The sequence below is a fragment of the Stenotrophomonas maltophilia group sp. SKK55 genome (assembly GCF_057179845.1).
On the sequence record NZ_JBXUHP010000001.1, the window covers coordinates 170788 to 228458 of the forward strand.

General features: G+C 66.2%; 48 protein-coding genes (2 of these 48 only partly in view). 31 read left to right on the forward strand and 17 right to left on the reverse strand.

The annotated features are described in order from the left end of the window. Positions 1-1970 carry the 5' portion of a phosphoribosylformylglycinamidine synthase gene (gene purL / locus AC2A1N_RS00725; protein WP_242891100.1) on the reverse strand. Its footprint begins 1915 nt before the window's first position, so only the first 1970 of its 3885 coding nucleotides appear in the window; its start codon is at positions 1968-1970; its stop codon lies beyond the left edge, outside the window. A 903-nt stretch (positions 1971-2873) separates the two neighbouring features. Here purL and AC2A1N_RS00730 point away from each other — a divergent pair. Continuing rightward, a complete protein-coding gene (locus AC2A1N_RS00730; RefSeq protein ID WP_242891102.1) occupies positions 2874-4973 on the forward strand; it encodes a glycosyl hydrolase family 18 protein in 2100 nt (699 codons plus the stop codon). Between the two features lie 121 nt (positions 4974-5094). On the opposite strand, the gene AC2A1N_RS00735 is transcribed toward AC2A1N_RS00730, so the two are convergent. Both AC2A1N_RS00735 and xerD read right to left on the reverse strand, forming a co-directional pair. After that, positions 5095-5880 carry a thioredoxin fold domain-containing protein gene (locus AC2A1N_RS00735; protein ID WP_154350214.1) on the reverse strand — a complete coding sequence of 262 codons (786 nt, stop codon included), beginning with the start codon at positions 5878-5880 and terminating at the stop codon, positions 5095-5097. Between the two features lie 100 nt (positions 5881-5980). Beyond that, on the reverse strand, positions 5981-6958 hold the full coding sequence (gene xerD, locus AC2A1N_RS00740) for a site-specific tyrosine recombinase XerD (RefSeq protein WP_242893113.1): 978 nt from the start codon (positions 6956-6958) through the stop codon (positions 5981-5983). 56 nt (positions 6959-7014) lie between these two features. Here xerD and AC2A1N_RS00745 point away from each other — a divergent pair, with 56 nt between their 5' ends. Further along, the gene (locus AC2A1N_RS00745; RefSeq protein WP_242893116.1) at positions 7015-7506 is read left to right on the forward strand and encodes an RDD family protein; all 492 of its coding nucleotides are present in this window, start codon (positions 7015-7017) and stop codon (positions 7504-7506) included. 90 nt (positions 7507-7596) lie between these two features. Here AC2A1N_RS00745 and lptG read toward each other — a convergent pair whose 3' ends face one another. Together lptG and lptF are read right to left on the reverse strand one after the other, a co-directional pair. Continuing rightward, positions 7597-8703, reverse strand: a complete 1107-nt coding sequence (lptG, locus tag AC2A1N_RS00750; RefSeq protein ID WP_049414332.1) for an LPS export ABC transporter permease LptG — start codon at positions 8701-8703, stop codon at positions 7597-7599. After that, positions 8700-9782: an LPS export ABC transporter permease LptF gene (gene lptF, locus AC2A1N_RS00755; protein ID WP_061480611.1), complete on the reverse strand. Its 1083-nt coding sequence runs from the start codon at positions 9780-9782 to the stop codon at positions 8700-8702. The genes lptG and lptF overlap by 4 nt, the downstream gene beginning before the upstream one ends. A gap of 104 nt (positions 9783-9886) precedes the next feature. On the opposite strand from lptF, the gene AC2A1N_RS00760 reads away from it, so the two are divergent. The 4 genes from AC2A1N_RS00760 to AC2A1N_RS00775 all read left to right on the forward strand — a co-directional run bounded on the left by AC2A1N_RS00760 (position 9887) and on the right by AC2A1N_RS00775 (position 15729). Further along, positions 9887-11365 (forward strand): leucyl aminopeptidase, encoded by a 1479-nt coding sequence (locus AC2A1N_RS00760; protein ID WP_154350212.1) that lies wholly within the window; start codon positions 9887-9889, stop codon positions 11363-11365. An 82-nt stretch (positions 11366-11447) separates the two neighbouring features. Next, the gene (locus AC2A1N_RS00765; RefSeq protein ID WP_005415211.1) at positions 11448-11873 is read left to right on the forward strand and encodes a DNA polymerase III subunit chi; all 426 of its coding nucleotides are present in this window, start codon (positions 11448-11450) and stop codon (positions 11871-11873) included. A gap of 72 nt (positions 11874-11945) precedes the next feature. Next, positions 11946-14774 (forward strand): valine--tRNA ligase, encoded by a 2829-nt coding sequence (locus AC2A1N_RS00770; protein ID WP_242893124.1) that lies wholly within the window; start codon positions 11946-11948, stop codon positions 14772-14774. A gap of 133 nt (positions 14775-14907) precedes the next feature. Beyond that, the gene (locus tag AC2A1N_RS00775) at positions 14908-15729 is read left to right on the forward strand and encodes an EamA family transporter (RefSeq protein ID WP_134709453.1); all 822 of its coding nucleotides are present in this window, start codon (positions 14908-14910) and stop codon (positions 15727-15729) included. Between the two features lie 45 nt (positions 15730-15774). Here AC2A1N_RS00775 and rimI read toward each other — a convergent pair whose 3' ends face one another. The 3 genes from rimI to pssA are packed head-to-tail and all read right to left on the reverse strand — an operon-like array spanning position 15775 to position 17545. After that, the gene (rimI, locus tag AC2A1N_RS00780) at positions 15775-16272 is read right to left on the reverse strand and encodes a ribosomal protein S18-alanine N-acetyltransferase (RefSeq protein ID WP_111200806.1); all 498 of its coding nucleotides are present in this window, start codon (positions 16270-16272) and stop codon (positions 15775-15777) included. Continuing rightward, positions 16269-16772, reverse strand: a complete 504-nt coding sequence (locus tag AC2A1N_RS00785) for a hypothetical protein (RefSeq protein WP_242893128.1) — start codon at positions 16770-16772, stop codon at positions 16269-16271. The genes rimI and AC2A1N_RS00785 overlap by 4 nt, the downstream gene beginning before the upstream one ends. Then, complete coding sequence (pssA, locus tag AC2A1N_RS00790; RefSeq protein ID WP_061480606.1) at positions 16769-17545, reverse strand: CDP-diacylglycerol--serine O-phosphatidyltransferase; 777 nt, start codon at positions 17543-17545, stop codon at positions 16769-16771. Before pssA ends, AC2A1N_RS00785 begins: the two co-directional genes overlap by 4 nt. 80 nt (positions 17546-17625) lie before the next feature. Here pssA and AC2A1N_RS00795 point away from each other — a divergent pair, with 80 nt between their 5' ends. The 3 genes from AC2A1N_RS00795 to AC2A1N_RS00805 all read left to right on the forward strand — a co-directional run bounded on the left by AC2A1N_RS00795 (position 17626) and on the right by AC2A1N_RS00805 (position 20900). Further along, positions 17626-18003, forward strand: coding sequence for a DUF4124 domain-containing protein (locus AC2A1N_RS00795; protein WP_242893132.1), 378 nt, complete (start codon positions 17626-17628; stop codon positions 18001-18003). Between the two features lie 589 nt (positions 18004-18592). Then, complete coding sequence (locus AC2A1N_RS00800) at positions 18593-20296, forward strand: proline--tRNA ligase (RefSeq protein WP_242893162.1); 1704 nt, start codon at positions 18593-18595, stop codon at positions 20294-20296. Between the two features lie 220 nt (positions 20297-20516). Continuing rightward, positions 20517-20900, forward strand: coding sequence for an H-NS histone family protein (locus AC2A1N_RS00805; RefSeq protein WP_005415203.1), 384 nt, complete (start codon positions 20517-20519; stop codon positions 20898-20900). A 111-nt stretch (positions 20901-21011) separates the two neighbouring features. On the opposite strand, the gene AC2A1N_RS00810 is transcribed toward AC2A1N_RS00805, so the two are convergent. Further along, positions 21012-22271, reverse strand: a complete 1260-nt coding sequence (locus AC2A1N_RS00810; RefSeq protein ID WP_046428410.1) for a threonine/serine exporter family protein — start codon at positions 22269-22271, stop codon at positions 21012-21014. A gap of 92 nt (positions 22272-22363) precedes the next feature. On the opposite strand from AC2A1N_RS00810, the gene AC2A1N_RS00815 reads away from it, so the two are divergent. The 5 genes from AC2A1N_RS00815 to AC2A1N_RS00835 all read left to right on the forward strand — a co-directional run bounded on the left by AC2A1N_RS00815 (position 22364) and on the right by AC2A1N_RS00835 (position 26976). Then, positions 22364-23485 (forward strand): ABC transporter permease, encoded by a 1122-nt coding sequence (locus tag AC2A1N_RS00815; RefSeq protein WP_134967780.1) that lies wholly within the window; start codon positions 22364-22366, stop codon positions 23483-23485. A gap of 1 nt (position 23486) precedes the next feature. Beyond that, positions 23487-24314: an ABC transporter ATP-binding protein gene (locus AC2A1N_RS00820; protein ID WP_242893165.1), complete on the forward strand. Its 828-nt coding sequence runs from the start codon at positions 23487-23489 to the stop codon at positions 24312-24314. Between the two features lie 3 nt (positions 24315-24317). Next, a complete protein-coding gene (locus tag AC2A1N_RS00825; RefSeq protein WP_005415199.1) occupies positions 24318-25244 on the forward strand; it encodes an MlaD family protein in 927 nt (308 codons plus the stop codon). Then, positions 25241-25882, forward strand: a complete 642-nt coding sequence (locus AC2A1N_RS00830; RefSeq protein WP_242893167.1) for an ABC-type transport auxiliary lipoprotein family protein — start codon at positions 25241-25243, stop codon at positions 25880-25882. Before AC2A1N_RS00825 ends, AC2A1N_RS00830 begins: the two co-directional genes overlap by 4 nt. Positions 25883-26013: 131 nt before the next feature. Next, positions 26014-26976, forward strand: a complete 963-nt coding sequence (locus AC2A1N_RS00835) for a glycosyltransferase family 2 protein (protein WP_242893169.1) — start codon at positions 26014-26016, stop codon at positions 26974-26976. Positions 26977-26991: 15 nt separating this feature from the next. On the opposite strand, the gene AC2A1N_RS00840 is transcribed toward AC2A1N_RS00835, so the two are convergent. The 3 genes from AC2A1N_RS00840 to AC2A1N_RS00850 are packed head-to-tail and all read right to left on the reverse strand — an operon-like array spanning position 26992 to position 28991. Next, a complete protein-coding gene (locus AC2A1N_RS00840; RefSeq protein ID WP_242893171.1) occupies positions 26992-27579 on the reverse strand; it encodes an alpha-ketoglutarate-dependent dioxygenase AlkB family protein in 588 nt (195 codons plus the stop codon). 46 nt (positions 27580-27625) lie between these two features. Then, positions 27626-28258, reverse strand: a complete 633-nt coding sequence (locus AC2A1N_RS00845) for a CoA transferase subunit B (protein WP_242893173.1) — start codon at positions 28256-28258, stop codon at positions 27626-27628. Position 28259: 1 nt separating this feature from the next. Beyond that, positions 28260-28991 carry a CoA transferase subunit A gene (locus tag AC2A1N_RS00850; protein WP_484371263.1) on the reverse strand — a complete coding sequence of 244 codons (732 nt, stop codon included), beginning with the start codon at positions 28989-28991 and terminating at the stop codon, positions 28260-28262. 159 nt (positions 28992-29150) lie between these two features. Here AC2A1N_RS00850 and AC2A1N_RS00855 point away from each other — a divergent pair, with 159 nt between their 5' ends. From AC2A1N_RS00855 to AC2A1N_RS00865, 3 genes are all read left to right on the forward strand, one after another. Further along, positions 29151-32465, forward strand: a complete 3315-nt coding sequence (locus AC2A1N_RS00855; protein ID WP_484371265.1) for a DEAD/DEAH box helicase — start codon at positions 29151-29153, stop codon at positions 32463-32465. Positions 32466-32562: 97 nt separating this feature from the next. Beyond that, on the forward strand, positions 32563-33909 hold the full coding sequence (locus AC2A1N_RS00860; protein ID WP_242893180.1) for a phosphohexomutase domain-containing protein: 1347 nt from the start codon (positions 32563-32565) through the stop codon (positions 33907-33909). Positions 33910-33921: 12 nt separating this feature from the next. After that, a complete protein-coding gene (locus tag AC2A1N_RS00865; protein ID WP_242893183.1) occupies positions 33922-35325 on the forward strand; it encodes a mannose-1-phosphate guanylyltransferase/mannose-6-phosphate isomerase in 1404 nt (467 codons plus the stop codon). Positions 35326-35337: 12 nt separating this feature from the next. On the opposite strand, the gene AC2A1N_RS00870 is transcribed toward AC2A1N_RS00865, so the two are convergent. From AC2A1N_RS00870 to rfbB, 5 genes are all read right to left on the reverse strand, one after another. Continuing rightward, positions 35338-36726, reverse strand: a complete 1389-nt coding sequence (locus AC2A1N_RS00870) for a hypothetical protein (protein ID WP_484371268.1) — start codon at positions 36724-36726, stop codon at positions 35338-35340. Positions 36727-36925: 199 nt separating this feature from the next. After that, positions 36926-37816 (reverse strand): dTDP-4-dehydrorhamnose reductase, encoded by an 891-nt coding sequence (gene rfbD, locus AC2A1N_RS00875; RefSeq protein WP_242893188.1) that lies wholly within the window; start codon positions 37814-37816, stop codon positions 36926-36928. Further along, entirely contained in the window at positions 37813-38370 is a 558-nt protein-coding gene (gene rfbC / locus AC2A1N_RS00880) for a dTDP-4-dehydrorhamnose 3,5-epimerase (RefSeq protein WP_242893190.1), read from the reverse strand. The genes rfbD and rfbC overlap by 4 nt, the downstream gene beginning before the upstream one ends. Further along, a complete protein-coding gene (rfbA, locus tag AC2A1N_RS00885) occupies positions 38367-39254 on the reverse strand; it encodes a glucose-1-phosphate thymidylyltransferase RfbA (protein WP_180866714.1) in 888 nt (295 codons plus the stop codon). Before rfbA ends, rfbC begins: the two co-directional genes overlap by 4 nt. A 14-nt stretch (positions 39255-39268) precedes the next feature. Then, a complete protein-coding gene (gene rfbB, locus AC2A1N_RS00890) occupies positions 39269-40324 on the reverse strand; it encodes a dTDP-glucose 4,6-dehydratase (protein ID WP_242893192.1) in 1056 nt (351 codons plus the stop codon). A 263-nt stretch (positions 40325-40587) separates the two neighbouring features. Here rfbB and AC2A1N_RS00895 point away from each other — a divergent pair, with 263 nt between their 5' ends. The 14 genes from AC2A1N_RS00895 to AC2A1N_RS00960 form a co-directional block, all read left to right on the forward strand. Next, on the forward strand, positions 40588-41334 hold the full coding sequence (locus tag AC2A1N_RS00895; RefSeq protein ID WP_484371271.1) for an electron transfer flavoprotein subunit beta/FixA family protein: 747 nt from the start codon (positions 40588-40590) through the stop codon (positions 41332-41334). Then, positions 41334-42272, forward strand: a complete 939-nt coding sequence (locus AC2A1N_RS00900; RefSeq protein ID WP_242893196.1) for an electron transfer flavoprotein subunit alpha/FixB family protein — start codon at positions 41334-41336, stop codon at positions 42270-42272. Before AC2A1N_RS00895 ends, AC2A1N_RS00900 begins: the two co-directional genes overlap by 1 nt. Next, complete coding sequence (locus AC2A1N_RS00905) at positions 42272-43240, forward strand: lysylphosphatidylglycerol synthase transmembrane domain-containing protein (protein WP_242893197.1); 969 nt, start codon at positions 42272-42274, stop codon at positions 43238-43240. Before AC2A1N_RS00900 ends, AC2A1N_RS00905 begins: the two co-directional genes overlap by 1 nt. A 141-nt stretch (positions 43241-43381) precedes the next feature. Continuing rightward, positions 43382-44779, forward strand: coding sequence for a UbiA family prenyltransferase (locus AC2A1N_RS00910; protein ID WP_242893249.1), 1398 nt, complete (start codon positions 43382-43384; stop codon positions 44777-44779). After that, positions 44776-46089 (forward strand): FAD-binding oxidoreductase, encoded by a 1314-nt coding sequence (locus AC2A1N_RS00915; RefSeq protein WP_242893199.1) that lies wholly within the window; start codon positions 44776-44778, stop codon positions 46087-46089. The genes AC2A1N_RS00910 and AC2A1N_RS00915 overlap by 4 nt, the downstream gene beginning before the upstream one ends. Positions 46090-46091: 2 nt before the next feature. Continuing rightward, entirely contained in the window at positions 46092-46823 is a 732-nt protein-coding gene (locus AC2A1N_RS00920) for an SDR family oxidoreductase (protein ID WP_242893202.1), read from the forward strand. A gap of 1 nt (position 46824) precedes the next feature. Further along, positions 46825-47769, forward strand: a complete 945-nt coding sequence (locus tag AC2A1N_RS00925; RefSeq protein ID WP_242893205.1) for an NAD-dependent epimerase/dehydratase family protein — start codon at positions 46825-46827, stop codon at positions 47767-47769. Between the two features lie 269 nt (positions 47770-48038). Beyond that, a complete protein-coding gene (locus AC2A1N_RS00930) occupies positions 48039-50174 on the forward strand; it encodes a hypothetical protein (protein ID WP_242893208.1) in 2136 nt (711 codons plus the stop codon). Positions 50175-50299: 125 nt separating this feature from the next. Then, positions 50300-51592: an NAD(P)/FAD-dependent oxidoreductase gene (locus AC2A1N_RS00935; RefSeq protein ID WP_242893211.1), complete on the forward strand. Its 1293-nt coding sequence runs from the start codon at positions 50300-50302 to the stop codon at positions 51590-51592. Continuing rightward, entirely contained in the window at positions 51592-53478 is a 1887-nt protein-coding gene (locus AC2A1N_RS00940; RefSeq protein WP_242893214.1) for a hypothetical protein, read from the forward strand. Before AC2A1N_RS00935 ends, AC2A1N_RS00940 begins: the two co-directional genes overlap by 1 nt. Beyond that, positions 53475-53876 (forward strand): GtrA family protein, encoded by a 402-nt coding sequence (locus AC2A1N_RS00945; RefSeq protein ID WP_180866736.1) that lies wholly within the window; start codon positions 53475-53477, stop codon positions 53874-53876. Before AC2A1N_RS00940 ends, AC2A1N_RS00945 begins: the two co-directional genes overlap by 4 nt. 73 nt (positions 53877-53949) lie before the next feature. Next, complete coding sequence (locus AC2A1N_RS00950) at positions 53950-54768, forward strand: ABC transporter permease (RefSeq protein WP_242893217.1); 819 nt, start codon at positions 53950-53952, stop codon at positions 54766-54768. Next, complete coding sequence (locus AC2A1N_RS00955) at positions 54758-56074, forward strand: ABC transporter ATP-binding protein (protein WP_242893220.1); 1317 nt, start codon at positions 54758-54760, stop codon at positions 56072-56074. Before AC2A1N_RS00950 ends, AC2A1N_RS00955 begins: the two co-directional genes overlap by 11 nt. Beyond that, positions 56071-57671 carry the 5' portion of an FkbM family methyltransferase gene (locus AC2A1N_RS00960; RefSeq protein WP_242893225.1) on the forward strand. Its footprint extends 1348 nt past the window's final position, so the window shows 1601 of its 2949 coding nt (coding positions 1-1601); its start codon is at positions 56071-56073; the stop codon falls past the right edge of the window. Before AC2A1N_RS00955 ends, AC2A1N_RS00960 begins: the two co-directional genes overlap by 4 nt.

A 57671-nucleotide genomic window follows, 5' to 3' on the forward strand; every position in this document is an offset into this window, starting at 1 on the left:
CCGACGCTGCGGTCACCAATGGTGACCAGGAAGTTCTTCGAAGCGACCGTCGGGTGCGCGAGCACGCGCAGGCCGGCTTCCTGCAGGTCCAGGCCACCGGTCTTCAGCGCCGGCCAGCGCGGTGCCGGCGGATGCGCGGTGTCGCGATGCATCTTCGGCGGCTTGCCGAACAGCACGTCCATCGGCAGGTCGATCGGTGCATCGGCCGGGGTGTGGCCCGGCACGGCGCCGTAAGCCACCACCAGATGCTCTTCAGCGGTGGCCACGCCGACGGCCGCGAAGGGGCAGCGTTCGCGGGCGCACAGCGCGGCGAACTCGGCCAGGCGCTCCTGGGCCACGCCCAGCACGTAGCGTTCCTGCGACTCGTTGCACCACAGCTGCATCGGTGACAGCGACGGATCATCGGTGGGCACCTTGCCCAGGTCGATGACACCACCGACGTTCGAGTCGTGCAGCAGTTCGGGGATGGCGTTGGACAGGCCACCGGCGCCGACGTCGTGGAAGAACTTGATCGGGTTGTTGGCGCCCATCGCCACGCAGCGGTCGATGACCTCCTGGCAGCGGCGCTCCATTTCCGGGTTGTCGCGCTGCACGCTGGCGAAGTCCAGGTCCTCGGCGCTTTCACCGGAGGCCACCGAACTGGCCGCACCGCCGCCCAGGCCGATCAGCATCGCCGGGCCACCCAGCACGATCACCGCATCACCGGCCTGCAGCGGGATCTTGTCGACCTGCACGCGATCGATTGCACCGAGGCCACCAGCCAGCATGATCGGCTTGTCGTAGGCGCGCACCAGGTCGGCGCCTTCCGGCAGCTCGAAGCTGCGGAAGTAGCCGAGCAGGTTCGGGCGGCCGAACTCGTTGTTGAACGCGGCGCCGCCGAGCGGGCCGTCGGTCATGATTTCCAGCGCCGGTGCCATGCGCGGGTTCAGCGCGCGCGGCGCCTCCCACGGCTGCGGCAATTCCGGAATGCGCAGGTGCGAGACCGAGAAGCCGGTCAGGCCCGCCTTCGGCTTGCCGCCACGGCCGGTCGCGCCTTCGTCGCGGATCTCGCCACCCGCGCCGGTCGAAGCGCCCGGGAACGGTGCGATCGCGGTCGGGTGGTTGTGGGTTTCCACCTTGATCTGGAAGGCACTGGGCACCTGCGCTTCGCGGCGGTATTCGCCACTGGCCGGATCGGGACGGTAGCGCGACGCCGGATGGCCTTCGATCACTGCAGCGTTGTCGCTGTACGCGCTGAGCGTGTGCTGCGGGGTCTGCTGGTGGGTGTTCTTGATCATCCGGAACAGCGAGCGGTCCTGTTCCTGGCCATCGATGGTCCAGCTGGCGTTGAAGATCTTGTGGCGGCAGTGCTCGGAATTGGCCTGCGCGAACATCATCAGTTCCACGTCCGACGGCGAGCGGCCCAGCGCGGTGAAGCGTTCACGCAGGTAGTCGATCTCGTCCTGGGCCATGGCCAGGCCGAGGCGCTGGTTGGCGGCCTCCAGCTGGTCCACCGGCACGCGTTCCAGCTCGCCACGGGCCGGCGCCGAGAACAGCGCCTGGCCCTGCTCCACGGTCTCCAGCACCGACTGCGTCATCGGGTCGTGCAGCGCCTTGACCAGCGCCTGCTGCACGGCGGCATCAGCCGGCCAGCCCTGCACATCGATACGCAGGCCACGCTCGACCCGGCTGACCGGCTGGCCGGCTCCGCGGACCAGTTCGGTGGCCTTGCTCGACCAGGGCGACAGCGTGCCCAGGCGCGGCACCACGATGCGGCTGACCGCGCCGTCGGCCACGGCTTCGGCCTGCGGCGCCGCTTCGAGGATGCGGCACAGCGTGGTCAGGTCGGGGGCGGCGCTGCCTTCGGGCTGCACGAAGTAGACGTGCCAGGCACCGCTGATGCGCAGGGAGGGAGCGATGGACTGCAGGCGGGATTCAAGACGTTCGCGGCGGAACGGCGACAGGGCGGGCGCGCCCTCGAGGACCATCATGTCCGGGGAACCGTAGTTGGGAAACGGGCCCGACATTGTACCGGAAGCAGGGGGATGGCTTTGGCCGGGCGGCGCCCGGCACCCGCCGAGGCCAGGGCCGAAGCAACGGCAACGGCCCAAGCAAAAGCGGGGTTCCCGTGGGATGGCGGGGGGGTGGGGGCCAGCAGGACACGCCGTAAACCCCGCTCCGCGGTCCGGCCCAGCCGCTGGCGGCTGGGCGTTCGGGCGCTTGCGAAGCAGTGCTTCGCAAACAAAGCGCCCTCACCCATGGGGCTCGATGGCGCCATCCATGGCGCCAACGGTCCTGCTGGCCCCCACCACCCCGCCCCCGACAGATTTCCGCGATCTGCGGTAGATCCACGCCATGCGTGGATGCTCCCCGGTAGTGCCGGCCGCTGGCCGACAACCAGGAAAATCTCAGAAGTCAGGTATTGGAGAGCGAAGCGACCGGCTTCTGCCTTTGATTTCTTGTTCTGTCTTCCGTGGCTGGCCGCGCAGGAATCTGTCCGTGGCCGGGCGGGTGGGCTGCGCAGGGGCGTAAGCGCCATGGATGGCGCGCCCGAGCCTACAGGGACGTATTCACGGCGTCCCCTGCGCAGCCCACCCGCCCGGCCAATCCCCGGAAATCCGCTGTTCGCAGCAAGCCCCAGCCACGAGGGGCCCCGCCGCTGGCCGCCGACCGCGCGCCAGCGCCGCTTTCCGCCCAAATCCTCGAACCATGCGCTTGCTCACGGATTGACCACGCAATTGATGACAACGTTGTCCCCACCTGGTGCCGGACTCTCTCCCCGGCCTCCCAGGTGCCTCCGTCCGGCCCCTCCGTCGCCTTCCCGGGCGATGCCCGGACCTGCGTCACGCGCGGCGCCATCGGGGCCCGCGCGCCCTTTGATCGGAGACTCACCCATGTACGACCCGATTGTGCGCAGTGCCGAACGTTCGACCCGAAGCTGTCGTCCCCGCCACCTGGCCTGGCTGCTTGCCCTGGCCGCCGGCAGCGCCGCCCTGCCCGGCCTGGCCCAGGCTGCCAGCTGTGCCGGCGTGGCCCAGTGGGACCAGGCCAAGATCTACCGGGCCGGCGATACCCTGCAGAAAGGAGGCGTCCTCTATCGGGCGAACCAGGACATCTGGAACGCGCCGCCGGACCATCCGGCCGGTGCGCCCTACTACACCAACCTCGGTGCCTGCGATGGCAGCGGCACCAACCAGCCGCCGGTGGTCAGCCTGACCTCGCCGGCCAACGGCGCCACCTTCAGCGCCGGCAGCACGGTCAACGTGACCGCCACCGCCAGCGATCCGGACGGCAGTGTCGCCAAGGTCGAATTCTTCCGCGACGGCAGCACGCTCGGCGTGGCCACCAGTGCGCCGTATGCAGCCAGCTGGACCAACGCCAGCGCCGGCAGCCATACCCTGCGCGCGGTGGCCACTGACAACAACAATGCCACCGCCAGCACGGCGACGATCACCATCACCGTCAACGCCGCCAGCGGCGACACCACCGCACCGAGCGTACCCGGCGGGTTGGCGGCCGGTACGCGCACCGCCAACAGCATCGCGCTCAGCTGGAGCCCTTCCACCGACAACACCGGCGGCAGCGGCATGGCCGGCTACGACGTGTACCGCAACGGCAGCCTGGTCGGTTCGCCGTCCAGTGCCAACTACATCGATGGCGGGCTGACCGCATCGACCACCTACCGTTACCGCGTGCGGGCGCGCGACAATGCCGGCAACGCGTCGGCGCAGGGCACCGAGATCAGCGCCACCACGCTGGCCGGTGACGGCGGCACCACCGGCAAGCGGGTCATCGGTTACTTCACCCAGTGGGGCATCTACGGCCGCAACTACCGGGTCAAGAACATCGACAGCAGCGGCTCGGCCGCGCGCCTGACCCACATCAACTACGCGTTCGGCAACGTGCGCAACAACCGCTGCGAAGTCGGCATCACCCAGCCGTCGGACCCGAACAGCGGTGCCGGTGGCGATGCCTTCGCCGACTACACCAAGGCCTTCAGTGCCGCCGAGAGTGTCAGCGGCAGCGCCGATACCTGGGACCAGCCGCTGCGCGGCAACTGGAACCAGCTCAAGCAGCTCAAGGCCAAGTACCCGAACCTGAAGGTACTGATCTCGCTGGGTGGCTGGACCTGGTCGCGCGGCTTCTCCAGCGCGGCGCGCCCGGAAAACCGCCAGGCCTTCGTTGCCTCGTGCATCGACGCCTACATCAAGGGCAACCTGCCGGTGACCGACGGTGCCGGCGGCGCCGGTGCGGCGCTGGGCGTGTTCGACGGCATCGACATCGACTGGGAGTACCCGGTGGCCTGCGGCATCGAATGCGGCAAGCCGGAAGACAACGCCAACTTCACCGCGCTGATGGCCGAGTTCCGCCGCCAGCTCGATGCGGTGCGTCCGGGCCTGTTGCTGACGGTGGCGGTGGGCGCCGGCATCGACAAGATCCGCGTCACCGATCCGGCGGCGTACCACCCGTACCTGGACTACATCAACGTGATGACCTACGACTTCCACGGCGCGTGGGATGCGAGGACCAATCACCAGTCGGCACTGTTCGATTCGCCGAATGATCCGTCCACCGGCGACCAGAAGCTGTACAACAGCAACGACGCCATCGAGGCCTTCATCAGCCGTGGCGTGCCCGCCGCCAAGCTCAACCTGGGCATCGGCTACTACGGGCGCGGCTGGACCGGTGTGGCCAACGCCAACAACGGCCTGTACCAGACCGCCACCGGTGCCGCCCCGGGCACGTATGAAGCCGGCATCGAGGACTGGAAGGTGCTGAAGAACCTGGCGTGGCCGGGCTACACCGACAACACCGCCGGTGCCACCTGGATCTACAACGGCAGCACGCTGTGGAGCTTCGACACCCCGGCCAACATCACCCGCAAGATGGGTTACGTGAAGACCCAGGGCCTGGGCGGCGCGTTCGTCTGGGAGTTCAGCGGTGACGATGCGCAGGGCACGCTGACCAAGGCGGTCAGTGATGGCCTGAAATAAGGGAAAAGCCGGGGGCGCATTTTTGCGCCCCCGGCCTCTGATCTGTAGCGCCGAGCCCATGCTCGGCTGATGGTTGCGCAGCCGAGCATGGGCTCGGCGCTACAGAAAAGGTCGGCGGCGATCAGCGCTTGGCCGACAGCTTTTCCAACGCCGCGCGCAGCTGCGCCGGCGGCAGGTAACCGCCCAGCTGGGTACCGTCCGGCGCGAAAATCGCCGGCGTGCCGTTCACGCCCAGCTGCTGGCCCAGCGCGTACTGCATCGCCACCGGATTGGTGCAGTTCCTGGCGGGAACGTTGCCGCCGCGCTTGGCGTTGGTCAGCGCCTGGCGACGATCCGCTGCACACCAGACCGAAATCATGTCGGTGTAGTCCTTGCTGCCCAGGCCCATGCGCGGGAACGCCAGGTACTCGACGGTGATGCCGTTGCGGTTGAGCTCGGCGATGTCCTGGTGCAGCTTGCGGCAGTAACCACACTCGATGTCGGTGAACACGCTGATGGTGTACTTGGCGTTCGGCGCGGCGAACACGATGCGATCGCCGTGGTTGGCCTTGGCCAGCAGGCCGCGCCGATAGCCGAGCAGGCCTTCGCTGTTGGCCGGGCCCTTGGCGCGGGTGTCGTAGGGCTGAGACTGGAACAGATAGCGGCCGTCATCGGACACATACAGAAGCTGGCCTGAAACGACGACCTCGCGGAAGCCGGGGAACGGCGCGGCGCCAATGTAGTCCACCTGGAAACCGGGGTTCAACGCGGTCAGTGCGGCGCGTACCGCCTGGTCGGCGGGCGCATTCGCAGCCGGGCTGGCCTTGGCCGCAGCGGCGGCGGGTGCCTTGGCGGCCGGTGGAGCCGGCTGGGCGCAGGCGGTCAGGCTGAGCGCACCGAACACGGCGGCGATGGCAAATCGGAGCATGGAGCGGTCCGCGACAGAAGAAGACCCCGGATTCTGACACAGCCGCCGGTACCGGGCGGCGACGCCCGGCGGCGCCCCGGGCAGCGATTCAGCCCGGCGCTCAGCCGCGCGGATGGTGGCGGGCGTGCAGCTTCTGCAGGTGCTCGCGCGCGACCAGGGTGTAGATCTGGGTGGTCGACAAGGAACTGTGCCCGAGCAGCATCTGCAGCGCGCGCAGGTCGGCACCGCGGTTGAGCAGATGCGTGGCAAAGCTGTGCCGCAGGCCATGCGGGCTGATCCGCGCCGGATCGATGCCGGCCACCTGGGCGTGGCGCTTGACCAGATGCCAGAACGCCTGCCGGGTCAGCGCATGCAGCGTCGGTTCGATGAACAACGGGGTCTGCCCATCCGCCAGGGCATGCACCTTGCCCTTGCCGACCAGCTGCGGGCGCGACTGCTGCAGGTAACGCTCCAGCCAGTGCTGGGACTCCTCGCCCAGCGGCACCAGCCGTTCCTTGCTGCCCTTGCCGGTGACCCGCAGCACGCCCTGGCGCAGGTTGACCGCCGTGGCCGGCAGCAACACCAGCTCGCTCACGCGCAGGCCGGCGGCATACATCAGTTCCAGCATGGCGCGATCGCGCAGGCCCAGTGGGCTGTCGATGTCCGGGGCCGCCAGCAGCGCATCGATCTGGCTCTCGGCCAGCGCCTTGGGCAGCAGCCGTGGCAACTTCGGCGGGTCCAGCAGCGCACTGGGATCCTCGCTGCGTTCGCCGCGGCGCACGCCATCGGCGAAGAACGCCCGCAACGCCGACAGCAGGCGCGCATTGCTGCGCGGCGACCAGCCATGCCGGGTGCGCCAGGCCAGATACTCGAACAATCCGGGACGCTCGATGCCGGCCAGGCCACCGTCGCGCCCATCCATCCAGCGCGCCAGCCCTTCCAGGTCACGCCGGTAGCTGTCGAGGGTGGCGCGGGCCAGGCCGTTCTCGGCCCAGATCGCATCGAGGAAGCGCTGGATGCGCACGCTGTCGTCGGCGCGAAGCTCGGGCAGTTGCTGGACCAGCTGGCGGCGTTCGGCGGGGGTGGAGACAAGGGCCATGCGTGCAGGATACGAGGGCCACTGCGGGCACGGCCAGCTTTGCGTATGCTCGGCGCATGTCCCGCCCTGCCACCGACACGGCCCCTGCGGCCGCTACCGAAATGCTCCATCCGCGCGCATTGCTGCTGTGGCGCGTGCTGGCGATGGTCTACGACGCACTGCCGGTGCTGGCGCTCTGGATGCTGGCCGGCACGCTGTTCACCCTCGCCTACACCTTCAGTGGCCACGCACAGCGCGAGAACATCGCGCCGTTCAGTGCCTGGCAGTGGCTGCTGTGGGCGGTGTGCTGGGCGGTCACGGGGTGGTATGCCACGGCCAGCTGGCGCCGCGGCGGACAGACCCTGGGCATGCGCCCGTGGCGGCTGAAAGTGCAATCAATCGATGGCACGCCGTTGCGGCGCGGGCAGTTGTGGCTGCGCTTTGCGGTAGGCACGCTGTCCCTGCTGCTGGGCGGACTGGGATTCTGGTGGGCGTGGGTCGACCGCCAACGCCTGACCTGGCACGACCGCGCCAGCGCCACCTGCATGGTGCGGATGCCGAAACGGTAAGGCGCTGTCTGTAGAGCCGAGCCCGTGCTCGGCTGCTTTCCGCACTGTACGTGACAGCCGAGCACAGGCTCGGCTCTACAACAATCAGAATCAGCCCGACTTGCGCCGGAACAGCAGTCCGGACACCGCCAGCATCACGATCGGCGGCAACGCGTAGGCAATGCGGTAGTCGAACTTCAGCGCGCCGGCCATGCGGCCGAAGAACAGCTGCAGCAGCCAGAAGCCCAATGCGAACAGGATGCCCAGGAACAGGCGCTTGCCCATGCCGCCGCTGCGCAGCGATCCGAACGCGAACGGCACCGCCGCCAGGCACAGGGCCAGCACGTTCACCGGATAGAACCAGCGGCTCCAGTACACATCCTCGAAATCGCGCGCGTCCAGCCCGTTGCGTTCGCGGTAGGCAATGCTGGTGCTGAGCTCGGACACGCTGAGGTTGCGCGGCTTGGCGATGCCGGTGGCCAGCGCGGCCGGGTCCAACTTCGAGTTCCAGGGCTCACGTGCCACTTCCTGACGGGTTGCCGAGCGCTCGCCAAAGGTGTCGCGGCGCACGCCGGTCAACACCCAGCCGTCCTTGTCGTGCTCGGCGGTGGCGGCGTGGGTCAACGAGGCGATCTTGCCATCTTCGGCGACCCGGTACAGGCGCACATCACGCAGGATCAGCCGCGTGCCCTTGTCGCCCACCAGCTGCTCCTCGCCGCTCTGCGCATTGAGGAAGGTGTCGCCTTCGCGCGCCCACAGCCCCGAGTAACGGGTAGTGGCAATATCCCGCCCCCATTTGGCGCTGGATTTCAGCGCATCGGCACGGTCCTGGCCCCACGGGCCCAGCGTCTCGGCGCTGAGCACCATCACCGCGGTCAGCAGCGACAGCGCAATCGCCACCGACACGCTCAGGCGCTTGCGCGACAGGCCCAGTGCACGCAGCGCGGTCAGCTCCGAGGTCGCGGCCAGCTGGCCCAGGCCCATCAGTGCGCCGATCACTGCGGCCGTCGGGAACATGGTGTAGGCGCGGCGCGGCACCGTGTACAGCACCCACGCGGCGGCATGCCCCAGGGTGTAGCCGTTCTTGCCGATGTCCTTGAACTCGCCGGAGAAGGCCATCACCACGTCCAGGCCCACCAGCACCGCCCAGGTCAGCAGCACGGTGGTGAACACCGACCGGCCCAGGTACAGGTCGAAACGCATCGGGCGCAGCCTCATGCGCGGGCTCCCTTCGGACGGCCCAGGCGGCCATCACGTACATACATCCAGATCGACAGCGCCAGCAGCGGCAGGGTCAACCACCACAGGCCGAGCGCGGGCGGAATCTTGCCGTTGGCAATCCAGCCGCTGCCGATGAACATCAGGTTGGTGCCCACCATGTAGGCCAGCAGGGCCAGCATCATGCGGCCGTAGCGCTGCTGGCGCGGCGAGCTGCGGCCCAACGGCACGGTCAGCAGGGCGAACGCCAGCGCGATCAGCGGCGGTGCCAGCCGGCGATGCAGCTGCGCCTGCGCCTGCGGCCGTGCATCACCGATCAGCTGCAGGGTCGGCATCAGTTCCGGGTCGTCCTCGGTGCGGGTCTGTGCGCCATCGGGCAGGGCCACGTCGTTGCGGGCGAAGGTCGCCAGCCGGTAATCCAGCCCAGCGGCCACCGGGCCTTCCACCTGGTGGCCATCATCCAGCTCCAGGAAACGCTGGCGGGTGCCCTCGAAGTACATGCGGCCACTGTTGGCCGACACCACTTCCAGGCGATCGTCCTTCTGCCGCTGCAGGAACACCTTGCCCAGCTCGGTGCCGTCAGGCGAGATCGAGGACAGGTAGACCACGCCGCCATTGGGCAGCGGCGTGAACCGGCCCGGCTCCAGGCCGGCCATCAGCACGCTGCGGTTGGCCTCGATGATCATCTGCTCGGCCACCCGGCCGGCCCACGGGCCCAGCCACAGCGAGCAGGCGCCGACCAGCAGCACCACCGGCACTACCAGCATCAGCAGCGGTCGCAGCAGTCGCTTGGGGCCAACACCAATGGCGGTGATGACCGCCATTTCCGAGTCGCGGTACAGCCGCGCCACGGCCAGCAGCAGGCCCAGCATCAGGGCCAGCGGCAGGATCAGCGGCAGGTAGGCGATGAACTGCAGGCCCAGCTGGGAGAACAGCAGCTTGGCCGGCAGGCGTCCGTCGGCGATGTTGCCGAGGATGTCCACCAGCACGCCGCCCACGCTGACCACCAGCAGGACGATCAGGGTAGCCAGGAAACTCTGGACGAAATCGCCCAGCAGGTATCGGTCGAGCTTCAGCATGGGGCGGTGGTTTAAACTCTGGGGTTCGTTCGCGGTGCCGCCCAGTCTACTGTCTGGGCGTAAACGGCCTGCGATTGTACGGACTCGCCAATGGAATCTGCTCAATGGCCCTCGAATTCACCCTGAACCACGTTGCTCCGGCCGCCGCCACCGTTGATTGCCTGGTGGTCGGCGCGTATGCCGACCATACCCTGACCCCGGCCGCGCAGGCCCTGGATGCCGCAAGCGGTGGCCGCCTGGCGGCCCTGGCCGAGCGTGGCGACCTGTCCGGCAAGACCGGCGCAACCACCCTGCTGCACGACCTGCCGGGCGTGACCGCCCCGCGCGTGCTGGTGGTCGGCCTCGGTGAAGCCGCCCGTTTCGGCGTGCCGCAGTACCTGAAGGCCGTGGGCGACGCCGTGCGCGCGCTGAAGGCCGGTGCTGCCCGCAGCGCACTGTTCACCCTGTCCGAAGTGGCGGTGAAGGACCGCGACGCGGCCTGGGCGATCCGTCAGGCGGTGATCGCCGCCGATCACGCCGCCTACCGCTACACCGCCACCCTGGGCAAGAAGAAGGCCGACGACGCCGGTCTGACCCAGCTGGCCATCGCCGGTGACGACGCGCAGGCGCTGGCTCAGGGCCAGGCCATCGCCGCCGGTGTCGAGTTCGCCCGCGAGCTGGGCAACCTGCCGCCCAACTACTGCACCCCGGCCTATCTGGCCGACGTGGGCGTGAAGTTCGCCGGCGAGCACGAGGGTGCCGAAGCCGAGATCCTCGACGAGCACCAGATGGAAGCGCTGGGCATGGGCTCGCTGCTGGCCGTGGCCCGTGGCTCGGCCAACCGCCCGCGCCTGGTCGTGCTGAAGTGGAACAATGGCGGTGACGCCAAGCCGTACGTGCTGGTCGGCAAGGGCATCACCTTCGATACCGGTGGCGTCAACCTGAAGACCCAGGGCGGCATCGAGGAAATGAAGTACGACATGTGCGGTGGCGCCAACGTCATCGGCACCTTCGTCGCTGCGGTCAAGGCCAAGCTGCCGCTGAACCTGGTGGTGGTGGTGCCGGCGGTGGAAAACGCCATTGATGGCAACGCCTATCGTCCGTCGGACGTGATCACCTCGATGTCGGGCAAGACCATCGAAGTCGGCAACACCGACGCCGAAGGCCGCCTGATCCTGTGCGACGCGCTGACCTACGCACAGCGCTTCGAGCCGGCCGCGCTGGTCGACGTGGCCACCCTGACCGGTGCCTGCATGGTCGCCCTCGGCCACCAGACCGCCGGCCTGATGAGCAAGCACGATGACCTGGCCAACGAGCTGCTGGCCGCCGGCGAGCACGTGTTCGACCGCGCCTGGCGCCTGCCGCTGTGGGACGAGTACCAGCCGATGCTGGATTCGACCTTCGCCGACGTCTACAACATCGGTGGCCGCTGGGCCGGTGCGATCACCGCCGGCTGCTTCCTGTCGCGCTTTACCGAAGGCCAGCGCTGGGCCCACCTGGACATCGCCGGCGTGGCCAGCGATGAAGGCAAGCGTGGCATGGCCACCGGCCGCCCGGTCGGCCTGCTGAGCCAGTGGCTGCTGGACCAGGCCGCCCGCGCCTGATGCCGTACCCGACCCTGGCCGGCAGACGCCGGCCGGGGCCTCGCCCGGCACTGCCGGGCCCCTGCCTGACCCGGACCCTGCCATGCCCCGCGCCGACTTCTACCTGATCGCCAAGCCCCGCTTCCTGACCGAGCCGCTGCGCCTGGTCTGTGAGCTGGCGCGCAAGGCCAACGACGCCGGGTTGTTCACCCTGGTGCTGGCCCGTGACCAGGCCCAGGCCGAGGAGCTGGACGAGCTGTTGTGGGCATTCGACAACGACGCCTACATCCCGCACCAGATCGCCGGCGAAGACATGGACGAGGAAGAGGCCCTGGTACTGATCGCGGTACCCGGCACCGAGGCACCAGCGCGTCCGCTGGTGATCAACCTGCGCGACGAGCCCTGGCTGGGCCAGTGCGAGCGCGTGCTGGAAGTGGTGCCGGCCGATCCGGAAGCGCGCGAACCGCTGCGCGAGCGCTGGCGCCAGTACAAGGCCGCCGGTTACGACCTGAACAAGCATGACATGTGACCGCGCCCCGGCCCCCTTGATGGGCCGCCGCCGCGCCCTGATCCTTCAACGATTACCTCCTGGTTCCCCCGCATGACCCAACTCGCCTCCAGCTACGACCCGACGTCCTTCGAGACCGACCTCTACGAGGCCTGGGAGAAGGCCGGCCACTTCAAGCCGTCCGGCACGGGCGAGCCGTACACCATCCTGCTGCCGCCGCCGAACGTGACCGGCACCCTGCACATGGGCCACGCCTTCCAGCAGACCCTGATGGACGCGCTGGTGCGCTACCACCGCATGCGCGGCTACGACACGCTGTGGCAGGTCGGTACCGACCACGCCGGCATCGCCACCGAAATGGTGGTCAGCCGCAACCTGGCGCTGGAAGGCAAGGGCGAGACCCGCGATTCGCTGGGCCGCGAGGGCTTCATCGGCAAGGTCTGGGAGTGGAAGCAGCAGTCCGGCGACACCATCGAACGCCAGATGCGTCGCCTTGGCACCTCCGCCGACTGGTCGCGCAGCACCTTCACCATGGACCCGCAGCCGTCGGCGGCGGTCAATGAAGCCTTCGTGCGCTGGTACGAGCAGGGCCTGATCTACCGCGGCCAGCGCCTGGTGAACTGGGACCCGGTGCTGAAGACCGCCATTTCCGACCTGGAAGTGGAGAGCGCCGAGGAAGACGGCTTCCTGTGGTCGATCGCCTACACGCTGGACGAAGGCCTGAGCTACGAGCACGTCGAGCGCGATGCCGACGGCGTGGAAACCCTGCGCGAAACCCGCGACTACCTGGTCGTCGCCACCACCCGCCCGGAAACGCTGCTGGGCGATACCGCGGTGATGGTGCACCCGGAAGACGAGCGTTACGCGCACCTGATCGGCAAGAGCGTGGTGCTGCCGCTGACCGGCCGCCGCGTGCCGGTGATCGCCGACGACTACGTGGACCGTGCGTTCGGCACCGGCGTGGTCAAGGTCACCCCGGCGCACGACTTCAACGACTACGAAGTGGGCGTGCGCCACAGCCTGCCGATGATCAACCTGTTCACCCCGGTGGCGGCGCTGAACGAGAATGCTCCGGAGCGATTCCAGGGCCTGGACCGTTATGAGGCGCGCAAGGCCGTGCTGGCCGAACTGGAAGACCTGGGCATCCTGGTCGAAACCAAGGCGCACAAGCTGCAGGTGCCGCGCGGCGACCGTACCGGCCAGGTGATCGAGCCGTACCTGACCGACCAGTGGTTCGTGAAGATGGACGACCTGGCCAAGCGTGGCCTGGAACTGGTCGAGGACGGAAGCATTTCCTTCGTGCCGCCGAACTGGATCAACACCTACCGCCACTGGATGAACAACATCCAGGACTGGTGCATCAGCCGCCAGCTGTGGTGGGGCCACCGCATCCCGGCGTGGTTCGATGCCGCCACCGGCAACTGCTACGTCGGTCGCAGCGAAGCGGAAGTTCGCGCCAAGCACAACCTGGGCAGCGACGTGGTGCTGAACCAGGAAAGCGACGTGCTGGAGACCTGGTTCTCCTCGCAGCTGTGGCCGTTCTCCACCCTGGGCTGGCCGAACGAGCAGGCCATGGCCGAGCGTGGCTTCGACCGCTACCTGCCGTCGTCGGTGCTGATCACCGGCTTCGACATCATCTTCTTCTGGGTGGCCCGCATGATCATGGCCACCGACAACCTGGTCGGGAAGATCCCGTTCAAGGATGTCTACTTCACCGGCCTGATCCGCGACGGCCAGGGCCAGAAGATGTCCAAGAGCAAGGGCAACGTGCTCGACCCGCTGGACATCATCGACGGCATCACCATCGACGACCTGGTCGCCAAGCGCACCGGCGGCCTGATGCAGCCGAAGATGGTGGAGAAGATCGAGAAGGCCACCCGCAAGGAATTCCCGGACGGCATTGCTGCCCACGGTGCCGATGCGCTGCGCTTCACCATCGCCGCGCTGGCCACCCACGGCCGCGACATCAAGTTCGACATGAACCGCGCCGAGGGCTACAAGAACTTCTGCAACAAGCTGTGGAACGCCAGCCGCTTCGCCCTGATGAACACCGAGGGCGCTGCGTTCACCGGCGCGCCCAAGCCGCGCACCGATGCCGAGCGCTGGATCCTCGCCCGCCTGGCCGCCACCACCGCCGAGGCACAGGGGCATTTCGCCGCCTACCGCTTCGACCTGCTGGCGCAGTGCCTGTACGAGTTTGCGTGGAACGCGTTCTGCGACTGGTTCCTGGAGCTGAGCAAGCCGGCCCTGAACGGTGCCGACGCCGCCGATGCCGAAAGCACCCGCCACACCCTGCTGTACGTGCTGGAAGCGCTGCTGCGCCTGCTGCACCCGCTGACGCCGTTCATCACCGAACAGCTGTGGCAGCAGCTGGCCCCGCGCCTGGGCCTGGCCGAAACCACGCTGTCGCTGCGCCCCTACCCGACCGCCGCCGAGTTCGAAGGCGATTTCGCCCAGGCCGAGGCCGACGTGGAATGGCTGAAGGCGGTGATCAGCGCGGTGCGCCGCGTGCGCAGTGAGCTGAACGTCGCGCCGTCCAAGCTGGTGCCGCTGCGCCTGCAGGCCGGCCTGGAACAGGACCGCGTGCGTATCGAACGCTTCAGCGCTTCGCTGTCGTTCCTGCTGAAGCTGGACAGCATCCAGTGGCTGGCCGAAGGCGAAAGCGCACCGCCGGCGGCCGCCGCGATTGTGGGCGAGCTGAAGCTGCTGGTGCCGCTGGAGGGCCTGGTCGATCTCGATGCCGAGCGCGCGCGCCTGGACAAGGAGATCAAGCGCGTAGAAGGCGAGCAGGAAAAGAGCGAGAGCAAGCTGGCCAGGTTCACCGACAAGGTGCCGCCGGCCGTGGTCGAGCAGGAACGCGTGCGCCTGGCCGACTGGAACACCCAGCTGGCCGGCCTGCGCGAACAGCGCGCGAAGCTGTAACGCCGCGCTCTGGTGCGTGCCAACCAAGGTTGGCACCTACCACGGCGGGAGAGGTTGGCACCCACCCAAGCGGAATGGGAAACGCCGGGCGATGCCCGGCGTTTCCATTTCCCCCGCATGGCATCATCGCCGGATGCCTCTTTCGATCTTCCTGCTGGTTCTCGCCGCTGCGGCACTGCATGCCAGCTGGAATGCGATCGTCAAGCGCGGGCCGGACAAGTTCCTCGGCACCGTGCTGGTCACCGGCAGCGCCGCGCTGCTGTCGGCCGCCGCCCTGCCCTTCCTGCCTTTTCCCGCCGCGCACAGCTGGCCCTGGCTGGGCGCATCGGTGCTGTTGCAGGTGACCTATTACGGGCTGGTCGCACGCTGTTACCAGCAGGTCGACATGAGCCTGGCCTACCCGCTGATGCGTGGCAGCGCGCCGATCCTGGTCGCACTGGCGGGCACCCTGCTCGGTGAACCATTGCCCGCTGCAGCGTGGCTGGGCGTGGTACTGGTGAGCACCGGCATCCTGTGCATGGCAGTGGGTGCGCGTGGCGGCCAACTGCGCCTGCCGCTGCTGACCGCAGCGATGATCGCCACCTACACGCTGGTCGATGCGCAGGGTGCGCGCCAGTCCGGCAGCGCGCTCAGCTACACGTTGTGGTTGTTCCTGCTGTCGGGCATTCCGCTGCCGCTGTGGGCGTTGTACACGCGCGGCGGCGCGGTGCTGGACTATGCCCGGCGGCATTGGCCGCTGGGACTGGCCGGTGGCGTCGGCACCACCGCCTCCTATGCGATGGCATTGTGGGCCATGACCCAGGCGCCGGTGGCAATGATTTCGGCGCTGCGCGAATCCTCGATCCTGTTCGCGCTGCTGATCTCGGTGTTCCTGCTGCGCGAGCGGATTCCGCGCGCGCGCTGGCTGGCGGCGTCGCTCATCGTCGGTGGCGTGCTGGCGTTGCGGCTGGCGTGATGGGCGCGTTGGTAGTGCCGGCCGCTGGCCGGCAACCCGTCTGCGTCACAGCGGCGGCATCACCTGCAGGTCGCCGTCGACCAGCTCGATCGCCATCACCACCGCGTCCTCGCGGCCCTGTGCGGCCGGGTAGTAGCGCGGGCGGCGGCCGATCTCGTTGAAGCCTTCGCTGTGATACAGCGCCAGCGCCGGCGTATTGGACGGACGCACCTCCAGGAAGACGCGCTGGGCACCACGGTCGGCGGCCAGTTGCACCAGCGCGCGCAGCAGCTGGCGGCCCAGCCCGCGCGACTGTGCCAGCGGGTCGATGCAGATGTTGAGCACGTGCGCTTCATCCGCGGCGATGCTGAGCACGCCATAGCCGACCAGCAGGCCATCGCGCTCCATCGCCAGGCCGGGATAACCGGCGCGCAGGCAGTCGATGAAGATGCCGCGGGTCCAGGGAAAAGGATAGCCCCGCAGCTCGATCGCCATCACGGCATTGAGGTCACTCTCGCGCAGCGCACGCAGGCTGACCGGGCCGGGCCGGGTTACCGCGCTCACGGCGTGCCCCGCTTGCGCAGGGCACGCAGCTGCGGCCACAGCGCACGCTTGGCGGCCGGGTCGCGGCGCAGCTGGTCCAGCGGCCAGCTGTCCATCAGCATCTGCGTCGCCGGGTCGTTCGGGTTGCAGCCAGAGGCGCGCAGCAGCGCGATCTGCAGGCGATCGGGCAGGCGTACCACCGGCTGTCGTGTGTTGCCGCTGGGCAGCGGGCGCTCCGCCGCCTGCACGGTATCCGGGGCACTGACCGGCGTTTCGCGGCGCGGCGGTGCCGGGCGTTCCGCGCGTACTGCGGTCGCGGGCGCGGCGTGGGCGTCGCGCGGCGGCACAGCAGCCCGCACCGGCTCCGGCGGGGCAACGCTGGCTTCGGCTTCGGCCACGCTCAACTGCAATGCGGCATCCAGCTCGGCGGCCAGCTGGCCGTCGTGATAGACGGTATAGCCCATGGCCTGCAGCCAGGCCTGCTGGGCCGGTGACCACAGCACGGGCAGGTCCTGGCTCACGCGGCCTCGGGCTTCTTGCGCATGCGCTGCACGGCCCACATCACCGGGCCGGACAAGGCGTACAGGATGCCGACCGCGAACAGCACGCGCGGCAGGTCGATCACCGCAATGGCAATGGCGACCGGCACCAGTGCCAACACCAGGAACGGCACGCGATCCGAACGGGTGCCCTTGGCATCGCCGCCCTTGAAGCTCCAGAAACGGATACGGCTGACCATCAGCAGCGCAGCGATGATCGTCACCGCCAGCGCCACGTAGCGCAGCTGGTTGCCATCCCAGCCCAGGTTGCCGTCGGCAAACGCCCAGACGAAGGACATCATCAGGCCCGCTGCGGCCGGGCTGGCCAGGCCGACGAACCAGCGCTTGTCGACCACCGCCACCTGCGTGTTGAAGCGGGCCAGGCGCAGCGCCGCGCAGGCCGCATACAGAAAGGCAACGGCCCAGCCGACGCGGCCGAGCAGCGGATCGTCGAACTTCAGCCACGACAGCGACCAGTGGTACATCACCAGCGCCGGGGCCATACCGAAGCTGACCAGGTCGGCCAGCGAGTCGTACTGCACGCCGAATTCGCTGCTGGTACCGGTCAGGCGCGCCACGCGCCCGTCCAGGCCATCCATCACCGCCGCCACGAACACGGCGATGCTGGCGTTGACGAAATCCCCGTTGGCCGCGGCGATGATCGCGTAGAAACCGGAGAACAGGCCGGCGGTGGTGAACAGGTTGGGCAACAGGTAAATCGTGCGCGAGCGCGGCGGCGGTGTGATCGGGTCCATGGAATCCAGTTTAATCGACTTGCCAGTGCTCGGCGCCAATGCTGCAATCGGCGTTCTACGCCCATTCCGTGGAGTTTGCCATGCGTGCCCTGTCCTGCCTTGGATGCCTGCTACTGTTGGCCAGTGCCAACGCCGTGGCCGGTCCCGTGTACAAATGGAAGGACGCCCATGGCGTGACGCAGTACTCGGAGACCCCACCGGCGGGCAAGAAGTACGAGACCCGCGAGCAGGCCCGCACCCCGCAGGCCGCGGCCAGCACCGAGACCCCGGCCGCGCCGGTTCCCGAGCAGTGCAGCACGGCCCGGGCCAACCTGGCCCTGCTGGACGGCGGTGGCCAGGTGATGCAGGACACCGATGGTGATGGCAAGGCCGATACCCCGTTGACCCCGGAGCAGCACATCGCGCAGAGGGGATTGGCGGAGGCCGCCATCAAGGCGTACTGCCCACCGGCCGCTTAAGGGTATCGGCAGGGCTGCGCCCTGCACCTGCAGAGGCTGCAAGCAACGGCAACGTCAAAAGCGGGCATTCCGTGGAATGGCGGGGCGGTGTCGGATTGCGGGGACGCCGCAGGTACGTCCATGTAGGCTTGGCAGCCGCATCCATGCGGCTGACACCCCGCAATCCGACACCGCCCCACCCCCGACAGGTTCCTGGTGACGGTGGTAGATCCACGCCATGCGTGGATGAAATCTGTCGGATCTCGAATTGAATCCGGGGTCAGATCCGTTTTCCTGCGGAAAACGGATCTGATCCCAGGAGCCATTCCGACAGCTCGCAGGAAACTGTCGAAGGCGGGGCGGGTCCGGTTGCGGGGGCGTGAGCGCCATGGATGGCGCGACCGAGCATCCATGGACGGATTCACGGCGTCCCCCGCAACCGGACCCACCCCGCCATCCCACGGGAAACCCGCTGTTGCTTCGGCTGTTGCTTCTGAGGTTGCCGGCCAGCGGCCGGCACTACGGCGGGTGCAGGGCGCAGCCCTGCCGATACCCCTCCCCCCGGCCGGGCTGGCAGAATAGACGTCTCTGCCGTTATCCGAAGCCGACGATGCGCCTCTCCCAGTTCCACCTGCACACCACCAAGGAAACCCCCAGCGACGCCGAGCTGACCAGCCATCGGCTGATGCTGCGCGCGGGCATGATCCGCAAGCTGGCATCGGGCCTGTACACCTGGTCGCCGCTGGGCCTGCGCGTGCTGCGCAAGGTCGAGCGCATCGTTCGCGAGGAAATGGACCGGGCCGGCGCGGTGGAATTCCAGATCCCGACCATCCAGCCGAAGGAACTGTGGGAGCAGACCGGCCGCTGGCAGAAGTTCGGCCCGCAGCTGCTGAAGATCAAGGACCGCAAGGACCAGGTTTTCTGCTACAGCCCGACCGCCGAAGAAGCCGCCTGCGACTTCGCGCGCAGCGAGCTGTCCAGCTACAAGCAATTGCCGGTGAACTTCTACCAGATTCAGACCAAGTTCCGCGACGAGATCCGCCCGCGCTTTGGCGTGATGCGCGCGCGCGAGTTCCTGATGAAGGACGCCTATTCGTTCCACCTGCACGATGAGTGCCTGGTGCGCGAGTACGAGAACATGAAGTCGGCCTACAGCCGCATCTTCACCCGCCTCGGCCTGGACTTCCGCATGGTGCAGGCGGACTCCGGCGCGATCGGTGGCGATGCTTCGCAGGAGTTCCACGTGATCGCCGATTCCGGCGAAGACGCCCTGGTGTTCTCCACCGGTTCGGACTACGCGGCCAACATGGAGGCGGCGATCGCCGCCGATCCGGCACCGCGTGCGGCCGCCTCCGAAACAATGCGCAAGGTGGATACCCCCACCCAGAAGACCTGCGAGGACGTCGCGGCCCTGCTCGGCATCGACCTGCAGCGCACGGTGAAGTCGGTGGCACTGATCGCCGGCGAAGGCGAGGCACAGCAGTTCGTGCTGGTGCTGGTGCGTGGCGACCATGAGGTCAACGAGATCAAGCTGGCCAAGGTGGCCGGGCTGGACGAGCAGCGCTTCGCCAGCGAGGCGGAAATCGCCGAGTACCTGGGCAGCGTGCCAGGCTTCCTCGGCCCGGTCGCGCCGGCCAAGGCCATCCGCGTGGTCGCCGATCGCGAAGTGGCGGCAATGTCCGACTTCGTCGTCGGCGCCAACGAGGCCGGTTTCCACCTGGCAGGCGTCAACTGGGGCCGCGACCTGCCGGAACCGGAAGTGGCCGACATCCGCAACGTGCGTGCCGGTGATCGTGCTGTGGACGGCGGTGAACTGAAGATCGCCCGTGGCATCGAAGTCGGCCACGTGTTCCAGCTCGGCCGCAAGTACGCCGAAGCGCTGGATGCCACCGTGCTGGATGAAAACGGCAAGGCGGCGGTGATGGCGATGGGCTGCTACGGTATCGGTATCTCGCGCGTGGTGGCTGCCGCGATCGAACAGAACCATGACGATGCCGGCATCATCTGGCCGGACGCGATGGCGCCATGGCAGGTCGTGGTGTGCGTGATCAACCCGAAGGGCGATGCCGCTGTGGCTGACGCTGCAGCCAATCTGCTGCAGGAGCTGCGCGACGCCGGCCTGGACGCCGCGCTCGACGATCGCGGCCTGCGCCCGGGCGCGATGTTCGCCGACATGGAACTGATCGGCATCCCGCACCGCGTGGTGGTCAGCGAACGCGGCCTGGCCGCCGGCACCTACGAGTACCGCGCGCGCTGCGCCAGCGAGGCGGAGAGCCTGGACAAGGCCACCCTGCTGCAGCGACTGCAGGGCTGACGTGGAAAGACCGGGGCCTGCCCCGGTCTTTTTTTCTGCCTGCGGCCTTCCCCAATATTGCAGCGGACATAATCCGGTCAAAATCGCAGCCACGGTGCTGGTATGCCGCCACGGCATGTCCTGCCTGCATTTGTGCTGTGATTAATTCATCTCTATTCTGTCCGCCGACGCCATGGACTGGCTTGTCCCGTCCACACATTAGTTTCCGGAGTAACCGTAAATGAGCATTGACCTGACCGGCCTGTCAGCACGCGAGCTGGGCGCCCTGATCCGTACCGCCAAGAAGCAGCAGACCATCGTCGCCAAGCGCCGGCCGATCACCAAGGTGCGCGCCCAGCTGACCAAGCTGGCCAAGACCGAGGGCTACACCATCGAGGAACTGTTCGGCGACGCCCCGGCCCCGCGCGCGCGCAAGGTGGCCAAGGTCGCCAAGGCACCGTCGAAGACCGCCGGCCGCAAGCTGGGCAAGGTTGCCCCGAAGTACCGCAACCCGGCCAACCCCAAGGAAACCTGGACCGGCCGTGGCAAGCAGCCGCGCTGGATGGCTGAACTGACCGCCAAGGGCAACAAGAAGCCGGAAGATTTCCTGATCAAGAAGGCCTGAGGCCGGATCGGGGAGCAATGAAAAACGCCGGCGAAAGCCGGCGTTTCCTGTTTGTAGAGCCGCGCCCACGCTCGGCTATCCATATATGCAAAGCCGAGCATGGGCTCGGCTCTACAGGGTCTTGCGCGCCGGCATCAGCAGGTTGCCGAACAGCAGGCCCGCCACCAGCGCCATCACCACGTTCAGAACGGTGAGGAACACGCTCTGGCCGGCGCCCACGTCCTGCTGCTGGACCAGGGTCAGCACGCCACGCAGGCTGGTGCTGCCGGGCACCATCATGATGATGCCCGGCAGGCGGATGATCGCGCCCGGACGCCCGACCAGGCGACCGAACAGGTTGCCACCGGCGGTCAGCAGCATTGCCGACAGGAAGATACCGGCCGGTGCGCCCCAGGCATGGCCGCCGAACTTGGAGATCGCATAACCGGCCACCGAGGCGGCAATCACCCACGGATAATCGCGGCGATTGGCCTTGAACAGCATCGCGAAGGCAAACGCGGCGGTCAGCAGCGAGCCCCACTCCACCCACGGCCCCTGCGGACGCGCGGCCCGGATCACCGGATCCAGGCCGAGCACATCGGCCAGGGTCACCGCGATCATCGCGCCGACGCTGAGCTTCATGATGGTGGTCAGCGCGCCGGCAAAGCGCGCGGTACCCGATACCCAGTGCTGGCTGGCCAGCTCATTGACCGCATTGGTCAGCGACATGCCGGGCAGCAGCACCACCAGCGAGGCGATGATCACCGTATTGAGGTTGAGCGCACCAATGAACGACGCGACCAGGGTGGCGACCATGCCGGCCAGCAGCGCGGCCAGTGCCTCGGCGGCTTCGCGGGTGGCCGGGCGGCGATCGGTGACCATGCCGAGCAGGCCGATCATCAGGCCGATGACACCGGCGGTGGCGATGTCCAGCCACGGCAGCTTCCACATGCCGGCCACGCCCGCCGCGCCGAGGGTGAACGACAGGATGGTGCGCAGCTTGCCGCGCCGGCCCGGATCCTTGTCCAGCTGGCGCAGCGCAGTGTGGCCCTGGGCGATGCTCATCCGCCCGTTGGACACTTCTTCGGCGATGTGGTCGGCAACGCTGAGCTTGTGCAGGTCGTTCTCACCCGGTGCCAGGCGGATCACGCGGGTGATGTCGCTGGAGCCGATCGCCTGGGCCGGGTCGCTGAAGCTGAGGATGATACCGGTGGGATTCGACCACGGTTCACAATCCAGATCGAGCTGGCGGGCCAGGGCAACCACCGCCGTCTCCAGGCGCTGGGCCGTGGTGCCATAGCTGTGCAGGCGTCCGGCGATCTCGGAAACGAAGGCCACGCGCTGTGCGTAGGTGGCCTGGGGCGTGGGGATCGTGTGAGCATCTGCGGACATGCGCCGTAGTATTACCTACGCTGGGGCCCGCCGGAGAAATTCATCCAAGTTCGACGCGAAGCCCGATACAGAACGGTTATGCTGCGACCCGAATGGCCCACGTCACCCCGAACCACGCCCCCCAGCTCGAACAGGATGCCCACGACCCGGGCCTGATCCGCCTGTCCGGCACCTGGACCTTGAAGACCGCGCTGGCCGCGGCCGAAGTCCTGCGCGGCGTTCCCGACGCGCTGACCGGCATCGATGCCACCGGCATCGAGCAGCTCGATTCGGCCGGCGTGCTGCAGGTACTGCGCGTGGCCCATCGTGCCGACCTCCACGAAGACGCACTGCAGTTCCGCGCGGACCACCAGGCGCTCGTATGCACCATCGAGGAAGTGGCCGATGACCGGCCCAAGCCCAAGCGCGACTTCGGTGTGCTGGCCGCGCTGGAACGGCTGGGCGTCAGCGTCCACACCACCGGCCACAATATCAAGGCGCTGTGCAGCTTCCTTGGCGAGAACCTGGTCAAGGCGGCCCGGCTGGTCAAGGAACCGCGCCGCTTCCGGCTGACCGCCACCGTGCATCAGATGGAGCAGGTCGGGCTGGATGCGGTGCCGCTGGTGGCGCTGTTGTCCTACCTGGTGGGTGCGGTGATCGCGTTCCTCGGCTCGACCATCCTGCGCGACTTCGGCGCCGAGATCTACGTGGTCGAGCTGGTCAACATCGCCTTCCTGCGCGAGTTCGCGGTGCTGCTGACCGCGATCGTGCTGGCCGGCCGCACCGCCAGTGCGTTCACCGCGCAGATCGGTGCGATGAAGGCACGGGAGGAGATCGATGCGATGCGTACGCTGGGCCTGGACCCGGTCGACCTGCTGGTGCTGCCACGCTTGCTGGCGCTGCTGGTCACCCTGCCCTTGCTGACCTTCATCGCGATGATCGCCGGCCTGGCCGGCGGCATCACCGTCGGTGCGTTCGACCTCGACATCCCGCCGCAGATGTACATCGCGCGCATGCATGAGACGATGGAAGTGCGGCACCTGCTGGTGGGCCTGTCGAAGGCGCCGGTATTCGCCCTGGTGATCGGCCTGATCGGCTGCCTGGAAGGGCTGAAGGTGGAAGGCACCGCCCAGTCGGTGGGCGAACGCACCACCTCCAGCGTGGTGCAGACCATCTCGCTGGTGATCATCATCGACGCCTTCGCGGCGTTGTGGTTCATGCACATGGACTGGTGACATGAGCACATCCGCCCTCCCCGAATCCATCGACATGCGCGACGACCAGGGCCACGAACTGGCCATCCGCGTGCGTAGCCTGGTCAACCGCTTCGGCAGCCAGACCGTGCACGAAGACCTGGATCTGGACGTACGCCGCGGCGAGATCCTGGGCGTGGTCGGCGGCTCCGGCACCGGCAAGTCGGTGCTGATGCGCTCGATCCTCGGCCTGCGTGTGCCGGATGCTGGGCAGATCGAAGTCCTCGGCCGCGATGCGCGTGCCGACGACGCCGAGAGCCGCCTGCACATCGAACGCAATACCGGTGTGCTGTTTCAGGACGGTGCCCTGTTCTCGTCGCTGACCGTGGGTGAGAACGTCCAGGTGCCGTTGAAGGAACACCACCGCGAACTGCCCGAGCGCTGGCACTACGAACTGGCGCTGCTGAAAGTGAAACTGGCCGGCCTGCCCGCCGACGCGATCAACAAGCTGCCCTCGCAGCTGTCCGGCGGCATGCGCAAGCGCGCAGGCCTGGCCCGGGCGCTGGCGCTGGATCCGCCGTTGCTGTTCCTGGACGAACCCACCGCCGGCCTCGACCCGATCGGCGCGGCCGCGTTCGACCGCCTGATCAAGACGCTGCAGGAAGCGCTGGGGCTGACCGTGTTCCTGATCACCCACGACCTGGACACCCTGTACGCCATCTGCGACCGCGTGGCCGTGCTGGCCGACCGCAGGGTCGTTGCCAATGCGCCGCTGCCGGACATCGAGAAACTGGATCATCCGTGGATCCAGGAATACTTCCACGGACCCCGCGCGCGCGCCGCGCGTGGCGAACAGATCGAGAGTGCCTGAGCCATGGAAACCAAAGCCAACTACGTGCTGATCGGCGCGTTCACCCTGATCACCGGCCTGGCCCTGCTGGCCTTCGGCCTGTGGGCGGCCAAGTACTCCTCCGACCGCACCTGGCAGGAGTACCGCGTGGTGTTCCGCGAAGCGGTGACCGGCCTGTCGGTGGGCAGCCCGGTGCAGTACAACGGCATCGCGGTGGGCTCGATCACCGAACTGAACCTGGTGCCGGACGACCCGCGCCAGGTGGTCGCGCGCATCCGCCTGAACTCCAACACGCCGGTCAAGACCGATACCCGCGCCAAGCTGGCGATCACCAGCCTGACCGGCCCGTCGATCATCCAGCTCAGCGGCGGCACGCCGCAGTCGCCGGCGCTGACCACGGTCAACAAGGACCCGGCACCGATCATCCCAACTACGCCCTCGGCGCTGCAGAACATCACCGACGTGGCCAACCGCATCGTCGAGCGCATGGACCAGATCCTCAGCGACCGCAACGTGGCCTCGATCAACGCGACGCTGGCCAACCTGGAGACGATCAGCGGAGGCCTGGCCGACCGTGACCAGGGCACGCAGGCGCTGCTGCTCAGCGCGCGCGATGCCGCCCGCAGCCTGGACACCACGCTGAAGACCACCAACGGCACCATCGAGCGCCTGGACAGGAACCTGGTGCAGCAGCTGCCCGGCATCATCGACAAGCTCGACACGACCCTGGCCAAGCTCGATTCGGCCGCCGGCAACGCCGATTCGATCCTTGGCGAGAACCGCGCCGCGATCAACAGCTTTGCCAACGATGGCCTTGGCCAGCTGGGCCCGACGCTGACCGAACTGCGCGGCCTGATCCGCGACCTGCGCCGGGTCAGCGACCGCCTCGAGAACAACCCCGCGCGCTACCTGCTGGGCCGCGACGCACCGAAGGAGTTCGAACCCAAATGAGCCCGACCACCCTTCCGCGCCTGCTGCTGGCCGCTTCGATGGTCACCCTGCTGGGTGGCTGCTCCATCCTCGGCAGCAGCGAGAAAACCGCGGTGACGCTGTACTCGCCGTCCGTGCAGGTCAAGGCGGACCCGGCGTGGCCGCAGGCCCGATGGCAGCTGGTGCTGGCAAAGCCCAGCGCCGCGCGCATGGTCGACAGCCCGCGCATCAACGTGCGGCCGACGCCGTCGCAGCTGGAGATCTACAAGGGGGCCAGCTGGGCGCAGCCGGCCACCGACATGATCGAGGACACCCTGTTGCGCGGCTTCGAGGATTCCGGCCGCATCCGCGGCGTGGCCCGCAGCACTGCCGGCATCCGCGCCGACTACAAGCTGTCCACCGACGTGCGCCGCTTCGAATCGGATTACCAGGGACAAGCCACGCCGACGGTAGTGATCGAGGTCAACGCCAAGCTGATCCACGTCGCCGACCAGCGCGTGGTGGCCGACCGCACCTTCCGCCAGGCGCAGCCGGTCGGCAGCACCGATGTGCCGGCGGTGACCGCAGCGTTCGAGCGCGGCCTGCAGCAGCTGGCGCAGGATGTGGTGGGCTGGACGCTGGTGAGCGGGCAGAACGACACGGCGACGCCGAAGCGTTGAATCGCAGCCACTGCGCTCGCCGGGCATGGCCCGGCGCTACCGTCGCGCGATCCTGGTAGCGCCGGGCCATGCCCGGCGGCACCCAAGCAAGGCCATGCGATAATCAGACGCCACGGCCCATTCCCCCGCTGATGCCCGCATCCGTTTCCATCGCCGTCTGCACGTATAACGGTGAGCGCTTCCTGCAGGAGCAGCTCGACAGCCTGCTGGCACAGACGCGCCGCCCCGACCAGATCGTGATCCGCGACGATGTATCGTCCGACGGCACGCTGGCGCTGCTGCAGGCCTTCGTGCCGCGTGCCGAAGCCGTGGGCATCGCGGTAGACCTGCAGGTGAACCCCGAGAACGTCGGCTATCGACGGAACTTCGATGGCGCACTGCGTGCCTGCACCGGCGAGATCATCTTCCTGTGTGACCAAGACGATGTCTGGCATGCCAACAAGCTCGCGCGGTTCTGCACCGAGTTCGATGCGCGGCCTGGCTTGCGCGTCCTGCACTGCGACGCGCGCCTGATCGATGATGCAGCCCAGCCCATGCCGCAGACCCTGTTCAGCGCGCTGCACTACGGGGCTGCGCAACGGGCACGGATGCATGCCGGCGGCGGGTTCCGATTGATGCTCAAGCGCAAGCTGATGACCGGTGCTGCGATGGCATTGCACCGGTCGGTCCTGGCCGATGCACTTCCGCTGCCGGCATCGGACTGGGTGCACGACGCCTGGATCGGCACACTGGCTGCCATGCGCGGGGAGATCGACAGCCTTTCCGAGACACTCATTGATTACCGCTTGCACAGCAACAATCAGTTGGGCCTTGGTGGCAACGATGCCACGCCACGCGGGGTACGACGCAAGCGCCAGTTGGAAAGCGAGCGTGTGGAATGCAGCCAGCTGCTGGAGCGCGCGCAGGCGCGTGGCCTTCCTGCTGCCCAGCTGGCCTGGGTCGAACGCAAGCGACGTCATGTCGACGTGCGCGCCAGCCTGCCGAGTTCGCGCCTGCAGCGCATCCCGGCGGTAGTGGGCGAACTGCTGCGCGGCAACTATGGCCACTTCGGCCGTGGCGTGCTGTCTGCCGGCATCGATCTGTTGCGCGCCTGACACGTCGGCCCAGGATCAGCCGAGCTGGATCCACCGGAACGTCAGGTTGATCCGCTCGCCCTGCACCCGCGTCATCTTCGGCAACGCGTGCTGGTAGAAGCGCTGGGTCTGCCCGGCCATCAGCAGCAGGTCACCATGGCCCAGCTCGAATTCAGCCTTGCGCGCCGGGTCATCGCGGCGGCGCAGCAGGAAACGGCGTGTAGCGCCCAGGCTCAGCGAAGCGATCACCGGGGCGGGCCCCAGCTCCGGCTCGTCATCACTGTGCCAGCCCATGTAATCACCGCCACCACGGTAGCGGTTCAGCAGCACGCTGTTGAAGTGGCCGTGACCCTCGGCTTCCAGGCGCCCGCGCACGGCCCGCAGCACGGGCGGCCATGGGTGCGGCACGAACTCGGCACCGGAATAGCGATAGCGGGCCTGCGGGTCGCCGATCCAGCAGCTCAGCCGTGGCGAGTCCACCCAGTTGCCGAACATACGGATGCGGTGGACCTCCCACCGCACGTCGGCCAGCAGCGCCCCCATGAGCCGGTCGGCGTCGGCAGCGGCCAGCCAGCCCGGCAGGTGCTGGACGTCGGCGTCGGGCAGGTCATGGGGAAACAGCATGGCACCCCTTTGAGAAACAGGGCGGCCCTAGGCCGCCCTTGCACCTTCAGTCGCGCAGGAACGCGACGCCGGTCTTTTCCTTCAGCTCGTCATCACTGACACCCGGCGCGGCCTCCACCAGCAGCAGGCCCTTATCAGTCACGTCGAACACGGCCAGGTCGGTGATGATGCGGTCGACCACGCCCACGCCGGTCAGCGGCAGCGTGCATTCGGCCAGGATCTTGTGCTCACCGTTTTTGGCGGTGTGCTCCATCAGCACCACCACGCGCTGCACGCCGGCCACCAGGTCCATCGCACCGCCCATGCCCTTGACCATCTTGCCGGGCACCATCCAGTTGGCCAGATCGCCCTTGTGGGTCACCTGCATGGCACCGAGGATGGCCAGGTTGACGTGGCCACCGCGGATCATCGCGAAGCTGTCGTGGCTGCCGAAGTAGCTGGCGCCCGCACGTGCGGTGACCGTCTGCTTGCCGGCATTGATCAGGTCGGCGTCGACTTCAGCGTCGGTTGGGAACGGGCCGATGCCGAGCAGGCCGTTTTCCGACTGCAGCCATACATCCACGCCTTCGGGAATGTGGTTGGCAACCAGCGTCGGCAGGCCGATGCCCAGGTTCACGTAGGCGCCATCGGTCAGTTCCTGGGCGGCACGGGCCGCCATTTCATCGCGGGTCCACGCCATGTCAGTTGCCCTCCGCGCGGATGGTGCGCTGTTCGATTCGCTTCTCAGGATGCGCGTTGTGCACGATGCGGTGCACATAGATGCCCGGCAGGTGCACCTGGTCCGGGTCGATGGCGCCGACCGGCACGACCTCTTCAACCTCCACGATGCAGACCTTGCCGGCCATCGCACAGGCCGGGTTGAAGTTGCGTGCGGTCTTGCGGAACACCAGGTTGCCAGCCTCGTCGGCCTTCCAGGCCTTGACCAGCGCCACGTCGGCGCGCAACGCGGTTTCCATCACGTAGTGCTTGCCGTCGAACTCGCGGGTCTCCTTGCCCTCGGCCACCACCGTGCCATAGCCGGTGGCAGTGAAGAACGCGGGGATGCCCGCGCCGCCGGCACGCAGGCGCTCGGCCAGGGTGCCCTGCGGGTTGAACTCCAGCTCCAGTTCACGGGCCAGGAACTGCCGTTCGAACTCCTTGTTCTCGCCCACATAGGACGAGATCATCTTCTTGATCTGCCGCGTTTCCAGCAGCTGGCCCAGCCCGAAGCCATCGACGCCGGCATTGTTGGAGATCACGGTCAGGCCCTTGACGCCACTGTCGCGCAGCGCAGCGATCAGCGCCTCGGGAATGCCGCACAGGCCGAAGCCGCCCACGGCCAGGGTCTGGCCATCGGCGACCACCCCCTGCAGGGCCTCCGCCGCACTGGCGTAGTGCTTGCCGCGCTTTCCGCCGGAAGTCGATTGCTGCATTGCTGTACTACCCTGCACGTTGAGGATGACGGCATTCTAGCTGGAGGGCGGCGAAGGGCCTGGATGCGCCGCAGCATTGACGGAGCACCGGGCGGGCATTGGGTAGAATGGGCGATTCCCCCAGAAGGGTGCTTCAGCGCCTGCGCCCCTCCATTTACGATGACGCTGACCTTCACCGATGAAGACCTGTTCCGCTGGATCGACGAATGGACACTGCAGAAGAGCGAGCAGTGCCTGGGGGGCGTGCGCAACCGGCAACTTCGCGAGGGCCTGCTGACGGCCGAGGTGCAGGGTTCGGCCAGGCATCCCTACCACGTGGAGATCGATCTGGCCGCCAGTATGCGCACCGCGCGCAGCCGCCTGCAGAGTGCCTGCTCCTGCCCCGTCGGCCGCGCCTGCAAGCATGTGGCGGCGGTGCTGGTCTCCCACATGCTGCAACCGGTGGCCACGGACGACGAGGGCCCCCTGACCGAACAGGATCTGGCGCAACCGCCGCGTGCTGAGCTGCTGGCGGAGCTTTCGCGTTGGCAGAGCGCCCGTATCCAGCCGCCTCGGCCACGCCGGAACGGTGTCATCTTCGAACTGTCCACCTACAACCATCGCCCCGCCGTGCTGGTCCGGCGCGTCAAGTACGGTGCCGATGGTGCGATCAGCCCGGGCAAGTGGATGGATATCACCGCAGACCTGCTGCTGGAGCCTCCCGCATACCTCACCCCAACTGATCTGGCGGTGATGATCCAGCTACGCACCCAGCGGCAGCCCGCGACGAAAGACGAATGGATCGACTTCGCGGCCACCCTGCAGCTGATCGTCTCCAGCGGCCATGGCTGGGTCTCATGTGGTACGCAGGACGTGCCGGCCCGGTCGGGCGCTCCACGCCGCGGCGAACTGGGCTGGGCCGTTGACATGGCGCAGGGCGCGACGCTGCTGGAACCCACGTTGAGCGTGGAGGGCGGCGCCAGAGGCGTGGTCCTGGGCCGGAGTGCGTGCTATCTGGACCCGGTCACCGGCGAGGTCGGTCCACTGCAGCTGGATGTCAGGCCCGAAGACGCCGACGCGTTCCTGAGCCTGCCCAGTTTGTTACCCAATGAAGCGTCGGTGGTCGCACAGATGCTGCAGCAGATCGACCCTGCGCTGCCGCGCCCCGGTGCAAGCGACACGCTGCCCACCCTGCAGATCACTTCGATGATTCCTGTGCTGCGCCTGCATACGATCGAGTTCCGGCCGGCATGGCTTGGCCGTGGCGACGCTTCGCAATGGGCCGATATCGCGACCGTGGCCTTCGAATACGACGAGCACATCCGGTTCCTGGACGATCCGAGCCTGTTCGCACACGATCCGGAGGGCCAGCTTGCCCTGCTGCCCCGCGACCTGGCTGAGGAATCACGGCGTGAGGCCGAGCTGCGCACGGTGGGACTGCATCGCGACACGGCTCCGCGGGCGCCATTGGAGGGCGCAGGACCTCAGTTCCAGCTGCGCACCCATGACTGGACACGGTTTCTGCTGGACGACGTGCCGCGCCTGGAAGCCTTGGGCTGGAAGGTGGAGACGGACGACGATTTCCGCCATCGCATCACCCGGGTGGATGTGATCGACCTGGACATCCAGGCGGACCCGGCGGATACGGGCTGGTTCAACCTGGGCCTGGACATTCAGGTGGAAGGCCGCAACGTGTCGATGGTTCCGCTGCTGCAGCAGGTGCTGCAGTCCGATCCCCGCTGGATGCGTGGCCAGCTGGACGCCATCGGCGACGATGAAAACATCCTGTTGACGACGGGCGACAACACGTGTCTGGCACTGCGGGCCGCACGACTGAAGCCGATCATGGCCCTGTTGGCGGACCTGTTCGCCCAGCGCGGCGCGCCGCTGCGCCTGTCTGCGCTTGACCGTGGCCGCCTGCAGGCGCTGCAGGACACGGCGCACCTGCAGTTCCGGGGGCGCAAGGACACCCAGGCGCTGGTGCAGCGGCTGATGCAGGCACCCGCATTGGGTGAAGTGCCGCCGCCGGCAGGGCTGGTGGCAACGCTGCGTCCCTATCAGCGCGAAGGCCTGTCGTGGCTGCAGTACCTGCGCCAGCAGGGCCTGGGCGGCGTGCTGGCCGATGACATGGGGCTGGGCAAGACCGTACAGACGCTGGCGCATGTGCTGGTCGAGAAGGAAGCCGGCCGCCTGGACCGTCCAGCGCTGCTGGTGGTGCCCACTTCGCTGCTGCACAACTGGCAGAGCGAAGCGGCACGCTTCACCCCGGGCCTGCGCGTGCTGACTCTGCATGGGCCGGCACGTGAAACGCTGTTCGAGGCGATTCCCGGGCACGACCTTGTACTGACCACCTACCCCCTGCTGTGGCGCGACGAGCAGGCGCTGCAGGCACATCCCTACCATCTGCTGATTCTGGATGAAGCCCAGCAGGTGAAGAATCCGAAATCACGTGCGGCCATCACCCTGCGCACGCTGCAGGCGCGCCACCGGCTGTGCCTGACCGGCACGCCGCTGGAAAACCACCTGGGCGAACTGTGGACGCAGTTCGACTTCCTGCTGCCCGGCCTGCTCGGCAGCGAGAAACAGTTCAACCAGCATTGGCGCCATCCGATCGAACGTGGCAGCGACCATCGCCGCGCCACCTTGCTGGCGCAACGGCTGCGTCCGTTCATCCTGCGCCGGCGCAAGGACCAGGTGGCGTCAGAGCTTCCGCCCAAGACCGTCATTACCCGCGCGGTGGAGATGGAGGGCGGCCAGCGTGATCTCTATGAAACCGTGCGTGCGGCAATGGAAAAGCAGGTCCGCGAGGCCATCAGCGGCAGCGGGCTGGCGCGCAGCCATATCGTGGTACTGGATGCGTTGCTGAAGCTGCGCCAGGTCTGCTGCGATCCGCGCCTGCTGCCTGGTGATGCCCCGGCGCGCAATGGCGGTTCGGCCAAACTGGAGCTGCTGCGCGAGATGCTGCCGTCGATGGTCGAGGAGGGCCGGCGCATCCTGTTGTTCTCGCAGTTCAGCGGCATGCTGGCGTTGATCGCGCAGGCGTTGGATGATCTGGGCCTGGCCTATGTGACCCTGACCGGCGACACCCAGGACAGGGCCACGCCGGTGCAGCGCTTCATGCAAGGCGAGGTGCCGGTGTTCCTGATCAGCCTGAAGGCAGGTGGCGTCGGGTTGAATCTGACCGCCGCCGATACCGTCATCCACTTCGATCCGTGGTGGAACCCGGCGGCCGAAAACCAGGCCAGCGATCGCGCCCATCGCATCGGCCAGCAGCAGCCGGTGTTCGTTTACCGGCTGATCGCCGCAGGCAGCATCGAAGAACGGATTGCCGAGCTGCAGGAACGCAAGGCCACGCTGGCCGACTCCATTCTCGAAGGCGGCGGCGCTACGGGGCCGCGCTTCAGCGAAGAAGACGTGCAGGCGCTGCTGGCGCCGTTGCCGGGGCTGCCCGGCAAGCGTTTGCGTAAAGCGGGCAAGCGGTCGACGCGAACCTGACCCTCGGACGCCAGTCACGTGGCGTTGCGCCATGGAAACGATTCCCATACCGGGCTGGCGGTACAATCAGGGGCTGTGCCCACATCGGACCTGATCGATGCCCCTGCCCGCCTTCAAGGCCTATGACATCCGTGGCCGCGTCCCGGAAGAACTGAACGAAGACCTCGCCCGCCGCATTGGCGTAGCCTTGGCCGCTCAGCTCGCCCCAGGCCCCGTGGTCCTGGGTCATGACGTCCGCTTGACCAGCCCGGCACTGCAGGACGCGCTAGCCGCCGGCCTGCGTGGCGTGGGCCGCGAAGTGATCGACATCGGCCTGTGCGGCACTGAGGAGGTCTACTTCCAGACTGACCACCTGAGCGCCGCGGGCGGCGTGATGGTGACTGCCAGCCACAACCCCATGGACTACAACGGGATGAAATTGGTCAAGGAAAACGCACGGCCAATCAGTTCCGATACCGGCTTGTTCGCGATCTCCGACGCGGTGGCCGCCGATACCGGCAGCGCACAGCCACCTGTTGCGGCACAGACCGCGCGCCACGACAAGAGCGCCTACATCGATCACCTGCTGGGCTACGTGGACGCCGGCAAGCTCAAGCCGCTGAAGCTGGTGGTCAACGCCGGCAACGGCGGCGCCGGTGCCATCGTCGACCTGCTGGCGCCGCACCTGCCGCTGGAATTCATCCGTATCTGCCATGAACCCGATGGCAACTTCCCCAACGGCATCCCCAACCCGCTGCTGCCGGAGAACCGCGCCGCCACCGCCGAGGCCGTGCGCGAACACGGTGCCGACTTCGGCATCGCCTGGGACGGTGACTTCGACCGCTGTTTCTTCTTCGACCACACCGGCCGTTTCATCGAAGGCTATTACCTGGTCGGCCTGCTGGCAAAGGCCATCCTCGCCCGCCAGCCCGGTGGCAAGGTCGTACACGACCCGCGCCTGCTCTGGAACACGGTGGAAATGGTCGAAGCCGCCGGCGGCGTGCCGGTGCTGTGCAAGAGCGGCCACGCCTTCATCAAGGAGAAGATGCGCGCCGAGGATGCGGTGTATGGCGGCGAAATGAGCGCCCACCACTACTTCCGCGAGTTCGCCTACGCAGACTCCGGGATGATCCCGTGGCTGCTGATCGCCCAGCTGATTTCGGAAAGCGGACGTTCACTGGCCGATTGGGTCGAAGATCGCATGGCGGCCTATCCGTGCAGCGGAGAAATCAACTTCAAGGTGGCAGATGCCAAGGCCGCCGTGGCACGCGTGATGGAGCACTTCGCCGCGCAGGCGCCCGCGCTGGACTACACCGATGGCATCAGCGCCGATTTCGGCGACTGGCGCTTCAACCTGCGCAGTTCCAACACCGAACCGCTGCTGCGCCTGAATGTCGAAGCACGCGGTGATGCTGCGCTGATGCAGGCGCGCACCGACGAAATTTCCCACCTCCTTCAGCAATAACCAAGGAAGACCATGAGCATCATTCAGCCCGTCATTCTCTCCGGTGGCTCCGGCACCCGCTTGTGGCCGCTGTCACGTGAGTCCTACCCGAAGCAGTTCCTGCCACTGGCCGGTGAGGAGACCATGCTGCAGGCTACCTGGCAGCGGGTGGCCCCCATTGCCAGCCGGGGGCCACTGGTGATCGCCAACGAGGAACACCGCTTCGTCGCCGCCGAGCAGCTGCACCAGGTCGGTGCCGAGCCGGCTGCGATCATCCTCGAGCCAATGGGGCGCAACACGGCGCCGGCCATCGCGGTAGCGGCATTGGAAGCGACGCGCGACGGCGCCGATGCGCTCCTGCTGGTGCTGCCGTCGGACCACGTGATCAGCGATGAAGCCACCTTCCGCAGCGTCGTCCAGGCAGCCACCAGCGCTGCCGAGGCGGGCAAGCTGGTGACCTTCGGCATCGTGCCCACGGGCCCTGAAACCGGCTACGGCTACATCAAGGCCGCCGACGGCCAGGGCCTTCGCGCCGTCGAGCGCTTCGTCGAGAAGCCCGACCTGGACACCGCCACCGGGTACGTGGCCAGCGGCCAGTACTATTGGAACAGCGGCATGTTCCTGTTCAAGGCATCGCGCTACCTGCAGGAGCTGGAACGCTTCCAGCCGGAGATGCTTGCCGGCAGCCGCAGCGCATGGCAGCAGGCCCGCCGCGACACCGACTTCACGCGCCTGGACAAGGCCGCCTTCGCCGCCGTTGCCTCTGATTCCATCGACTACGCGGTGATGGAGAAGACCGCCGATGCGGTGGTGATCCCGCTCGACGCGGGTTGGAACGATGTCGGTTCGTGGACCGCACTGCGCGATGTCTCGCAGCAGGATGGCGACGGCAATGCCCATCAGGGCGATGTGATCGCCATCGACTGCCGCAACACCTATGCCTATGGCCAGCGCCTGGTGGCGATGGTCGGCCTGGACGATGTGATCGTGGTGGAGACCGACGATGCCGTACTGGTCGGCAAAGCCGACCGCATGCAGGAGGTCAAGACGGTGGTGTCACAGCTGAAGACCGAAGGCCGCAGCGAAGCGACCTGGCACCGCAAGGTCTATCGTCCGTGGGGCGCCTACGATTCGATCGACAACGGTGCCCGCTTCCAGGTGAAGCGGATCACGGTCAAGCCCGGCGGCACGCTGAGCCTGCAGATGCACCACCATCGTGCCGAACACTGGATCGTGGTCAGCGGCACCGCCGAGGTGACCCGTGGTGACGAAGTCATCCTGCTGAGCGAGAACCAGAGCACCTACATTCCGCTGGGCGTGACCCATCGCCTGCGCAACCCGGGCAAACTGCCGCTGGAACTGATCGAAGTGCAGTCCGGCAGTTACCTGGGCGAAGACGATATCGTTCGCTTCGAGGACACCTACGGGCGTAGCTGACGGGTTCAACCCTCAGCGTCGCTGAGCTCCGGCGCCCTCCAGGGGCGCCGGTTCGGCACGCTCCACAGGAAGGATCCGGCGAAGGGCCGGATCATCCAGATACAACTTGAGGCGGTTCGTGTCGGGATATGGCAGCTCGAACTCGCCCGCCTGCGGCGCACGGAGATCAGCGCCCGCAAGGTGACGCCGGACATTGTCCTGCTGCAGCCGCGCTGCCGCGCTGAAATGCTGGAGCTTGGCAACATCCTTTCCGATTCGGCCCAGCAATGGATATGCAACGACAAGCGCGAACAGGAGCACCGCTGCACGCCTTGCCGTGCGCAGTCGCGGCCCCTTCGACGCCAGGCCCCACAATTGGATGGCAAACCACGCGTTAGCAAACAAGCCAGGCACAAACAGTTCCGTATAGCGGGACATCGGCGCCCTCATGTCATGCCCGCGACCATATGCGATGGCCAATGCCTGAAGCGCAGACCAGATGCAGAGTCCTGCCATCACCAGATCGGTCGGCGACGCTTGCCGGCGGATCACCATGCGCACAACCATCACAGTGGCAGGCAGCCAGATGATCAGCGCGAACCCACCTGACCGCATGGGCCACGCCAGAACCCGGGACGCGGCGTAGATGAACTCGCCTACGCTCTGCGCACGCAAGACCGTATTGACCTCGATCACGGGAACCTGAGCGTAGGCGACCATCGCGACGGCCGCCAGCACTGCGGTTGCGCACAACGCCGGCACTCGTCGGCCGGGAAGGCAGATGCAGGCCAGGACACAGGTCGCAGCCGTTGCCGCTGCGGTCAATAGGCCCGACGCCATGGTGACACTGGCAAACACGCTCAGTGCGATCGCAGCAGGCAAAGCCACAATATTCTGATGATGCCTGGCCACCAGCGCGATGGCCACGATGCTGGACAGAATCAGGAAGTAGAACTGCGACTGGAAGCCCACGAGGAAGTTCTCCCATGCGAACGGCAGAACTGACAGCAGAATCGCCAACAGCAGCAGCATCCAGCGACCCACAGCAGCGCCCGCGTCGCGAAGCGCGTGCCAGACCAGCAATGCGGGGATGCAGCAGAACACGACGGCCGCGACCCGTGCTTCGTAGACATTGTTCCACTGCCCGGTGACTGCATACGACAGCAGAGTGACCATGCGCGTGGGCAGGATGCGATGCTCATTATGCGGCGCCAACAACATCTGCCACTGCAATGTTCCTTCCAGCCATGGCTTGAGCGCAGAGGCCCACTCCCCATCCCATTGATCCATGTAGGGCATCGGCGTAGCGAAGAACTGCACGTACAGCAGTCGTGCCAGCAGTGCCAGCGCACCAACACCCAGTGCCAGCATGAGTGGAGACCGATCCCGCGATGCGCGGGCGTGCAAACCAGGCAGATTCATGGAGCGTCCTTTCAGGTGCGAGCGCAGCACCTTCGACGCACTGCGGGGGAGAACCCAGCTGCGCATGGTAGTGCAGCAGCACCGGATTCGCGCGTACTCACGCTCAACAAAGCCTGGTTCGAAACATTGCACAGCGCGTGAAAGCAGAAACCCGGCCAAGGCCGGGCTTCCGTTATCCGCCGCACCGCGCGGCCGGCGATCAGAACTGCGCGATCACCCGCTTCAGACCGTCCTGCCACTCCGGCAGCACGATGCCGAAATCCTGCTGCAGCTTGCGATTGTCCAGCACCGACCAGGCGGGGCGCTTGGCCGGAGTCGGATACTCGGAACTGGGAATCGCCTCGACCGTCGGCACCTTGGCCAACACGCCGGTGGCCAGCGCTTCGGCGAAGATCGCCTCGGCGAACCCGTGCCAACTGGTCTGGCCACTGGCGGTCAGGTGCCATGTACCGGACAGCTGGCCCGGATGCTGCAGTGCCTGCGCGGTGACATCGGCGATCAGCGCCGCCGGCGTCGGCGTACCGATCTGGTCGGCGACCACCCGCAACGCATCGCGCTCGGCGCCCACGCGCAGCATGGTGCGCAGGAAGTTCGCGCCGTGCGAGGCATACACCCACGCCGTGCGGAAGATCAGGTGATGGCCGCCAGCCGCACGCACCGCATCCTCGCCATCGCGCTTGCTGGTGCCATACACGCCCAGCGGTGCGGTCGGCTCGTCCTCGCGGTAGGGCACGATGCCCTGGCCATCGAACACGTAGTCGGTGGAGTAATGCACGAACGGCACGCCATGTGCCGCACACCAGCGCGCGATCACGCCCGGCGCCTGCGCATTGGCGGCGAAGGCAACTTCAACCTCCTGCTCGGCACGATCAACGGCGGTATAGGCGGCCGCATTGACAACTACCGATGGTTGCAGCCGGTCGAGCAGCGCCGGCAGGCTGTCTGGCTCGCTGAAGTCGGCCACCTCGCAGGCGGTACCATCAGGCAGTTGGCCGCTACGCGTGGTTGCAATCACCTTCCCCAGCGGCGCCAGCGCGCGCAGCAGCTCCTGGCCGACCTGCCCGTTTCCGCCAAACACCAGCACGGTCATGGGACGTAGACCGGCAGGCGATCTTCGGCAATGTCCTTCAGGAACGGCGCGTTCTCGTCCTTGGCCGACAACGTCGGCGCGCTGATCGGCCAATCCACGGCGATATCGGCATCGTTCCAGCGCACGCCGGCATCGAAATCCTTCAGGTAGACCTCGGTGCACAGATAGCTGAACACCGCGCGCTCGGACAGCACGGCAAAGCCGTGGGCGAAGCCTTCGGGAATCCAGAACTGCTTCTTGTTCTCCGCGCTCAGCATCACCGCCTCCCACTGGCCGAAGGTCGGCGAACCGCGACGGATGTCGACGGCCACGTCATAGACCTCGCCTTCGAGCACGCTAACCAGCTTGCCCTGCGGGCGCGGCCACTGGTAATGCAGGCCGCGCAGCACGCCCTGCGCGGACGTCGACACGTTGCTCTGCACGAAACGGTCCGGCAGGCCCAGCGCAGCAAAGCGCTCGGCGTTCCAGGTTTCGAAGAAATAACCGCGGGCATCGCCGAACACCGCCGGCTCGATCACCACGCAACCGGGCAACTTGGTTTCAGTCACTTTCACGGAACGACTCCACGCAGAGCGAGTTTATGCAGGTACTGGCCGTAGCCATTCTTGATCAGCGGAGCCGCCAGTGCTTCCAGCTGTTCGGCAGTGATCCATCCCTGCCCGAATGCGATTTCCTCGGGGCAGCAGACCTGCAGGCCCTGACGGGTCTGGATGGTCTCGATGAAGTTGGAGGCCTCCAGCAGTGACTGATGGGTGCCGGTATCCAGCCACGCATAGCCACGGCCGAGCGCCTCCAGATGCAGGTTGCCTTCTTCCAGGTAGCGCTTGTTGAGATCGGTGATCTCCAGCTCGCCACGCGGCGACGGCTTGAGTTCACCCGCGTAATCGCTGGCGTTGCCGTCATAGAAGTACAGGCCGGTCACCGCATAGTTGGAGCGTGGCGCTGCCGGCTTCTCGACCAGATCGATCACCTTGCCGCTCTTGTCGAACTCGGCCACGCCGTACCGTTCCGGATCATTCACCCAGTAGCCGAACACGGTCGAACCGCGAACGCGTTCATCGGCGCGCTGGAGCACTTCGCGCAGGCCGTGGCCATGGAAGATGTTGTCGCCCAGTACCAGGCAACTCGGCTTGCCGGCGACGAAGTCGCGGCCGATCAGGTAGGCCTGGGCCAGGCCATCCGGACTCGGCTGCACCGCGTACTGGATGTCCATGCCCCACTGCGAACCATCGCCCAGCAGCTGCTGGAACAACACCTGTTCGTGCGGGGTGTTGATGATCAGAACCTCACGGATACCCGCCAGCATCAGCACGCTGAGCGGGTAATAGATCATCGGCTTGTCGTACACCGGCAGCAGCTGCTTGCTGACGCCCTTGGTGATCGGATACAGCCGGGTGCCGGAACCACCGGCGAGGATGATGCCCTTGCGCTGGGTCATGGTGTCTCCTGGGTTCAGGCCGTGGTGCCGATGCGCTGCAGGCGGTAGCTGCCATCCAGCACGCCGTTGACCCATTCCTGGTTGTCCAGGTACCAGTCGACGGTGAAGGTGATGCCCTGCTCGAAGGTGTAGGCCGGTTCCCAGCCCAGGTCGTTCTTCAGCTTGGAGGCATCGATCGCATAGCGGCGGTCATGGCCGGGGCGGTCGCTGACGTAGGTGATCTGGCTGCTGCGCGGCTGGCCATCCGCGCGCGGGCGGCGTTGGTCCAGCAGGGCGCAGATGGCCTGCACCACTTCGATGTTCTGCTTTTCCGAGTTGCCACCGACGTTGTAGGTCTCGCCCACCTGGCCCTTGGCCAGCACGGTGCGGATCGCCTCACAGTGGTCGGACACGAACAGCCAGTCGCGTACCTGCTTGCCATCGCCGTAGACCGGCAGCGGCTCACCGGCCAGCGCCTTGGCGATCACCAGCGGGATCAGCTTCTCCGGGAAATGGTACGGGCCGTAGTTGTTGGAGCAGTTGGTGGTGAGCACCGGCAGCCCGTAGGTGTGGTGGAACGCGCGCACCAGGTGATCCGAAGCCGCCTTCGACGCCGAGTACGGCGAGTTCGGGGCATACGGGGTGGTTTCGCTGAACTTGCCGGTCTCGCCCAGGGTGCCGTAAACCTCGTCGGTGGACACGTGCAGGAAGCGGAAGGCCGCGCCCGGTTCGGCCGGCAGCGCCTTCCAGTAGTCGCGCACCGCTTCCAGCAGGCCGAGGGTGCCCACCACGTTGGTCTGGATGAAGGCGCCCGGACCGTCGATGGAACGGTCCACATGGCTCTCGGCGGCGAAGTTCAGCACCGCATCCGGCTGGTGCTCGGCCAGCAGGCGGGCGACCAGCGCGCTGTCACCGATGTCGCCCTGCACGAACACGTGATTGGGGTTGCCTTCCAGGCTGGCCAGCGTCTTCAGGTTGCCGGCGTAGGTCAGTGCGTCGAGATTGACGACCTTGATGCCACGGGCGACAGCTTCAAGAACAAAGTTACCGCCAATGAATCCGGCACCGCCGGTGACAAGCCATGTGGGCACTACCTGTTCTCCTGATCGAAATTCATCCAAGGAGCGCCATCAAGCGCCCCGGCACAGCAGCACAGGATACATGCCGTTGGTCTTCACGACTGCCTGCGCGGCGTGAACGGCGCACCCGGAAACCGGGAGTGCTGCCGCACCGCAGCATAACCATACGCATTCGCATGGTCCCCTCAAGCCAGCTAGAATCGGGATCCCACCCCCGAACCGGTCGCTGTTGCAGGACCGGACGTTCTCCCCGTTATTGAAGGACCCCGTACCAGATGAAAATCCTCGTCGCGTACAAGCGCGTGGTGGACTACAACGTCCGCATTCAGGTCAAGCCGGACGGTTCCGGCGTGGTCACCGACGGCGTCAAGCTGTCCCCCAACCCCTTCGATGAAATCGCGCTGGAAGAAGCCCTGCGCCTGCGCGACAAGGGCATCGCCAGCGAAGTCGTGGTCGCCACCATTGCTCCGGCCGATGCCCAGGCGCACCTGCGCAACGGCCTGGCCATGGGCGCCAACCGTGCCGTCCATGTGGTCACCGACCAGGCCATCCAGCCGCTGACCGCCGCACGCACGCTGCTCAAGCTGATCGAGAAGGAACAGCCGGACCTGGTGATCCTCGGCAAGCAGGCCATCGACGACGACGCCAACCAGACCGGCCAGATGCTGGCCACGCTGTGGGGCCGCCCGCAGGCGACCTTCGCCAGCAAGCTGGACATTGCCGACGGCAAGGCCACGGTGACCCGCGAAGTCGACGCCGGCCTGGAAACGCTGGAAGTGGACCTGCCGGCGGTGGTCACCACCGACCTGCGCCTGAACGAGCCGCGCTTCATCAAGCTGCCGGACATCATGAAGGCCAAGGCCAAGCCGCTGGATACCCTGCAGCTGGCCGACCTCGGCGTTGAAGCCGCCGATACCTTCAAGACCACCCAATACGCTGCACCGTCCAAGCGCAGCAAGGGTGTGATGGTCAAGGACGCGGCCGAACTGGTGGCCGCACTCAAGCAGAAGGGGCTGCTGTAATGAGCAAGATTCTCGTCATCGCCGAACACCACGACGGCAAGCTCAACGCCGCCACCGCCAAGACTGTCAGCGCCGCCGCCGCCATCAGCGGTGCCAGCATCGACGTGCTGGTGCTGGCCGCCGATCCGGCTGCCGTTGCCGCTGAGGCCGCGAAGATCGCTGGCGTCGCCAAGGTCCTGACCGTGGCCAACGCTGCCAACGCGCAGCCCATCGCCCAGGTGCTGGCGCCGCAGATCGCGCAGCTGGCCAAGGGTTACACCCACGTGTTCGGCCCGTCGACCACCTTCGGCAAGGACCTGATGCCGTGCGTGGCCGCGCTGCTGGGCGTCAACCAGGTCTCCGACCTGATGACCGTCGAAGGCAGCCATACCTTCAAGCGCCCGATCTACGCCGGCAACGCGATCATCACAGTGGAAGTTCCGGCCGACCAGATCGTGGTCGCCACCGTGCGTGCCGCCTCGTGGCCGGAAGCCGCCCAGGGCGGCAACGCCGCCATCGAAGCGGCCAGCGTCGATGCTGCCCTGCCGACCCACACACGCTTCGTCGGCCTCGCCGCGGGTGCCAGCGACCGCCCGGACCTGCAGAGCGCCAAGCGCGTGGTCTCCGGTGGCCGCGGCGTCGGTTCGGAAGAGAACTTCAAGGTCATCTTCCAGCTGGCCGACAAGCTCGGTGCCGCCGTCGGTGCCTCGCGCGCCGCCGTCGATGCCGGCTACGTGCCCAGCGACCTGCAGGTGGGCCAGACCGGCAAGATCATCGCCCCGGAGCTGTATGTGGCGGTGGGCATCAGCGGTGCGATCCAGCACCTGACCGGCATCAAGGACGCCGGTACGATCGTCGCGATCAACAAGGATCCGGATTCGCCGATCTTTGAGATTGCCGATATTGGGTTGGTGGGGGATCTGTTTGCGATCCTGCCGGAACTGGAAGCTGCGCTGTAATGTCTGACTGCTCGTCCCCGGCGCCGGTGAAGCCGGCTCGCCGGAGACGCGCAGGCCTGTGGGTCGCCGCCACGGCGGCGGCCTACCTGGCGGTCCTCTGGTACATCGACCGCGACCGCAACATCCTTTCGCAGCTGGCCGCGCAGGCCAGCACGCTGCTGCTGTGCAGCGCCCTGGTGCTGGCCAGCTATGTGTTCCGCTACCAGCGCTGGCGCGCGGTGCTCGCCGCACAAGGGCTGCACCCACACAGCTGGGGCCGGGGCGCACTGGCCTACCTGGCCGGCTTTGCCTTCACCGCCTCGCCCGGCAAGGCCGGCGAACTGCTGCGCATCCGCTATTTCGACTGGCAGGGCGTTCCGGCCAGTGCCACCCTGGCCAGCTTCATCTTCGAACGTGCGCTGGACCTGCTGGTGATCACCGCGCTGGCGATCGGTGCGGCCCACCTGATTCCGGCCTTCGGCGCGCTGGCGGCGATCATTCTGGGCGTGCTGCTGGTGCTGGCCCTGCTGGGCTGCTGGCCGCCGCTGGCGCGCACCGCGCATCGCATCATCGAGCACCTGCCGGGTTTGCCGGTGCGGCGGCTGGGCCACTTCCTGGTCAGCGGCGCAGGCGCCCTTGGCCCGCTGTTGCACGTACGCCTGCTGTTGCCCGCCAGCCTGCAGGGCGCTGCCGCATGGTTGTTGACCGCCACTGCTTTCGCCCTGCTCTGCCAGGCGCTGGGCATTGCCCTGCCGTGGCCGTTGGCGCTGGGCATCTACCCGCTGGCCATGCTGGTCGGTGCCCTGTCCTTTGTTCCCGGCGGCGTGGGCACCACCGAGGCGGCGATCGTGGTCATGCTCGGTGCCAGCGGCGTTGCGGTCGATACCGCGCTGACCGTGGCCATCGGCATCCGGCTGGTCAGCCTGTGGCTGGCGGTGGCTGTGGGAATGCTTGCAATGGCGTTTCTGGAGCTGAAAGCCAGGCCATGACGTTCGGAAGGTGGATGGCTGCGCGTCACAGCCGGTTCCCTTATCATTCAGGGTGAATTCAACCGTGTGGAAAAGGAAGTATATGCAGCATCACGCCATTTTCTGCGAAGAGGCACGTCCGCTGTGACCTCATCACGTGCCCTGTGCGTCGATCTGGATGGCACCCTGCTCCGCTCGGACATCCTGTACGAATCGTTGCTGGCCCTGCTGGCCCACAACCCGCTATACCTGTTCCTGGTGCCGTTCTGGTTGCTGCGTGGCAAGGCCTACGTAAAGCGCCAGCTGGCCTCGCGCGTGCACCTGCCCGCCGAGACCCTGCCCTATGACGAGCGGGTCCTGGAGATCCTGCGTACGACCACCCAGCGCCCGCGAGTACTGTGCACGGCCTCCGACCGGCTGCTGGTACAGCCCATTGCCGACCACCTTGAGCTGTTTGAGGAGGTGATGGCCAGCGATGGCCAGACCAACCTGTCCGGCAGCAACAAGGGCCAGGCACTAGCAGCGCGCTTTGGCGAACGAGGCTTCGATTACATGGGCAACGGCACGGTCGACCTGAAGGTCTGGGCCCATGCCGGCGGCGCGATCGTAGTAAACAATGGGGCCGGGCTGGCCAGGGCCGCCGCGAAGCAGACCGAAGTGCTCGCCCACCTGCCCTCGCAGAACGGCGGCCTTATCACGTGGATCAAGGCGCTGCGCGTCTACCAGTGGCTGAAGAACCTGCTGGTGCTGGTGCCGTTGCTGACTGCCCACCGCTTCTTCGATCTCACCTCGATCATTGATGCGGGGGTGGCCTTCCTGGCATTCGGCCTGTGCGCATCCGGCGTGTACCTGCTCAACGATCTGCTGGACTTGACCCCCGACCGCATGCACCCGCGCAAGCGCAAGCGCCCGTTTGCCGCGGGCACGCTGCCACTACTGCATGGCCTACTGCTGGCGCCGTTGATCACCCTGGCCGGCTTCGCCCTGGCGCTGGCCTGCAGCCCGGCCTTTGCCGGCGTGCTGCTGTGCTACTACGTGATGACCCTGAGCTACTCGCTCAAGCTCAAGCGCATTGTAATGATCGACGTAGTGATGCTGGCGGCGCTTTACACCGTGCGCATCATCGGTGGCGCGGTGGCGATCAACTCCGAGCTGTCGTTCTGGTTGCTGGCGTTCTCGATGTTCGTGTTTCTCAGCCTGGCCATGCTCAAGCGCTACACCGAACTGGCCTCGGCACTGGCCAGCGGCAAGGAAATGGCAATCGGCCGTGGCTATTCGGTGGCCGACCTGCCGCTGGTGCAGTCGCTGGGCGCGGCCGCCGGCTACATCGGCGTCGCGGTCTTCGCGCTGTACATCAACAGTCCCGAAAGCCTGGAGCTGTACACCAATCCCAAGCTGCTGTGGCTGTTGTGCCCGATCCTGCTGTACTGGATCAGCCGCATGTGGATCGTCTCCCATCGTGGCGACATGCATGACGATCCGATCGTATTCGCAGCGATGGACCGCGGCAGCCAGATTGTCATCGGCCTCTGCGTGCTGATCGTCCTGCTGGCGATATGAGTGGAATGATCGGCCAGTCCTGGGGACGCTATCCGCACGTTGAGCAACGGATCCTCCCGGTGCTCGACCGCGATGGCACGCTGCCGCTACCGGTCGATGGTGGCAGCGTCCTGGGTCATGGCAATGGCCGCAGTTACGGCGACAGCTGCCTCAACCCAGGCGCCACGCTGCTGACCAGCCGTGCCCTGGACCGCTTCATCGATTTCGACACAGCCACCGGCATCGTGCGTTGCGAGGCAGGGGTGACGCTCGCCGACATCCTGGACATCGCGCTGCCGCGTGGCTGGTTCCTGCCAGTCACCCCGGGCACCCGCTACGCCACCGTGGGCGGTGCGATCGGCAACGACGTGCACGGCAAGAACCACCATCGCGCAGGTACGTTCTGCCACCACGTGCTGCGCCTCGAGCTGCTGCGCAGCGATGGTTCACGGCAGCAGCTCACGCCAAACGACAGCAGTGGCCTGTTCGCAGCCACCGCAGGTGGGCTTGGCTTGACCGGCTTCATCACCTGGGTCGAGCTGCAGCTTCGTCGGGTACCCGGCCCATGGATCGAAACCGAGTCGATCCGTTTCGGCAATCTCGCTGAGTTCTTCGAGCTTTCGCGCGACTCCGCCGAAGGGTTTGAATACACGGTGGCCTGGATCGATTGCCTGGCCAAGGGCGCAAACCTCGGCCGCGGCCATTTCCTGCGTGGTGACCATGCCCCTGGGGATGCGCAGGCGGCCACGCCCAGTTCGGCCCCTCGCCGCAGCATGCCCATCGTGCCGCCAGTATCGCTGGTCAATCCGCTCACCCTGCGTCCGTTCAACACGCTGTACTACTGGCGCCAGCCGGCACGCCGGACCCGCCACGTAGCGCACTACCAGAGCTATTTCTATCCGCTGGACGGCATCAACCACTGGAACCGCATGTATGGCCCGCGCGGCTTCCTGCAACACCAGTGCGTGCTTCCGCCGGAACACGCCCGCGATGCAACGGCGGCGCTGCTGGCAGAAATCGCCCGCAGCGGCCGTGGCTCGTTCCTGGCCGTGCTGAAGGAGTTCGGCGACCGCCCCTCACCGGGCATGTTGTCCTTCCCGCGCCCTGGCACAACGCTGGCCCTGGATTTTCCCAATGACGGACCGGATCTGCTGAAGATGCTCGACCGGCTTGATCGCATCGTCAGCGAGGCGGGTGGCGCCGTGTATCCGGCCAAGGACGCCCGCATGTCCGGGGCCTTGTTCCGCCAGGCCTACCCGGCCTGGGAAGCCTTCTCCCGCTTCATCGACCCCCGATTCTCATCCGGCTTCTGGCGCCGGGTGATGGAGTAACCATGCAGAAGATCCTGATCATCGGCGCTACGTCGGCCATCGCCGAATCCGTTGCGCGCCTGTACGCCACACGTGCCGCCGCGCTTTACCTGGTGGGCCGCAGTGCCGGCAAGCTGGACGCCATTGCCGCCGACCTGCGCGTACGTGGTGCCCAGCACGTGCATACCGGCGTACTGGACGTGAACGACCTGTCCGCGCACGGCATGCTGCTGGACAATGCCTGGTCGGCTCTGGGCGGCGTGGATACAGTGCTGATCGCCCACGGCACGCTGCCTGACCAGGCAGCCTGCGATGCATCGGTCGAGCTGTCGCTGCAGGAATTCGCCACCAACGGCACCTCGACCATCGCGCTTTCCGCCGCGCTGGCGCAGCGCCTGCAGTCCGGGGCCAGCCTGGCGGTCATCTCCTCGGTGGCCGGTGACCGTGGCCGAGCCAGCAACTATCTGTACGGCAGCGCCAAGGCAGCGGTCACCGCCTACCTGAGCGGCCTGGGTCAGCGCCTGCGTCCGGGTGGCATCAACGTGCTGGTCATCAAGCCCGGCTTCGTCGATACGCCGATGACCGCAGCGTTCAAGAAGGGCGCCCTGTGGGCGACACCGGACAAGGTCGCCGCCGGCATCCTCAAGGCGATCGGCAAGCGCAAGGCCGTTGCCTACCTGCCCGGCTTCTGGTGGGCCATCATGATGATCATCAAGAACATTCCCGAATTCGTCTTCCGCAGGATCAAGCTCTGACATGACTGACAAGCACGCCAAGATCGTCATCACCGGTGCCGCCGGCCTGGTGGGGCAGAACCTGATCGTCGAGCTCAAGCAGCAGGGCTACACCCAGCTGGTGGCCATCGACAAGCATGCCCACAACCTGGACATCCTGCACGGCCTGCATCCGGATGTCCGCGTGGTGAAAGCCGACCTGGCTGAACCTGGCGCATGGGCGACCGAGTTCAACGGCGCCGCCTGCGTGGTGCAGCTGCATGCACAGATCACCGGCAAGACCACCGATCTGTTCGTGCGCAACAACATCACCGCCACCGGCCATGTGTTGAAGGCGACCCAGGACGCGGCTGTGCCGTACATGGTGCACATCAGCTCGTCGGTGGTGAATTCGGTCGCCAAGGACGATTACACCAATACCAAGCGCGAACAGGAAGAAATGGTGGTGGCCAGCGGCCAGCGCCACTGCGTGCTGCGCCCGACGCTGATGTTCGGCTGGTTCGACCCCAAGCACCTGGGTTGGCTGTCGCGTTTCATGGCACGCACGCCCGTATTCCCGATCCCGGGCGATGGCAGGTTCATGCGCCAGCCCCTGTATGAACGCGACTTCTGCCGCTGCATCGCCAAGTGCATCGAAACCGAACCGGACGGCGAGGTCTTCGACATCGTCGGCGATACGCGCGTGGATTACGTGGACATCATCCGCACCATCAAACGGGTCAAGAAGCTGCATACGGTGATCGTGCACATCCCGATCGGCTTCTTTGGCTTCCTGCTGAAGGTCTACAGCCTGTTCAGCAGCAAACCGCCCTTCACCGCCGACCAGCTGAAGGCACTCAGTGCCGGCGATGACTTCAAGGGCATCGACACCGAGGCCGTTTTCGGGGTGAAGCAGACGCCGTTTGAAGAAGCGATTCGCGAAAGCTATACCGATCCCAGGTACTCGCGCATCGTGCTGCAGCGCTGAGCCACGGACCTCACTCTGCCCAGGGATGATCAATTCTGCTGAATGCCTATCCGCAGCCTCAATTCCAATCGAGTCAGGCAAGCGCGTCATTGCTGGTATAGGCGCCCACCGTCTCCCACGGGGAGATACGGCACTACCTGCTTCAGAGGAAGACGGTAAAGGCCAGCACAGCCATTCAACGAGGAAGTCGACTCTCCATGCCTGGTTCAATGCGACTGCCAAGGGTCGTGCGTCATAAGTCCCACGGCGCTTCAGCCTTGCTCACTCGCGTGCTGGTCGCGCTGCTTTTCGCTTGCTTCCTGATCCTGGGCGGCTGTAGCTCATACGTCGATCCCGCGCTGCAAACAGAAGGTGGCTGTCCTCCCTCAAGCTCCACCTTCCTGCCGGCAACCCCGTCGCTTGAGGGCCGGATTTCATATTGTGAAGGAGGCGATGGGTGGATCGGCTCGATCACTTCAGGCTTCTATCCGGCAGGTACCCAGCGCGTAGAGTTCATGCTCACCGGCTATCCCGCCAATCCGGGCATGTCGCTCAGTGCGGTCTCCCCGGAGGGACGTGAAGTTCCATTGACCACGTTCTCCAACCCGGCTGAACACTGGGAGCGCAAAGCGTTTGACATTCCTCCTGCAGTTTCGCTCACGGGATTCCGGATCCGCCTGCAGGACCAGACCTCATCAACCTTCGGCTGGGCCGGGATGGGCGCCTCCACGTCCAACCCAGCAATCGCCTCAATTGCTGGTGCATGGCCCATGCTGGTCGGCGTGATCGTCGGCAATGTGTGGCTGGTTGCACTGTCACTGGCCATGCCCGTTCGCGGCACACCAAGCGAACGGGTCGTGTTGGGGTTGCTGGTCGCAGGCTGTGTTTGGTTCATGGTTTTCTGTGCGTACGTGGTATCGGTGCAAGCTGGAGCGATAGTTTCACTGGCCGCCCTTCTGCTGCCGTTGCCCTTTGCGCTGATGTCGAGGATCGGCCACAGACTGTCCGCGGCAGACGTGACGGGCGTCCAAAGAATTCTTCTCCCGGGGGTGCTGCTGGCATGCTTTGTACTTTGGATCGGCCTGTTCCCGTTCCATTGGCAGGGTCATGAATGGGATGAGCCTGCCAAGCGCTGGTTCCCACTGGCGATGGATGGGTGGTTGCCTCTGATGTTTGGCGACATGCTTGCAGATGGCCACCTGGTCAGCCCAATGGCTGGCGATTGGCTCAGCAGCGATAGGCCTCCCCTGCAAGCCGGGCTCTACCTGATGATTCGCGGACTCCTTCCAGAAAGCCGTGGGCTGCTCTATCAGGGCATAGCCACATGGGCACAGACGCTCGTGCTGGTGCCGCTGGGCTGCCTGCTGACGCTGATCAGTGATCGTCGCAGCCGCGCAATTGCACTCTTCACTCTTTGCCTGTCCGCGCTGGTTCTACTCAATACGCTGATGGTCTGGCCCAAACTGCTGTCGGCAGCGTTCTGCCTCATTTATTACATGGCTTTGTTCCCCGGAAGAGTCACGCCCACCCGCTGGGGCCAGGCAGGTGTCGCAGCCGCGCTCGCGCTGCTGTCCCATGGCGGCGCACTGTTCTTTCTTGCAGGTACCTCACTCCTCCATCTGGCGTGGTATCGACGCCGGAGCGTGTCCATGCTGCTCCGGGCCGGTGCCCTTTCGGCTCTCATTTACCTGCCTTGGATCGCCTACCAGAGACTGATCGACCCACCTGGCAACCGGCTGATCAAGTGGCACTTTGCCGGAAAGATTCCGGTTAGCGACGAGGGCACGATGCAGGCTCTGACCAGTGCATATGGCCAGCTCACGCCTTCAACGTGGCTTCTGGCCCGCCTGGAAAACGTCAAGGAAATCACCGCAGGTGCGTTTACCGCACCTTACGAATCCCTGCAGGTCATATTCGGCGGGGCCCCTTCAGCAAGATCCCATTTCGTGGAGGAAAGCTTCTTCCACACGTTCCACGCGATGTGGTTCACCTCCCCATTGCTGCTGCTTCCATGCATTGCGTTGATGATGTGGCGCAAAAGGCGGCAACAGCAACCGGAGTCGATTCACAAGCCGCTTTTCCAGGCACTGGCTACGGCTACGATCACGTTTCTCATCTGCGCGATCCTGTTGTTCCAGGGAGGATCGGCAAACATCCATCAAGGGTCATACGCCGCAGTAGTCCTATTGCAATTGTCGATACTCCTGGCGACCTGGAAGACGATGCGTCCACTCTTCCATGCGGCCTGTGCGGCCAATGTCATTGCTGCACTGTCGATCTACGCTCTTGACCGTACATTCCTGCCGGGTCTTCAAATGGCCTACGTCGGCGGAACCCTGCTGCTGGCTGGCGCCCTGCTGGCAGCCTCGTTTGTTTCAACCAGAAGCGTGGACAACAGCACCAACTGCCCTGACCGGCAGACGTGATTCCCTCGCAGACTTGCGGCATAGTGCCTGCCGACAATGCATCCCCCTGCGCACGGGCCATCATGCCCCCCACCCTGCCAGTCGCCCCAGCACCTGCTGATAGTGAAATAAATTCAAGGAGTTACATGAAAAACTATGCCATCATCGGCGCAGGCCCCATGGGCCTGATGGCCGCCGTGAAACTCCTCGACCAGGGCCATTCCGTCACGATCTACGAGCGTGACGACCGCATTGGCGGCATGTCGGCCAATTTCGATTTCGATGGGCTGTCGATCGAACGCTACTACCACTTCATCTGCAAGACCGACTATCCGCTCTTCGCGCTGCTGGAGCGCTATGGCCTGTCCAAGGCGCTGCGCTGGACCGACACCAAGATGGGCTATTTCTACAAGGGAAAGCTCTACAAGTGGGGCAATCCGTTTGCACTACTGGCCTTCCCCCACCTTGGGCCGATCAGCAAGTTCCGCTATGCGCTGCACGTGATGTACACCAAGGGCATCAAGGACTGGACGGCGCTGGACAAGGAAGAGGCCGGCGCATGGATCCGGCGCTGGGTCGGCCAGAAGGCCTATGACGTGATGTGGAAGGATGCCTTCCGCCTGAAGTTCTTCGAGTTCAAGGACAACCTGTCGGCCAGCTGGATCGGCACGCGCATCAAGCGCGTGGCGCTGTCCCGCCGCAACCTGATGAACGAGAGCATGGGCTACCTGGAAGGTGGCTCGATGACGCTGCTGGAACGCATGGTGCAGGACATCCAGACCCGTGGTGGCCGCATCGAACTGTCCCGTGGCATCAATGAAGTGGTCTCCGAGAACGGCAAGGTCACCGGCGTCTCGATCGGCGGCGAGTTCACTGCATACGATGCCGTGATCTCCACCGCGCCGATCCAGTACGTGCCGGCCCTGGTGCCGGGCCTGCCGGCTGATTTCCGCGACAAGGTTGCGGCGGTGCAGAACATTCCAGTGGCCTGCGTCATCCTCAAGCTCAAGCATGCGGTGAGCGAGAACTTCTGGATGAACATCAGCGACCCAGGCATCGAGATCCCGGGCGTGATCGAGTACAGCAACCTCAACCCGGGCCACGATCCGGGCCAGAAGATCCTGTACGCACCGTACTACATGCCCAAGACCCACCCGAAGTGGCAGCGATCCAACGCCGAGCTGATCGAGGAAGTGCTGGGCTACCTGGCCCGGATCAACCCGGCCTTCAAGCGTGACTGGGTCCTGGCTTCGCACTGCCATCGCTATGAGTTCGCGCAGACGATCTGCCCGCCGGGCTTCCAGGACATGCTGCCGTCGATGCGCACGCCGGTGCAGGGCTTCTTCATGGCCGACACTGCCTACTACTACCCGGAAGACCGCTCGATCAACGAGAGCATCAACACCGCCCAGGCACTGGTGGACGAGGCACTGCGCTGATGAAGGGCTGGGTAGGCGCCGCCCGTGCGCGGCTGACCGGATGGATGCAGCCGCTGGATCCGGTGTTCCTGTTGACGGCCCTGCTGGTATCGATGATCGCGGTGCGCACCTACCTGGTCCTGACCCATGGCAGCAGCAGCCCGTTCTGGGACCAATGGGACGCGGAATTCGACAATCTGCTGCTGCCGTACCTGCGCGGTGAACTGGACATCGGCCACTTCTTCGCTGCGCATAATGAGCATCGCATCCTGTTCACCCGGCTGATCTCGTTGGGTTTGTTCGCCCTCAACGGCAACCAGTTCGACGCCAAGGTGGAGATGCTGTTCAACGTACTCCCCCATGCAGCCGCCATCGGTGCGATGGCCTGGGCCGGCATGCGCACCCTGCCAGCCGCGGCGCGTCCGCTGCTGGCGCTTGGAACCTTCGCGCTGGCCGCTTCGCCCTTGGGCTGGGAGAACCTGATCGCCGGGTTCCAGAACCAGTTCTTCATCCTGGCGCTACTGTCAGTGGTGACGGCCTGGCTGGCGTCGGCCGACGTCCTCGGCCGCACTCGCATCATCGTCATGGTGGCCTGCGCCGGGCTGGCACTGTTCACGATGGCCTCTGGCGTGTTCGCCGCCGCCGCCGCTGCGGGCCTGCTGATTTACCGCCTGCTGTCCGGCGACGTGGACCGCCGCCAGGGGGGACTTGCCCTTGCACTGCTGATGGTGGTGGCGGTGGCAGGCCTGCTGATGATGCCGCAGGCACCACATGGCGACACGTTCCATGCGCACTCCGCTGCGCAGTTCATGCAGGCGCTGAAGAACACCCTGGCCTGGCCATTGCGCCCCCTCTGGATCAGCGTGGTAGTGCTGTGGTTGCCGACGGCCGCGCTTTCGGTCCTGATGCTGCGACGGATCTTCAACCGGTCCAGCGTGCCGCGCGGGGAGCGCTTCGCCTTCGCCATTGCCGGCTGGGTACTGGTGCAGGCCGTGGCCATGGCCTACTCCCGCGGAATCGAAGTGGAACACGCCGTGTCGTCGCGCTACACCGACCTGCTGACGATCGGCGTGATCAACAACCTGTGGCTGGTCCTTTACGCCAGCTTCCGCAGCGCCAGCCGCTGGCCTGCCTGGGTGCGCGGCACCGTGCCGGCAGTCTTCATCGGCTGGACCGCGCTGTCCATGCAACCGAGCCTGGTCATGGCACAGGCCAGCATGGAAGAGCGCTCGGCGGCGGGTGCCCGGCAGGAACGCCTGCTGTCCGACTACCTGCGCGATGGTGACCTGGAGGCCCTGCGCGCGGCACCGGGACGGTTCCCCTATCCAGATCCCGAACGCATCGCCAAGGTCCTGGCGGCCGATGACGCGGCGGACATGATGCCGCTGGAGATTCGCCGGCCACTGCCGTTCTCGGTGGAGGCCTGCAACGGAATCAGCTCCTTCGGTGCCTACACCACGCTTCCGGTACTGCCCTATGCGGTCGGCACCTACGCACCGGGCACCGGCGACGCCAACCAGGCCGACTGCCGCAGTGCCGCGGTCAGCACCGACGGCGGCTGGATCGCCTATCGGCACGCGGGCGCAGGCATGCCTGTGGTGGGGGCACGCCTGGAAGGCAGCCACCATAGCGTCGACCTGGTGCGCGAAGGCGTCCAGGGCGAACGCTGGCGCACGCGCGTCGTGCAGCTCCCGGCCGACGACTACCGGTTGCACCTCGTCGACAACGACACGCATACCTGGATCGCCGTAACGCCACCTTCGAGGATCGGCGGCCTCAGCGCACTGCGGCTCTGGGCCGAAGAACGTGCTGGCCGACTGCTGTACGCGGCACTGGTACTGGTGTTGATGCTGTTGACCTATGCCGCGGCACAACCGCGGATCTCCGCCCCAAGGACCCCTGCATGAGCCGCCAGTTCCTCCTGTTCATCATCTGTGGCGGCACAGCGGCTGCGGTCAACGTGGGTAGCCGTATCCTGTTCAGCCTTGCTGTGCCCTTCGAGGTTGCCGTCTGTCTGGCCTACGGGCTGGGCATGCTGACGGCATTCATTCTGAACCGGGTTCTGGTTTTCAAGGGTTCGGATCGCCCCATCGGACAGCAGGCAGCGTGGTTCATCGCCATTAATGCCATCAGCCTGCTGCAGACCTTGGCCATCAGCGTCCTGCTCAAGCGCTGGTTGCTGCCACTGCTCAACTGGCCATTGGATATTCCACTCAGCGCCCACTTGGTCGGTGTGGCCGTGCCGATCTTCACTGCCTATCTTGGGCACAAGCACTTCACCTTTGCTCGCAGCAAGGCGGGGTGAAGCCTGAACGGCCTCCATGCGGGCCTCACCCGCCCGCAGTAGACTATCTGGTCAATCTCCTCGCCCTCGTTGAATGGAAGCCTTCCCCAGTTCCCCCGGCCAACTGATCCGGTCCCTGATCGACAACCGCCGACTGGTCCTCGCACTGGCGGCGCGCGAAATCGCCGCCCGTTACCGCGGGTCCTTGCTGGGACTGGCGTGGGCGCTCGTGCAGCCGATCTTCATGCTCGCCATCTATACGCTGGTGTTCAGCGAGGTCTTCAAGGCCCGCTGGCCGGGCGGCAGCGGTTCGCGCACCGAATTCGCCCTGGTGCTGTTCAGCGGCCTGCTGGTGTTCAACCTGTTCAGCGAGGTATTCAACCGCGCCCCGGGCCTGATCGTCGGCAACGCCAACTACGTGAAAAAGGTGGTATTCCCGCTGGAGGTCCTGCCGTGGGTCAGCGTGCTCACCGCGATGTTCAGCCTGGCGGTGAACCTGGTGGTCTGGCTGCTGTTCTACCTGGTGTCCACCGGTCTGCCGCCGATGACCGCGCTGCTGGCGCCGCTGGTGATGGTCCCGATGATCCTGTTCATGACCGGCATTGCTTGGCTGCTCTCTGCGTTGGGTGTGTTCCTGCGCGACACCGCGCAGATCACCGCGATCATCACCACCGCCGTGATGTTCCTGACACCCATCTTCTATCCGATCGATGCGATCCCGGCGTCGTTGCGGCCGGTGCTGAACATCAATCCACTGGCGCCCATCGTCGCGCAGATGCGCGATGTCCTGATGTGGGGCAAGGGGCTGGACCCGGTGGTCTATCCGACCTGCCTGCTGGTCTCGCTGGCGGTGTTCTTCATGGGCTTTGCCTTCTTCCAGCGCACACGCAAGGGGTTTGCCGATGTGCTCTGACATCGCCATCCAGGTGCAGGGCCTGGGCAAGTGCTTCAACGTCTATGAGAAGCCGACGCACCGGCTGATGCAGATGCTGTGGCGGGGCCGCCGGCAGTACTACCGGGAATTCTGGGCACTGCGCGATGTGGGCTTCACCATCCATCGTGGCGAGACGGTGGGCATCATCGGCCGCAACGGTGCCGGCAAGTCGACCCTGCTGCAGATGATCTGCGGCACGCTGACCCCCACCGAAGGCGCGATCACCGTCAATGGACGGGTGGCGGCACTGCTGGAGCTGGGCGCCGGCTTCAACCCCGAATTCTCCGGTCGTGAGAACGTCTATCTTGCCGCGTCGCTGTACGGCGTGGGAAAGGAAGAGGTGACCCGTCGCTTCGCCGAAATCGCCGCCTTCGCCGATATCGGCAATTTCATCAACCAGCCGGTCAAGACGTATTCCAGCGGCATGTACGTGCGCTTGGCATTTGCCGTCATTGCCCACGTGGATGCAGACATTCTGATCATCGACGAGGCGCTGAGTGTCGGCGATGCCTACTTCCAGCAGAAGTGCATGCGGTTCCTTGCAGGCTTCCAGCGCGGCGGTGGCACCCTCCTCTTCGTCAGCCATGACATGGGCGCGGTCAACGCGCTCTGTGCGTCCGCCGTGCTGTTGCGACGGCAGGACGGGCAGTACCAGTGCGATATCGGTTCTGCACGCGAGATCTCTGCCATCTATCTGCGCGACCTCTATGCGGACCGCCAGGAATCGGCTGTGACCAAGCCGAACGCAGCCCTCAGCCAGGGCAGCTACGATGCGGATAGCGTGGAAGCGACCCATTTCCATGCAGGCGCCTTCCGCCCGGACGTGGACAGCTTCGGCGCAGGGGGCGCGCACATCGAGAGCGCGGTGTTCACCGACGTCGATGGCAACATCGTGTCCGAGTTCTCTTCGCAGGACGACGTGCGCCTGGTGGTGACCGCGCGGGCAGGCAAGGCCCTGGACTATCCCGCCATCGGCTTCATGCTGAAGGACCGTAAGGGACAGTACCTGGTGGCCGAAAGCTCCGACAGCTACCTTCGCGATGAGGCCATCGCCGTCGAGCAGGGAAGCGTCTTCACCGTAACGTTCCAGATGCGCCTCCCTCGCCTGATCCGCGGCGAATACAGCCTGGATATCGCACTCGCCGAGGGCCCCGGCGATGACCACGTGCAGCACCACTGGCTGCACGATGCCATCGTCCTGACGGCCCTCAACCCACAACTGGTCCACGGCATTTCCGGCGCGCAGCCGCTGGCAGTGTCGTTCCGTACATCTCATCGCTCATGATCATCATTACTGGACGTCACGGCGTTTTCGAAACGCTCCCCGGTGACACCGTCATCGCCGATTCGCTGCGCTGGTATGGAGAGTGGGCCGAGAACGAGCTGGCGTTGCTTCGCCGCTTCATTGCGCCTGGAAGCGTCGTTGCCGACGTAGGCTCCTTCATCGGCACCCATGCTGTGGCCCTTGCCCGGAACATCGGCAGCCTGGGACATGTCCACGCATTCGAACCGCGTCGCAATGCCTTTGCCATCCTCCAACGCAACATCGAACGCAACGGACTCACCCGACAGGTCACGGCCCACAATGCCGGCCTATCCGACCATCCGGGCTCGATCTCGCTCGACGATTCGGCCGAGGAGGCCCAGAACCAGGGCGGCCTGAGCCTGATCGATGCCGGCCGCGGCTACACGGTGCGCATCGTCACCCTCGACTCCTTGCAGCTGACACGCCTGGATCTGCTGAAGGTTGACGTGGAGGGCATGGAAGCGCAGGTGCTTACCGGTGCCATGGAGACGCTGCAGCGCTGCCGCCCGGTCGTCTTTGCCGAATGCAACTCGGTGGAGGGCGCCGCGACCACCTTGGCCGCCGTGGCACAGCTGGACTACGCCGCCTTTGGAGTGGTCTACCCGGCCTTCAATCCCGACAACTTCAACAACTGCCCGGACAACTTCCACGGCGCCAATGCCGAATGCGGTCTGTTCCTGGTGCCGCGTGAACGCGCGCAGGGGGACGTGATTGAAGGAATGCGGCGCATCACTTCGCTGGAAGACGTAGTGGCGCTGCTGCTGGAGAAGCCGCAGTACCTGCCGGAAATGCTGCCCGATGCACCGGCCGTTCCGACCGTCCACCGCAGCCATCCGCTGCCGCCGCGTGCTGAGGCACGCGTGCAGCGCCCGCTGCATGTGGTCGCCCCGTTCTACCGCAACGAGCAGTTGGTAGCTCCGTTCATGCGCGGCCTGCGCAGCGTCGCTGGGGAACTGGCGCGTGCGGGCGCGTCGGTCTGGCTGTACAACGACAGCCCGGACTACGCTCCGCTGGGCGCAGCACTGCAGAAAGCGGCCGCCGAAGGTCTTGACGGCGTCGAGGTGCATGCGCTGTCAAACGAGGAGAACCTCGGGTTCATCGGCACCTGCAACCGCGCCTTCCAGCTCGCCATCGAGGAAGGTGCCGACGTCTTCCTGCTCAACTCCGATACCGAAGTCACCGCAGGTGCCATCGAAGAGATCCTGGCTGTGGCCGCGATCGACCCGATGATCGGCTTCGTCTGCCCGCGCAGCAACAACGCGACGCTGGCCACGCTGCCCTACACCATGGAACACGCCGATGTGACCGTCGAGCAGGCGCTTGCCAGGTTCCTGCCCCTTGCGCGCCGGCTGCCCCGTTTCTCGTTCATCCCCACTGCCGTCGGCTTCGCGCTGTGGATCCGCGGCACGCTGTTGGCGGAGTTCGGCATCTTCGACACGGTCTACGGCAAGGGCTACAACGAAGAGAACGACCTGATCATGCGCGCCAACCGCGCAGGCTATCGGGCCGCGCTGGCCAACCATGCCTTCGTCTGGCACCAGGGTGAACAGTCATTCTCGACCACGGGCCAGCAACG

Coding starts and splice junctions, on each gene's coding strand:
- AC2A1N_RS00730 (WP_242891102.1), top strand. CDS start 2,874: ATGTACGACCCGATTGTGCGCAGTGCCGAACGTTCGACCCGAAGCTGT.
- AC2A1N_RS00735 (WP_154350214.1), bottom strand. CDS start 5,880: ATGCTCCGATTTGCCATCGCCGCCGTGTTCGGTGCGCTCAGCCTGACC.
- xerD (WP_242893113.1), bottom strand. CDS start 6,958: ATGGCCCTTGTCTCCACCCCCGCCGAACGCCGCCAGCTGGTCCAGCAA.
- AC2A1N_RS00745 (WP_242893116.1), top strand. CDS start 7,015: ATGTCCCGCCCTGCCACCGACACGGCCCCTGCGGCCGCTACCGAAATG.
- lptG (WP_049414332.1), bottom strand. CDS start 8,703: ATGAGGCTGCGCCCGATGCGTTTCGACCTGTACCTGGGCCGGTCGGTG.
- lptF (WP_061480611.1), bottom strand. CDS start 9,782: ATGCTGAAGCTCGACCGATACCTGCTGGGCGATTTCGTCCAGAGTTTC.
- AC2A1N_RS00760 (WP_154350212.1), top strand. CDS start 9,887: ATGGCCCTCGAATTCACCCTGAACCACGTTGCTCCGGCCGCCGCCACC.
- AC2A1N_RS00765 (WP_005415211.1), top strand. CDS start 11,448: ATGCCCCGCGCCGACTTCTACCTGATCGCCAAGCCCCGCTTCCTGACC.
- AC2A1N_RS00770 (WP_242893124.1), top strand. CDS start 11,946: ATGACCCAACTCGCCTCCAGCTACGACCCGACGTCCTTCGAGACCGAC.
- AC2A1N_RS00775 (WP_134709453.1), top strand. CDS start 14,908: ATGCCTCTTTCGATCTTCCTGCTGGTTCTCGCCGCTGCGGCACTGCAT.
- pssA (WP_061480606.1), bottom strand. CDS start 17,545: ATGGACCCGATCACACCGCCGCCGCGCTCGCGCACGATTTACCTGTTG.
- AC2A1N_RS00795 (WP_242893132.1), top strand. CDS start 17,626: ATGCGTGCCCTGTCCTGCCTTGGATGCCTGCTACTGTTGGCCAGTGCC.
- AC2A1N_RS00800 (WP_242893162.1), top strand. CDS start 18,593: ATGCGCCTCTCCCAGTTCCACCTGCACACCACCAAGGAAACCCCCAGC.
- AC2A1N_RS00805 (WP_005415203.1), top strand. CDS start 20,517: ATGAGCATTGACCTGACCGGCCTGTCAGCACGCGAGCTGGGCGCCCTG.
- AC2A1N_RS00810 (WP_046428410.1), bottom strand. CDS start 22,271: ATGTCCGCAGATGCTCACACGATCCCCACGCCCCAGGCCACCTACGCA.
- AC2A1N_RS00815 (WP_134967780.1), top strand. CDS start 22,364: ATGGCCCACGTCACCCCGAACCACGCCCCCCAGCTCGAACAGGATGCC.
- AC2A1N_RS00820 (WP_242893165.1), top strand. CDS start 23,487: ATGAGCACATCCGCCCTCCCCGAATCCATCGACATGCGCGACGACCAG.
- AC2A1N_RS00825 (WP_005415199.1), top strand. CDS start 24,318: ATGGAAACCAAAGCCAACTACGTGCTGATCGGCGCGTTCACCCTGATC.
- AC2A1N_RS00830 (WP_242893167.1), top strand. CDS start 25,241: ATGAGCCCGACCACCCTTCCGCGCCTGCTGCTGGCCGCTTCGATGGTC.
- AC2A1N_RS00835 (WP_242893169.1), top strand. CDS start 26,014: ATGCCCGCATCCGTTTCCATCGCCGTCTGCACGTATAACGGTGAGCGC.
- AC2A1N_RS00840 (WP_242893171.1), bottom strand. CDS start 27,579: ATGCTGTTTCCCCATGACCTGCCCGACGCCGACGTCCAGCACCTGCCG.
- AC2A1N_RS00845 (WP_242893173.1), bottom strand. CDS start 28,258: ATGGCGTGGACCCGCGATGAAATGGCGGCCCGTGCCGCCCAGGAACTG.
- AC2A1N_RS00850 (WP_484371263.1), bottom strand. CDS start 28,991: ATGCAGCAATCGACTTCCGGCGGAAAGCGCGGCAAGCACTACGCCAGT.
- AC2A1N_RS00855 (WP_484371265.1), top strand. CDS start 29,151: ATGACGCTGACCTTCACCGATGAAGACCTGTTCCGCTGGATCGACGAA.
- AC2A1N_RS00860 (WP_242893180.1), top strand. CDS start 32,563: ATGCCCCTGCCCGCCTTCAAGGCCTATGACATCCGTGGCCGCGTCCCG.
- AC2A1N_RS00865 (WP_242893183.1), top strand. CDS start 33,922: ATGAGCATCATTCAGCCCGTCATTCTCTCCGGTGGCTCCGGCACCCGC.
- AC2A1N_RS00870 (WP_484371268.1), bottom strand. CDS start 36,726: ATGAATCTGCCTGGTTTGCACGCCCGCGCATCGCGGGATCGGTCTCCA.
- rfbD (WP_242893188.1), bottom strand. CDS start 37,816: ATGACCGTGCTGGTGTTTGGCGGAAACGGGCAGGTCGGCCAGGAGCTG.
- rfbA (WP_180866714.1), bottom strand. CDS start 39,254: ATGACCCAGCGCAAGGGCATCATCCTCGCCGGTGGTTCCGGCACCCGG.
- AC2A1N_RS00895 (WP_484371271.1), top strand. CDS start 40,588: ATGAAAATCCTCGTCGCGTACAAGCGCGTGGTGGACTACAACGTCCGC.
- AC2A1N_RS00900 (WP_242893196.1), top strand. CDS start 41,334: ATGAGCAAGATTCTCGTCATCGCCGAACACCACGACGGCAAGCTCAAC.
- AC2A1N_RS00905 (WP_242893197.1), top strand. CDS start 42,272: ATGTCTGACTGCTCGTCCCCGGCGCCGGTGAAGCCGGCTCGCCGGAGA.
- AC2A1N_RS00915 (WP_242893199.1), top strand. CDS start 44,776: ATGAGTGGAATGATCGGCCAGTCCTGGGGACGCTATCCGCACGTTGAG.
- AC2A1N_RS00920 (WP_242893202.1), top strand. CDS start 46,092: ATGCAGAAGATCCTGATCATCGGCGCTACGTCGGCCATCGCCGAATCC.
- AC2A1N_RS00925 (WP_242893205.1), top strand. CDS start 46,825: ATGACTGACAAGCACGCCAAGATCGTCATCACCGGTGCCGCCGGCCTG.
- AC2A1N_RS00935 (WP_242893211.1), top strand. CDS start 50,300: ATGAAAAACTATGCCATCATCGGCGCAGGCCCCATGGGCCTGATGGCC.
- AC2A1N_RS00940 (WP_242893214.1), top strand. CDS start 51,592: ATGAAGGGCTGGGTAGGCGCCGCCCGTGCGCGGCTGACCGGATGGATG.
- AC2A1N_RS00945 (WP_180866736.1), top strand. CDS start 53,475: ATGAGCCGCCAGTTCCTCCTGTTCATCATCTGTGGCGGCACAGCGGCT.
- AC2A1N_RS00950 (WP_242893217.1), top strand. CDS start 53,950: ATGGAAGCCTTCCCCAGTTCCCCCGGCCAACTGATCCGGTCCCTGATC.
- AC2A1N_RS00955 (WP_242893220.1), top strand. CDS start 54,758: ATGTGCTCTGACATCGCCATCCAGGTGCAGGGCCTGGGCAAGTGCTTC.